Here is a 57,671-nt window from a genome sequence, read left to right as displayed (position 1 = left end):
TCATATCCACACATAAAATTTTGTTTTGCGGCATTTCGCTGTAATCGACCATCTTTCTTTCCTCCCTTCTGCATGATATCTGCCAACAACAAGAACATCTGTTCCGCTTCATTATACCCATTATATTAAGCGAATATGCGTTCGGTTTCAATGGTAATTTTCCGGGTGACTGACTTAATTAAGGTGGAAATGGTGAGTGATGCCAAGACTGGAGATTTTTACGGAAGAGTGTTTTCAGAGCGAGCTTCGGAGTATAATCAGGTGAAGAGGTGCTGTTTACATGGATAAAGAACTCATTCGCAAAATGGTCCAGAAATGCTTCGTACAGTACCGGCATGATGGTTCACTGCCGTTCGGCGAGGCGGAATTCAATGAAATATACATAAAGATTGTAGACCAGAAAAATGCAGAGCCCGATGCTGATTTGCATGACCTAGTCCATGACGCGGTTTATGAATTTTTGGCAACATAAGAGTAAAGGCTGCCCTGCAAAACAGGACAGCCTTTGATTGACCAACTATTTCTGATTGAAAACTCTTTTGCCAAAAAGTTCGAATGTGCGGGGAAACAGCGAGTAAACAATGCTGCCTGGACTCATCCAGCGTGGCAGGTTGATTTCGCGTGTTCTCGTCATCATGCGGTTGACCACTTGTTTCGCCACGTATTCAGGCTGCAGCATAAAACGTTTTACATTTTTTACGTAGGTTCCCTGTTTATCCGCGACGTCAAAAAAGTTCGTAGCAATTGGACCCGGATTAACTGAAGTGACAAAGATGTGGTCATCAGCAACCTCCATCCGCAGGCTGTTCGTATACCCAAGCACTGCATGCTTTGTTGCCGAATAAACACTTGATTTAGGTGTGGCAATTTTGCCAGCCTGGGAAGCAATATTGATAATATGGCCGCTTCTCCTCTGTTTCATTGCAGGCAGTACCATCGAGGTGCAGGCCATCAAGCCGACGACATTGACATCAAACATCGTTTTGATATCTTCAATTTTCGCTTCATGAGCATAATCAAAAATACCAAAGCCGGCATTGTTGACCAATATATCAACATATCGGATATCAGTAAGCACTTCGGAGAAAACCCGCTTGATGGCTTCAGGGTCAGACACATCCAGCTGCTGGGCATGGACATTGATCGCATACTTTGATTGTAATTCCTTTTTTAAACTCTCCAATTTATCGATACTCCGGGCCAGAAGGACGAGATTCGCTCCGCGCGCAGCGCAAAGCCTGGCAATCTCGGCACCAATCCCCCCGGAGGCACCGGTAATTATAATATTTTTCCCTTTTAAGGATGACATCGTCTTTCACCTCATTTTGCTGTATAAACGAAGGATGTACCTTCTTCCCTGACTGAAATGGCGTCTAGGAATTGTAAATAATCAAGCTGGCCGACTGTTTCCGAAATGGTCAGATTCAGTTCACGCTCATACACTGTCGGGAAGAGCAATTTGCAAATTCCAAAAACAGTGAGTTCCCTGCCTTCAAGCATTCCCCTTACCTGCAATGCCCTGTCATGCTGGCGGGCCAGTCTTTTTTCGATCAGGCTATGCAATTCTGTTATTTCCGTTCCATGTCCTGTATATACTAGCCCAATCGGGTACTCCTGCAGCTTTTTTAGTGTAGCATTATATTGGACCAGCGGCTTTGGCCTTTCACTTTCACCTGGCAGCGGCGGCTCAAGCAATGGATTCGGTGAGATCCCGGCAAGGACCGTATCCCCTGCGATCATTGTCCCATCTTTTTCACGCAAGAGCACAATATGACTCTGGGCATGTCCCGGTGTCTCGATCACCCTCCATCCAGGCAGTGCCGGCGGAACGTCATTTTCCAGAACAGTTCCTGTCAATGAACGATTACAAGAAAATACTAATGTCTTTTTCATGACTTTCATCGAAGGCACAAAATATTGCTCTGGTATGGCTGATTGCAAAAAGAATTTCTCATAGAATTCTTTATGCTCCTTTTCAAATTCCGGAGTCCTGTTGATCCACCTTTCATTCAGGTGATGGCCATGTACGGCAAGACCTGGTGAAAAGTAATCCAGCATTCCCACATGATCTGGATGGTCATGAGTCAAGATAACCTGCTCGATATCCTCCGGCTTCAATCTTAAATCGGACAGCTGGGATTTGAACGACTCCCAGGAATCCTCTGTTTTTGTTCCCGCGTCCACAAGTGTCAACCGGTCCCCTTTTATTAAATATGCGTTCACATCACCGACCGGGAAAGGCGTCGGCAAAGTCAGTTTGGCAATTCCATCTTTCCATTCAGCCATATGATCCATACACCCCAAAACATTATTTTTCTATAAAGTAAACCGATTGATTATTATGGCAATCATTTAAATTCAATAGTCTCGGTATTTTTCCAATATAAAGATAAGTTTACATATAAAACAGTCGATTGTCATTATTTTCACTTTATATTTTCAGAAAAAACTAATAATTATTCAAAATACTACTTGACATATGGGTTGTCTATCTTGCATAATCACTATTAAAATTTCGTAAACTTTTTAAAAGCATTCGAGTAAGACGAGTAGACAGGAATGGTGTCAGAGAGTGGAGTCCACCGGCTGAAAGGCTCCGCCGCCCTCTTCGTGTTGAACCCTACCTTGCGAGCTGCCAGGCAAACCTGGACGTATACCGGCGTTAACGGATGTTGAGCTGCACTTTTTCAGCACTGGCTGAAGAAGTGAATGAAGGTGGTACCACGGAAGCATGGCCTTTCGTCCTTTTTTGGATGAAGGGCCTTTTTGTTTTTCGTTGTTTAATAAGGCTCTTTTCGTAAACTTTGTTGCTTTCTCAACCAAAAGCAATCTATTCTGAAATCTCCTCGAAAAGAGCCCCGACACCTTTTTAGAGCGTTTTAGAACATGTAAGAAAGGCAACAATCAATGCGAAAACAGACTTTAATAAACGAAACAAAAATATTATGGAGGCGATCTTGATGAAGAAGCTTGTTTTTGTTGGCGCAGGTTCGATGGCAGAAGCGATGATTTCCGGAATAGGGGCAAGCGGGCTTCTTCCGGGAGAGCAGATCTGGGCCACGAATAAACAGGATGCTGACAGATTAAAATCACTGGAGCTGAAATATGGAATAAAGGCGACATATGATTTGGAAATGCTTTTTAAAAATGCGGATGCAGTTGTCCTGGCAATGAAACCGAAGGACGCAGCCGCAGCGGTTGGGGAAATCAAATCCTATTTACCTGAAGGGATGCTGATTATTTCGGTCCTCGCTGGCGTCTCGATTGCCGCAATTGAAACAGCTGCAGAGAAGTCCCTGGCCGTGGCAAGGGCAATGCCAAATACCTCGGCCGCGATTGGCAAATCGGCAACTGCGATGGCCGTGAATTCCCATGTGAGTGAAGCGCAAAAGGTGCTGATACAGGAGCTTTTTAACACAATCGGCCTGACAACAATCGTTGATGAATATCAGCTTGATGCCGTCACAGGCCTATCAGGAAGCGGTCCTGCCTATATTTATTACCTTGTCGAGGCGATGGAACAAAGTGCCGCTGAAATCGGTCTGGATAAGCAAACAGCAAAGCAGCTGATTATCCAGACGCTGCTGGGCGCCGCCGAAATGCTGACGAAGTCGGATAAGGAGCCTGCCCAGCTCCGCTTTGAGGTGACCAGCCCGGGCGGTACGACCGAAGCAGGCATCAGCATTCTTGAGCAGCATGGCGTCCAATCTGCTTTCGTATCCTGCATCAAGGAAGCCACAGCTCAATCAAGAAGGCTGGGCCACCTGCTGGGAAATGAACTTGCAGCAAACCGTCCGCTTTAAAAATTGCAAATATGCTCCCTGTTTCTCTACAATGGAGAAAAACAACAGGGACGTGTAGATGTTGCTTCTAACCTTACTGTCTTTAACTTTAATCATCTGGATTTTGGCGACAATCGATGCCTTGATCGGCTTTAGGAAAATGGATTCCCTCGAAAAGGCTGAGGTTGCCGACCAGGGACAAAAGCTTAGCGTCATCGTGGCTGCCAGGAATGAAGAAGAACATATTTCCCTAAGCATTCGCACCCAGCTGAACCAAACCTACAAAAATACCGAGTGGATCCTGGTCAATGACCGTTCCGAGGATGATACCGGCAAAGTGATGGAACGCCTGAAAAGCTCTGATTCAAGAATCAAAGTGATCCATATCGAGAGTTTGCCAGAAGGGTGGCTCGGCAAGAACTACGCACTCTATAAAGGCTGGCAGCGCGCGACAGGGAACTTGATCTTATTTACAGATGCTGATGTTTTGTACCATCCCGAGGCTTTTTCAAAAGCGGTTGGCTATTTTGAGAAACATAATCTTGATCATTTGACGGCGGCCCCGAACCTTAGTGCAAAGCCGTTCTGGCTGAAGGCCTTTGTTGCTTTCTTCTTATTCGGCTTTTCCTATTACAAGAGACCCTGGCTCGGCAATAATCCCCGCTCAAAAACCGGCGTCGGCATCGGAGCATTCAATATGATCACCCGGTCGGCCTATGAAAAAGTCGGCACGCATGAATATATAAGGATGCGGCCCGATGATGACTTGCAGCTGGGAATGATGATTAAGCGAATAGGTCTCAAGCAGCGGATTGTCACGGCTATGACGCTCATTGAAGTGGAATGGTACCAGAGCCTGAAGGAAGCTTTAGCGGGATTGGAGAAGAACACCTTTGCCGGCCTCCACTATCGGATCAGCATGGTGCTATTTTCGGTGTTCGGTGTCTTTGTATCCCAGGTCGTGCCTTTCTTCACTCTTTTTTCAAAGAATCAGGCAGTCGCCATTTTAAGTGCTGTCAATCTCATATTCCTGGCTTTCCTTTATGTGATGGTAACAAAGAAGATGACCCGCTTTTCACCATGGATGTTCTTTGTCCTTCCCTTCACTGCCCTGATATTCATTTTCTCCATTCTGAGAGCGAGCTACCTGACATTAAGAAGAGGCGGCATTATCTGGCGCGGAACGAAATATACACTTGCGGAATTAAGAAAAAACACATTGCGGTGAGTACAATTTTTCCTTTCCTAAAGAAGCCCTGTTATACTTAAAATATATTTTGGATTTCGAAATAAAAGGAGGCTGCAGGATTGGAAAAGAAATTATTTTCCCCTTATAAAATTAAAGATTTAACTTTGAAAAACAGAATCGTCATGGCTCCGATGTGTATGTACTCATGTGAAAAAGAAGACGGGATTGTCACAGACTTTCATATGACACACTATGTAAGCCGTGCTGTCGGCCAGGTGGGCCTGGTCATTCTCGAGGCAACTGCGGTGACGCCGCAAGGACGGATTTCCCATCAGGATCTGGGAATCTGGAGCGATGAGCATGTGCCCGGTCTAACAGCTTTGACGGACCAAATCAAGCAGAGCGGTGCCGCAGCTGGTATCCAGCTGGCACATGCCGGAAGAAAAGCAGCATTGCGTGATGAAATCATTGCTCCTTCTGCTTTAGCTTTTGACGAGAAGTATAAAGAACCGAAGGCTATGTCGGTTGAGGAAATCAAGGAAACCGTCTCGGCATTCAGGCTGGCTGCCGAGAGGTCAAAGCGCGCTGGCTTTAATGTAATCGAAATCCACGCTGCACATGGATATTTGATCAACCAGTTCCTCTCCCCGCTTACAAATAAACGTGAGGACGAATACGGCGGCACTGCCGAGAACCGCTTCCGCTTCCTTCAGGAAATCCTTGAAGAGGTAAAAACCGTTTGGGATGGACCTCTGTTTGTCCGGGTTTCCGCAAGTGACTATCATGAAGAAGGCTTGACAGTAGATGATTACGTAACCATTGGTGCATCGCTAAAGGAATTGGGCGTTGACTTGATTGATGTCAGTTCAGGGGCCGTTGTACCAGCCAGAATCCATGCCTATCCAGGCTACCAGGTGAAATTCGCTGAAGAAATCAAGCATGAAGCCAATGTGGCTACCGGCGCGGTGGGATTGATCACAACCGGGATCCAGGCAGAAGAAATCCTGCAGAATGAACGTGCCGATTTGATTTTCATCGCCCGCGAACTCCTGCGCGATCCATACTGGCCAAGAACAGCAGCCAAGGAGCTTGGAACAAGCATCGAATCTCCTAAGCAATATGAACGAGGATGGATTTTTTAAGCTAAAACAATCATTATTTCTAAAGAGGCTATTCCAGAGTATTACTTTGGGAGGCCTCTTTTCTCGCTCTTTACCCTTTAACCTAATTTAATATCATAGCCTTGATGACGGACACTTCCTTGCGTTTTCCATGTATTTCTGTCCGTCATGTGTATCATTTTACTAATGCAATAACACCACAGAAAAAGAGGCTGTCATTCAAACAGCCTCTTCTTTATGGGTGCGTCTCTTTAACAGACTTTTTGCAGCAGAATCCTGCGGTACGTATTGCCGAGCATAACTCCTTCATCTGATATCAGGCCTAACTCTCGCTTTTTCCTTTTGGCAGATTTCCTCAAAGGATACACCGATGTCCGTTCCAAGCAGTTTGATCACATGTCTTAAAGCTTTTGTGACAAAAGATTGCCCTTTGCCTGGCTGTGCAAATTTATCGAAAACGACCACCAGACCTTCCTTGCGGCAAACTCTGATCATTTCGCCAAAAGCCTTTGTGCTGTCAGGTACTACTGATAAAATTAAGCTTCCGATAACATAATCGAACGACCCATCGTCGAACTCAAGCTGTTGGGCATCCATTTTAAAAAAAGTGATGCTGGAGCCTTTGAATTTCTCCTTCGCTTTTTCCAGCATATCCTCCGAGTAATCAATTGCAGTAATCTCCAATAGATCATAAGGCAATCTATCAATGTCTGCCCCAGTGCCTGCACCTACGAACAGTACCCTGTCCCCGGGACGGAAGTGAATCTCGCTGAACAGTATATCTCTCACTTTCGAAAATGGACCAGAATTGAAGATCCTATCATAAATCGGGGCCCACCCCTTGTAAATGAGCTTATTCCAGGAATTGTTCATGGTATCCTCTCCACCCAGAATCAGTAATATGATACATCTATTTATCTTTGACTCTCAAAAGCCTCAGGCCATTCAGAGTGACAATCAGGGTCGCGCCCATATCAGCGAAAATTGCGATCCACAGGGTGAGCCAGCCAGGAATGACCAGCAGCAGCGCCAGCAATTTCACGCCGATTGAGAAGGCGATGTTCTGCTTGATGATTGCGAGTGTTTTGCGGCTCAAATTAATCGTGAACGGCAGCTTTTTCAAGTCATCTGCCATCAGGGCGATATCGGCGGTTTCGAGTGCTGTATCGGTGCCCGCTCCTCCCATTGCAACTCCGACCGTCGCAGCGGCGAGTGCAGGTGCATCATTGATGCCATCCCCGACCATCGCAACTTTTCCGTGATTTTTCTGTAGTGTTTTTATGAAATTCAGCTTCTCTTCAGGAAGCAAATCGGACTGGATATCGGACACGCCTGCCTGGCTGCCAATCGCAGCTGCGGTGCCTTTGTTGTCACCGGTCAGCATGATGGTCTTTTCAATGCCAAGCTCATGAAGACGGGGCACGACTTCCCTGCTCGACTCTCTAACTTCATCTGCAACCGCGATTAATGCAAGTACTTCAGAATCACTGCCTGCAACCATGACTGTTTTCCCTTCAGACTGCAGGCGTGAAATTTCTCCTGCAGCCCCACCAGGAATTCCACCTTCGACGATTTCTTCAAGGTATTTAGGGCTGCCGATATAATAAACAATCCCGTCAACAGTTCCCTTTAATCCTTTACCGGTTACCGATGTAAAATCTTCAATTGCTTTATCCATGTACGGTACTGTGTCTGCGTCTGCCTTTCGGATAATAGCAGAAGCAATTGGATGCTGTGATTTATTTTCAAGGGCAGCGATTACTGCAAAAAGACCGCTTGAATTTTCACCAGATAACAATTTGAAATCAGTAACAGCCGGCACTCCTTTTGTGAGCGTCCCAGTTTTATCAAAGGCAACGGCTTTCAGCATGCCCATTTCCTCAAGGTGGACGCCACCCTTTACAAGCACACCATGTTTAGCGGCGTTGCCAATCGCTGTCACAATTGAAACTGGCGTTGAAATGACCAGGGCACACGGACAGCCGACAACCAGGACGGCCAGCCCTTGATAAATCCACTCACTCCATCCTCCACCGAAGAGAAGTGGCGGTACAATAGCAACCAAAAATGCGACAAGGATAATAATTGGCGTGTAATACTTGGCGAACCGGTCCACGAAAGCCTGCGAAGGAGCCTTTTCCGCCTGTGCCTCTTCTACAAGGTGAATGATTTTCGCGATTGTGGTATCATCGACCAGTTTAGTGATTTTAACCTCGATGAGACCTTCCCCATTCAGCGTGCCGGCAAACACCTCATCACCCACGCTTTTATCAGCTGGAACAGATTCCCCGGTAATCGCCGCCTGGTTGACAGCCGAGAATCCGGAAACGACTTCCCCATCCATGGCAATTTTTTCGCCTGGTTTTACAATCATAATGTCGCCGACTTCTATTTCATTTACATGGATGCTGTATTCCCTGCCATTCCGGCGGACGAGAGCTTCTTTTGGTGCAATATCCATTAATGAACGGATCGAGGCTCGTGCCTTATCCATTGAATATCTTTCAAGCACTTCACTAATCGCAAACAATATGACAACGACAGCACCTTCGCTCCACTCGCCAATGATGGCAGCCCCGATGATCGCAACAGTCATCAGTGCCCTCATGTCAAAATCGAGCTTTAGAAGATTCTTTATTCCACTTTTAAAAAGGGAGTAACCACCTATAATAATCGCGCCCAGAAATAATAGGATGGCCGGCAAACTACCTTCACCAAAATTAAACTGAAGAAAATACGCGGCAATGATCATCACTAAGCTGATCAATACCGTAGAATTTTCCTGCCAGAACGGTTTCTTTTTTTCAGGGATAATCTCAGCTTTATCCGGGTAAAGCCGCAGGTTCTCAAATGCGCCAGCTTGCTCCAGTTCCTCAATGGAGGCTTTACCGAAAACAGTCAGCTTGGAAGCGCCAAAATTTACTTTTGCATCAAAAACACCATCCAGGTGCTTTACGTTCTCTTCGAACTTTCCGGCACAGCTTGCTCAGGTGAAGCCCTGTACCCGATAAATTGTTTTCGCGCCAGATTGCGCTGCTTCAGTCATTCAAATCCAACTCCTTTTGATGTTCAAACGCCAGGTGAATCAATTGCTTCACATGGTCATCCACCAGTGAATAATAAACATGCTTCCCTTCCTTACGGTATTTAGCGAGACCAAGATTCTTCAACAGCCTTAAATGGTGGGAAGCAGTAGCAGTGGACGAATTGACGACCGCAGCTACATCGCAAACACAAAGTTCTTTGCCTACATATAGTGAGTATGCGATTTTAACCCTAGTTTCATCTGACAACGCCTTGAGTATTTTTGCGGCTTCAACAGTATTTTGTTCTTTCAATTCAGCAGACATCTGTTCCACTTTTTCGTCATGGACGCAATTGACCTGGCAGACATCCTGCTCCTTCAATTTGCTCACCCCATTCATTCAAATGATCTTTTGATTATATCTTATTCAAATGACCGTTTGATTGTCAAACAAAAATAAAAAACCAGGAAATCTCCTGGTTTTAAAGGTTAGGCTGTTTTTTCACCCTGCCGGTCAGCAACCTTCTTGAAGTAGAAACCTAGTTTGACGAGGCCAACTGCCGTCAAGGAAAGAATCATGTTGAAGAACACTGCAAATATCGCAAGATCCATGACTTCAAAGATGAATGCATACAGAAATCCAACTGCCCCAAATAGTGATATTGTGATGAGAAAATGCATCCTCGGAAAAAGAAAGGTAATGATTCCGCTAAACAACATAACTAGTGAACCCATGATAAATAGATGAAAACCGAATAAAAGTAAAAACTCCAAAACAATTCCCCCAGTATTCGTGTTGTTGGTTTGATGGTAATGATTCCACCACTTTCCAATTCCCTCTGGGTTCCTTGTCTAAACTAAAAGACCTTAAATTCGGTCATCCCATATTCTATTAAGCATCGTTTCTTCGTTGGAAACGACGAGTTCGAATACATCGGGATTTGTCATTTCCATCAGGCAGTCGTAACCGAAGCTTTCATTGAAATACCTCATTAGCAATGTGGTCATGTTACCGTGGCTGACCAGTAAAATATGATCATGTTCTGAACATAATAAATCCTCAATCAATGATTTGGCTCGATTCATCGCAGCAGAATGAGATTCTCCGCCTTCAAATACTAGCTCAAAATCCTCAAAGCTTTGCTTTAGCTTATCTCGCCAGTCCTCAAGGTTGACTGTACTAAGCACTCTTTCTCCGAGTCTGTCATCCTTCTGCACTCTTATTCCTCTTGAATCAGAAAGAGGTTTCATTGTATCGAACGCTCTTTTAAAAGGGCTCGAATAGATGATATCTATTTCTTTTCGCTTGAAAAAGTCCACTAATGCCAGTGCCTGCTTCTTGCCCTGTTCGGTCAGTGGTGAGTCTACAGGCTGCCCAGCCGCACTTGCGTGACGTACAAGATAGATTGTTTTCAATCAAAACACCCCTTTATTCAGTCATGTTCATAAGGAACGGAGATTTCCATAAAATCTTCTGAGACAACCGTATTGGCAAACACTGTTTGTGCTTCCGCTTCAAGCTCTTTCCAGTCATTTTGGTCATACCTGGAGCTAATATGGGTCAGGCACAGCTTTTTTACATCTGCATTCAAGGCTGTTTCAGCAGCCTGCAGAGTGGTCGAATGAAAATATTCATAAGCAAGTGTACCTTCATCTGCTGAAAAAGTCGCTTCATGGACGAGAAGATCTGCATTTTGGGCAAGAACTGAAGCATTTTCGCAAACCCTTGTATCACCTAAGATCGTGACAACCCTTCCTTTTTGCGGCGGACCGACAAATTCAGCAGGATTGATGACCGTTCCGTCGTCCAATATGACTTCTTCCCCATTCTTGATTTTCCTGTAGTCTGGACCGGGCTTTACACCTGCAGCTCGAAGCTTATCGGCAAGAAGAGTCCCAGGACGGTCCTTCTCCTTTACTCTGTACCCATAGGAAGGAATTCCATGCTCCAACAATCTTGCTTCAACGATAAATTGCTCATCTTCAAAAATGACACCTTCCTCAAGCTCAATGATTTCCATAGGATATTTCAAGTAAGATTTACTGATTTTCAAAGATACCTCAATATACTCTTTAATCCCGGGAGGACCATACACGGTAACCAATGACTCCCCGCCCTGGAAGGAACGGCTGGACAGCAGTCCCGGCAAACCATATATATGGTCTCCGTGCAGGTGGGTAATGAAAATTTTTTCAATCCTGCGCGGCTTAATGCTTGTATGTAAAATTTGGTGTTGAGTTGCTTCGCCGCAGTCGAACAGCCAAACGGCTCCGCGCTCCTCCAGCAATTTCAATGCGATTGAGGTCACATTCCTCAGCTTGGCCGGAATACCCGCACCTGTTCCAAGAAAAAAAACATCCATAATCCTGACATCCTCCCATACAAAACACCTGCCCATCCTACAGGCAGTGTCATATTCCTTTCAATATATCACAACAGGCATTATTCATCTAAACCAAACGGCGGATTTAACCGGAAGTGGGATAGTTCCATTCAATTAGAAGAAAACTAAATACAGTTCAAACAGTTGCTAATTGTTCTTGAAAGGGATAAAATTTTGTATTTGTAGAGTGTTTTTTATACATACTTTTAAATTCACATAAAAGAGAGGTTCTATATTGTGGCACACACCGAAAAACCAACAGCTTTAATCATGATCTTCGGGGCTACGGGAGACCTGGCAAACCGTAAATTGTTTCCTTCCCTCTATAATTTATTTGAAAAAGGAAAACTGGATAAATTCGCGGTCGTTGGCGTTGCCCGAAGACCACTGTCAAATGAGGAATTCCAGCTGAGGGTAAAAGAATCCGTTAAGGAGATTGGGGATACAGACGCTGATGTCAACGAGTTCGTCTCCAAGTTTTATTATCATTCCCATGATGTAACTGATTCAAGTTCTTATCTTGCCCTTGGAAAGCTTTCGGAAGATTTGGACAGCCACTATGGACTGAATGGCAATCGAATTTTCTACCTGGCAATGGCACCTGAATTCTTTGGAACAATTGCTGAGCACTTAAAGAAGGATAAGCTCACCGATGTATCCGGGTTCAAGCGCCTGGTCATTGAAAAGCCTTTCGGACATGACCTTGAGTCGGCAAAAGTGTTGAACAAGCAAATCCGAACCGCTTTTACAGAGGATGAAATCTACCGAATTGACCACTACCTTGGAAAAGAAATGGTCCAGAATATCGAAGTAATCCGTTTCGCAAATGCGCTGTTCGAACCACTCTGGAATAACCGGTACATTTCCAATATCCAGGTTACATCAAGCGAAACGCTTGGTGTGGAAGAACGCGGCCGTTATTACGAGAAAAGCGGTGCCCTAAGGGATATGGTCCAGAACCATATGCTGCAAATGGTTTCATTGCTCGCGATGGAACCGCCGATCAAATTGACAACTGATGAAGTCCGCTCGGAAAAAGTTAGAGTATTCCGCGCTCTCCGCCCAATAAAAGGCGAGGAAGTCAATGAATATTTTGTTCGGGGACAATATGACATAGGTGTCATGAACGAAACAGATGTACCTGCTTACAGACAGGAGGAGATGGTCGATCCTGAATCCAATACAGAAACATTTGTAGCTGGAAAGCTGATGATTGATAACTTCCGCTGGGCTGGAGTTCCGTTCTATATCCGTACTGGAAAAAGAATGAAGGCAAAGTCAACAAAAATTGTGATCCAGTTCAAAGATATCCCAATGGATTTATATTATCAGCCAGAAAAAACGGTAAATCCAAATCTGCTTGTCATTCATATCCAGCCAGAAGAAGGAATCACCCTCCACTTGAATGCCAAGAAATCTGGCCAGGGTACAAAAGCTACACCTGTCAAGCTGAATTACTCAAACAAAGGGATTGACGGACTTAATACTCCAGAAGCATATGAAAAACTTCTTTATGATTCATTGCGCGGAGACGCAACCAACTTTACACATTGGGATGAAGTCGCATTATCCTGGAGCTTCGTTGATAATATTTCAGCTGTATGGGAAAATACGAAAGAGCCAGGCTTCCCTAACTATGCCTCAGGTTCCATGGGGCCGGACGCAGCAGACAAGCTGCTAGAGAAGGATGGATTCTTCTGGTGGCCAATCACTGAAATCGATGTAGAAAATTGTTAATAGAACAAAAAGCACAAGCGCCTCGTTCAGCCCCGACAAGCGCTGGAGGGCCTGCCAGTGAAGTCGTTCTTTGACTTCATTGGCAGGACCGAAGTGTCTCGAGGGGCTAGGCGCTGGAGCTGGAGTAAGACACCCACATGCAGTTATCCACCCAAAAATACTTTTATAATTTCCTATAAAAGAACAGAAATCCCGCCTTGGTAATAGGCGGGATTTTTTGCAATGTCTCTGAAATTTCAAAATAATCCTTTGGTGGTTAACGTAATTCTGCTGCCTAATCTAGCTTCAGCCCCCGAAAAAGAAATCCAGGAGATTAGATCCGGCAGATGCTTCTTTGTTGTAAAACTCCGAGTATCCGCAATTCCTACAGTAAACGACAGTGAACTGGTTATTCTGGATATCAAACATCTTGGACAAGCCCGTTCCTGTCATTGCCACATCCTTCTGACCTGCATCTGTGCTTCCGCATTTAATACAACCATTTCCGATCATGTATTCCAACTCCCTTTTTTAAGCTTTAGTACATTTACGAATCAAGTAAAATTTGGTTTCACTTTTCCGCCCTTTCGAGGGGCTTCTGAACTCGCCATACTTTTTTTGGACAGGATGCAAAGTTTCCGAAAAGAGCCAACATAAAAGAAGCCTAAAAGGGATAACTTATGCTTATCCTATTTTCGGAACTAGAGGTGGAAGCATGGAGTGGTTTGGTCACAGCAATGAAGTTTTTGATTTTAATATGTTTTCTGCTAGTCATTATGCGATTATCACTATCTTTGTTTTGGTTAGTATCTTTATTTTCACTAACCGACAGAAATTAAGTGATGAAAAATGGAGGAAAGCAGAGCTGGGAACTGCCCTGTCATTAATATTGATAGAGATTAGCAACCATCTTTGGATGTACAAGCATGCTGTCTGGAAATTAGGGCGGTCAATGCCGCTTGAGTTATGCAATATTGGGCTCCTGCTGGCAATTGGTTTATTACTGACCAGGAAGAAAATATTTTTCGAGCTTTTGTTCTTCATTGCTTTATTAGGAGCTACACAAGCCATCATCACACCTGCATTAACCTATGATTTTCCCCATTTCCGCTTTTTTCACTTTTTCTATGCCCATATGATGATTGTATGGGTGACCCTTTATTTCCTATGGGCTAAAGGTTATTATCCAACCTTCAGTTCTGTCATAAAAGTTGTTCTTTTTATCAATCTGCTGCTGCCAGCGATCCTGTTCATTAATAAGGCAGCTGACGGAAATTACTGGTTTTTACGCCATAAACCAAAAAGTCCAAGCTTTATGGATTTACTCGGCCCGTATCCGTGGTACATTTTTTCATTGGAGAGTTTACTGGTATTATTGAGTTTAATTACCTGGCTCTGCATGAGGAGCTGGCTAAAAGGAGAGAAAAAAACTTCTTATTCAGAGTCATGAGTGGATTTAGTTAATGCACAAAAATCGGATCTATAAAAAAAGCTTGCGGCAGAACCCGCAAGCCAAGTGGACAATCACTTACCTTCTAAAGTTGTTTTCTAATGAAATCAAGCGTTTTATCAATGATTACTTGCTGGTCGTTATCCAGTGTAGCAACATGATAGCTTTCTTTCAAATGAAGAATCTCTTTTATTTCTGAACTGATATCATCATAAATCGTTTGCGAATTATCAGGCGGGACAACATGGTCCTCGGCCGAAACAAAAATTAATGCTGGGCAAGAAACCTTTGAAAGCTCTTCTTTCACTGCACTCATAAATGGCAATATTTCTTTAATGGATTGAACCGGAGTTTTTTCATAGGCAAGCTCTATTACTCCCGGCTTCTTGATGTCGGAACCAATGGCATCCAAAAATCTTGTTCCTTCCAGCTGGAGAACTGGCTCCATTGCCGGTATATCAATGGCCGCATTGATCAGTACGATTCCTCTGATTTCAGGATATTTTTCAGCCATGTATAAAGTCAGTGTTCCTCCCATTGACAGGCCCGTCACAAAAATCGTATCACAACGCTCTTTTAACCACTGAAACCCTTCTTCTACCGATGCGATCCAATCCTGATAGGTGGATTGTTCCATGTCCTCATAATGAGTACCGTGGCCTTTCAATCGCGGTCCGCAAACGGTATATCCTGCAGCTGCATATACCTCGCCCAGAGGCCGCATACTCTGTGTTGAACCCGTAAAACCATGCGATACCAATATACCTACAGAATTACCTTCAAAATAAAAGGGTTCTGCCCCCAGCAAAACTGGATAATCTTCTGCCATACTCAATCCCTCCAATCTTAATACCATCCTTTAAAGGTTTCGACTGGGGCTTTTGAAAACCCTTCCTGCATTTAAAAAAGGCTCTTTTCTCAAACTTTGTTGCTATTGACTACAAAATAGGATTGAAGGACCTATTTTACTTCGCAATGTCGACTCTTTTGTGAGAAAAGAGCATGCAAACTTGATACCGACCTGCGACATGGCCTTATTTTACGTTAAAATCGGCTTTGGGATTTTAACAACAATTTTTACGAAAAAGCCTTAAAAAAATTCCACTTCACCCGCTATAAATGTAAAAGCACAGCGAACACGAGGTCCGCTGTGCTACCTTTCTTATTCCATCCATTCAGTGTGGAAAATACCTTCTTTATCGATGCGCTGATAGGTGTGGGCACCGAAATAATCGCGCTGGGCCTGGATCAGGTTAGCCGGCAATGTTTCTGTTCTATAGCTGTCAAAGTATGAAAGTGCGGCCGAGAAGCTTGGCACCGGGATACCATTCATGACAGCAGCTGAGATAATTTCCCGTAATGACTGCTGGTAGCTGTCTGCGATTTCCTTGAAATAAGGGTCGAGCAGCAGGTTTTTCAGAGCAGGATCGCGATCGTATGCTTCCTTGATTTTTTGGAGGAACTGAGCTCTGATAATGCAGCCTCCACGGAAGATCATCGCAATATCGCCATAATTCAAATCCCAGCCATACTCTTCGGAGGCAGCTCTCATTTGGGCAAATCCCTGGGCGTAAGAACAAATTTTACTCAAATAAAGTGCCTTGCGGATCGACTCAATGAATGCCTCACGATTGCCATCGAATGGTTTTGTTTCAGGGCCAGAGAGGACCTTGCTCGCTTCCACGCGCTCTTGTTTCATGGCCGAGATAAAGCGGGCGAAAACAGATTCTGTAATGATTGGCAGCGGCACACCAAGGTCAAGAGCACTCTGGCTCGTCCATTTACCAGTTCCCTTTTGGCCAGCGGTATCAAGAATCATATCAACAAGTGGTTTGCCTGTTTCATCATCTTTCTTTGTGAAAATATCAGCCGTTATTTCAATCAAATAGCTGTCAAGCTCACCTTTGTTCCATTCAGCAAACACTTCATGAAGTTCTTGGGCACTTAATCCAAGGACATGCTTCAACATAAAATAGGATTCAGAAATAAGCTGCATGTCGCCGTATTCGATTCCGTTGTGTACCATCTTTACATAATGCCCTGCACCATCGGGGCCAATGTAAGTAGTGCAAGCTTCTCCATTAACCTTTGCAGCGATATCCTGGAAAATTGGCGCCACCAGGTCATAGGCTTCTTTTTGTCCGCCAGGCATAATGGAAGGTCCATGAAGTGCACCTTCCTCCCCACCGGAAACACCGGTGCCGATGAAGTGGAGCCCAAGCTCGCTCAATTCCTGGTTTCGGCGCAGAGTATCAGCAAAATATGTATTGCCTCCATCTATGATGATATCTCCCTTTTCCAGATGAGGTTTTAATTGTTCAATTGTAGCATCAGTCGCTGCGCCAGCTTTGACCATCAGCAGGATTTTCCGTGGCTGTTCAAGCGATTGAACAAATTCCTCAATGGAATAAGTTCCGACGATCTTCTTGCCTTTCGTTTCCTCAAGCATTTCATCCGTCTTTTCCCTTGACCGATTATATACTGATACTGAATAGCCTCTGCTTTCGATATTCATGGCGAGGTTTTTCCCCATGACAGCAAGGCCAATGACTCCAATTTGCTGTTTTGACATATGTTAACGTCCCTTCTTTCTAGAATTAGGTATTTAAAATCATACAAACTAATTTAACAATGAACCTATACTTGTGCAAACAATCTGGTTTGTCCCTTTTTATTTTGACTTAACAAGGTCTAGCTAAACCATTAAAAATCTTTTTTCTCTTTTCTGCGATCCTGGAGGAAATCCTTATTAAAGCTCGTCCCAGCCCCGGCATTCTCCCTGGTTGATACCTTTTTCACCTGGGAGCCGGCACTTTCAATGATACTTTTGCCATATTTCTCTCGCAGCTGGCTCATCGTATTGATCAGCGGCTCCTTTTTGGCATCCTGCTCATAAGAAAATAAATCGAGCTGCTTGACTGCTTTGTCCGCTTCAAGCAGCTCGGTGCCAGTGATCCCCAGCAGCCTGATAGGGTCTCCATTCCAATGCTTCAGAAAAAGCGTTTTGGCGGCCGCGGCTATTTCGTTCTGCTTCGATACAGGGTTCTGCAGCTTCTGGCTCCTGGTAATCGTCTTCCTGTCCTTAAAGCGGATCATCACACTAATACTTGTGGCGACCGCCTCCTTCCTCTTCATCCTTGCTGCTACTTGCTCTGACAATCGATCAAGAACCTTCAGAAGCTCATTCTGATTCGAAATATCGCGAGGCAGCGTAGTCGAATTACCGATGCTTTTAAAATCGTAGACAGAATCCGGATCTACCTGGCGGTTGTCCAGGCCATTAGCTCTTTCTTTCAATCTTAATCCGTTGATGCCCAGCAGCCCTTTCAGCTGGATTTCATTTGCTGCCGCTAATTCGCCTATTGTATTGATTCCAATACTTTTTAGTTTGTCCGCTGTTTTTGTTCCTACTCCATGCATTTCCCCGACCTCAAGCGGCCAGAGTACCCTTGGGATGTCTCGCTTTCTTAAAACTGTGATTCCCATTGGTTTCTTCATATCGGAAGCTGTTTTCGCCAGGAACTTATTTGGCGCTACTCCTATGCTGCACGGCAAGTCAAGCTGCTCAAAAATTCTTTTTTGAATGCTTTCTGCGATTTCCAGAGGCGCCCCCAGGTCGGAGCAATCCGTTATATCCATATATCCCTCATCAATGGAAACAGGTTCGACAACCTCTGTGTATTGGCGCAAAATATCAAACATAGCAGCAGATGCTGTGCGGTATCTGTCAAAGTTCGGTTTTCTTATGATTAAGTCCGGGCAAAGTTTTTTGGCTTCCCATAGCGGCATCGTGGTCTTGACGCCGAATTTCCTCGCTTCATAGCTGCAGGTTACAATTATTCCCCGTCTTTCTTCCGGATTGCCGGCAATCGCCAGTGCCCGGCCCTTCAATTCAGGATCGTAAGCCATTTCTACTGATGCATAGAAGCTATTCATATCAACATGCAAAATGACTTTGCCCTTTTTTGGATACATTTCTTTCATGATCCCACTTCCCAAATATACGTTCCCTTCTAGTTTATCAAAAAAACTCCTTCATTACTTATATAGAGATTAATTTTACGGTTTATCGAGTTTTGAACATTATGTGAAGAAAAGCGCCAAAACATTAAATATCTTCATAGGAAAACCGATAAGAAAATATAAGGATATAGAAAAATGGGGGAAACTTTTATGCAGCATTGGTCTATTGGCAGAAAGTATGCAAGCGTTTTCTCATTCATTATGGTCATTTTTTTGGGCAGCTTCATCTATTTGACGACTGTTTTATCAAACCTTCAAAATGCGATCGACCTTGCCGAGGAAAAAAGTGATTATGCAATCATGATTAGTGAAATGGGGGCTACATTCCGCCAGAAGTATATCATTATCACAGACTACATAACAGAACCGAAACCAGAGCTTCTGACACTCTACAAAACAGAAAGTGATCAATTTAACAGTTCAGCTGACAAGCTTAAAAACAACGTAAAAACAGAGGAAGCCCAAACTTTGTTCAATTCAATTGTCAAAACAGATAAGCATATGGATAAAATCTGGGAAGATGAGATTTTAAAAACTGTAGAAGATTTCAAGAAAAACGGTGAACAGGTTGATATATTTACCCAAATTAGTCTCGCTAACAAGGCTGAGACCATCCGCGATATGAACATTGATAAGCTTAATGCGCTCAGGACTGCAATCCTTGATGACCGGACAACAATCATGAAGGAAACCCATTCTACAATCGCAACGATGATTCGGAATACATTTATCATTATCATTATCGCGTTTATCATTTCTTCAGTGGCAATGTACTTTGTCTCACGCAATGTCAGCAAAAACCTTAAGGATGTCGTTGCTTACTGCAAGAAACTTGCAGCCGGTGAGTTGAATGCAAAGGCATTGCAGGCCAAGAGCAAGGACGAGGTCGGCCAGATCATCCTGGCAATGAATCAATTATCCGGAAATCTTAAAGCCTCCATTTCAAACATTCTTGCGTCATCTGACCAGGTGAATGCAATGTCAAGGAACCTGAAGCTAAATGCTGAAGCGACAACAGAAGCGAACAATGAAATCACGACATCAATCATGCAAGTTGCCACTGCCTCTGATGAGCAGGTGAAAATTTCCGAACGCACGAACGAAGCAGTCGAAAATGTTTCTTCACAATTGATTGAAGTGACTGGTTCGCTTAAAGAGACGATCCATACGACAACAAGCACGAAGGAAAAAATCGAGCAAGGTAAACTGTATGCTTTCAATGTCACCGAACAGATGGATGAAATCAATGGAAAGGTCACTGAATTAGCCAATGTGATTCATTCCCTTAAAAATAATTCTCAGGAAATCCATCGAATCATTGAAATCATTACTGATATTTCAAATCAAACGAATTTACTGGCATTGAATGCCGCGATTGAAGCAGCAAGAGCCGGTGAGCATGGCAAAGGCTTCGGTGTCGTCGCCCAGGAGGTCCGCAAGCTCGCTGAGCAATCAGCTGGTGCTGCAGAGAGTATCCGAACCATCCTTGAGCAGACTGGCAAAGAGACGAACCTTGCAGTGAATGTTATGGATGAAAGTCAGACAACCGTACAAAAAGGCAATGAACTGGTCGAGAAAGTAGCCGAAATTTTCACCGATATCGCCCAATCGATCGAGGAAGTCAGCCTAAAAGGAAATACCGCAAGCAGTGCGGTCATGAATGCCAACGATAGGATGGAGTTCATGGCACATGCTGCAACTGAAGTAATCACCGCGTCTTCCAAGTCGGCACAATTCCTCGAACAGGTAGCTGCCACAACAGAAGAACAAAATGCCACAATGCAGGAGCTGTTGGAATCATCCAGCAAGCTGTCAAACATGGCTGAAGACCTGAGGAAATCATTCTCCAGCTTTAAACTGTAGCTACAAAAAACAAGCTGACCAATTAAAATCGGTCAGCTTGTTTTTAGTCAAACGAAGTAAGTAAAACTTTAGTTATGTAATTCTTGTTTTTGGTTTTTCATATATTCCTTTATTTCTTTGATCCCTTCAAGTGATTGAATCAATGTTTCCGGGTCTATTAACATGATCATGCGCTTATCGAAATTGGCCACACCGGTAATGAACCTTGTCTTCTGGTAAGCAACAAGGCCTGGCTGCTTAATGTTTTCCGCAGGAATTTCAAGAATTTCCTTTGCATCCCTCACAAGGGCCCCCATTGAAATTTCCGAAGTCTCGATCACGATCAGCCTGGTTTTGTCTTCAACTTGAATATCCCGATTATAAAGCACCTTTTCCAGGTCAATGACCGGAATCAAGTCTCCCCTTACTTTTGTTAAGCCTGTTACATAATCAGGCATATGAGGGATTGCTGTCATCCCTTCCATTTTTTCAATCGAAATGACATAAAGAATCGGAAAAGCGTATTCTTCATTCCCTGCCTGGAATACAACCGTCTTATTGCTATCAGCCATTGGAGTACACTCCTTTATTTAATTTCCTTCTATCACTCTATTTAATTCCTGGTGGATACTAGTGAATCATTCCAAATATTATATCGGATTCTTTAGAGTCATCTTTAGGACAATTGAGGGGTTAGTGAATTTAAGTTTAATGGACAGTTTGATGGCCGGCTCGCCCCGAAATGTCTATTAAACCGTAGTTCTTGGACATTTTGACGGGCGGCTCCTCCCGAAATGTCTATTAAACCGTGGTTCTTGGACATTTTGACGGCCGGCTCCTCCCGAAATGTCTATTAAAGCTTGGTTCTTGGACATTTTGATGGCCTGCTCGCCCCGAAATGTCTATTAAAGCTTGGTTCTTGGACATTTTGATGGCTCCTATACAATGAAAAAAAGGGCTTTCCCAGCAGGGAAGCCCTTCCTCGTATTATTGTGCTGCTACTTCTTCAATCAATGCGATAACCATCTCGGCAAGCTTGTTGAGCTCTTCGATTGGCATTCTTTCATTCGTTGTGTGGATTTCTTCATATCCTACTGCGAGGTTGACGGTCGGCACCCCAAAACCGGCAATGACGTTTGCATCGCTTCCGCCGCCGCTGTGCAGCAATTCTGAGCTTCTGCCGATTTTTGCGGCTGCTTTTTTAGCGAGCTCAACGACCAGGTCACCTTCACCAAATTTGAAGCCAGGGTACATGACCTGGACATCGACATCTGCCTTGCCGCCCATTTCCTGTGCAGCTGATTCAAATGCTTCTTTCATTTTTGCCACTTGCGCTTCCATCTTTTCAGGAATAAGAGAACGTGCTTCTGCAAGGATCTCTACATGGTCGCAGACGATATTTGTTTGTGTTCCGCCCTGGAAACGTCCAATATTCGCTGTGGTTTCCTCATCAATACGGCCAAGCGGCATTCTTGCGACGGCCTTTGCCGCAATCGTAATGGCTGAAACACCTTTTTCTGGGGCAACACCTGCATGAGCCGTTTTACCATGGATGACAGCTGCTACTTTTGCCTGTGTAGGTGCTGCAACAATAATGTTCCCTACCTTGCCGTCACTGTCCAGCGCATATCCGTATTTCGCTTTTACCAATGAAGAATCCAATGCTTTTGCACCAACCAGGCCTGATTCTTCCCCAACAGTAATGATGAACTGGATTGTACCATGCGGAATCGATTGTTCCTTTAAAACGCGGACTGTTTCAAGCATGACAGCCAGTCCAGTCTTATCATCAGCACCAAGGATCGTTGTTCCATCAGTAACGACATAACCATCTTTAATGGATGGCTTCACGCCATTTGCAGGAACGACAGTATCCATGTGGGAAGTAAAGTAGATTGTATCTGCTCCTTCTTTTGTCCCTTGTAAAGTACAGATCAGGTTTCCGGCTCCGTGACCAGTTTGTGCCGTTGTATCGTCCTCGAATACCTCTACGCCGAGGTCCTCGAATTTTTTCTTAAGGACACGTGCAATTTCAGTTTCATACTTTGTTTCAGAGTCAATTTGGACAAGCTCTAAAAACTCATTCAATAAACGTTCGTTATTAATCATTCTAGCCGACCTCCAATTATGTATATACTACTAGAGTATAACGCTAATTGAATCTCAACACCAAACACAAAATCCTACAGCGGGATGTTGCCGTGCTTCTTGCCTGGTCTGTCTTCCTTTTTCGTTCGGAGCATTTCCAGTGACTGAATCAATTTGATTCGTGTTTCTCGCGGATCGATGACATCATCCACCATTCCCTGGCTTGCCGCGACATAAGGATTCGCAAATTTTTCACGATACTCATCGATTTTCTGCTGCCTTGTCTCTTCTGGATTGTCACTGTTATTGATTTCTTTCGCAAAAATAATATTGGCAGCTCCCTGCGGACCCATTACAGCGATTTCAGCATTCGGCCATGCGAACACCAGATCCGCCCCGATCGATTTACTGTTCAGGGCCACATATGCGCCACCGTAAGCTTTTCGCAAAATCACGGTGAGCTTAGGAACGGTTGCTTCCGAATAGGCATAAAGGATTTTTGCTCCATGGCGGATGATGCCGCCATGCTCCTGCTTGATACCTGGGAAGAATCCGGTGACATCTTCAAAAGTGATGATGGGGATATTGAAAGAATCACAGAATCTGATGAAACGGGATGCCTTATCGGAAGAGTCGATATCAAGTCCGCCTGCCATCACCTTAGGCTGGTTGCAGACGAGGCCAACGACCTCCCCTTTAATTCTTGCCAGACCAATGACAATGTTTTTGGCAAAATCCTTCTGTATTTCCAGGAATGAGCCGGCATCGACTACCTGCTCAATTACTTTACGCACGTCATACGGCCTTATTGCATCGAATGGAATGGAATCCGTTAAATCTGGCCTGTAGTCATCTTCAGCATCTGCCTCTAACCTCGGCGGCTTTTCTTCATAGCTTTGCGGCAGATAGCTTAACAGCAGTCTGACCTGCTCTAGTGTTTCTTCTTCAGACTGGCCATGGAAATGAGCATTGCCACTGATCGTGTTATGTACAATCGCACCGCCAAGGTCCTCTGCAGAAATTTTTTCGCCGGTTACCGTTTCAATTACTTTAGGTCCGGTGATGAACATCTGGCTCGTTTTTTCGACCATGAAAACAAAATCCGTAATAGCTGGAGAGTATACTGCCCCGCCGGCACATGGACCCATGATCACGGAAATTTGCGGGATCACTCCAGAATAAATGGAGTTGCGGTAAAAAATATGACCGTATCCATCAAGTGAAACAACGCCCTCCTGGATCCTTGCTCCGCCAGAGTCATTCAACCCAACGAATGGAGCACCATTTTTAGCTGCCAGATCCATTACATTGGCGATTTTCTTTGCATGCATTTCACCTAAGGCTCCACCAAATACGGTGAAATCCTGTGAAAACAAATAAATCGGCCTCCCGTTCACCTTCCCGTATCCGGTTACAACTCCATCTCCTGGGCCTTTCTGGTTCTCAAGTCCAAAGTCTGTGCTCCGGTGCTGGATGAATGGATTCAACTCCACAAAGCTCCCTGGATCAACTAGTAAATCAATTCGTTCACGAGCAGTCAGCTTCCCTTTTTCATGCTGCTTTTCGATCCGTTCGTCACCGCCGCCCAGTTCAATTTCCCTGCGTTTATCGTATAGTTCATTGATTTTTTCATAGATGTCTGGCATTTCTATTCAGCCTCCCCGTTCTTCTCGCAAAGTTCGTATAAAACGCTTCCTGTCGATTTTGGATGCATGAATGCGACTAACGCTCCCCCTGCACCTTTCTTAGGAACATCCTGAATCATTTTGATTCCATTTTCCTTCATATCATTGATTCTTTCCTGGATCGAATCTACGCCCAGGGCAACATGGTGGATTCCTTCCCCACGTTTTTCGATAAAGGAAGCGATAGCGCTTTCTCCAGATAAAGGTTCAAGGAGCTCAAGCTTCGTTTCTCCCGCTTTCAGGAAAGCTACTTTGACCTTCTCACTGTCTACTTCCTCGATTCCCAGCAATGGTAGCTTCAGCACCTCTGTATAAAATGGGAGGGCATGCTCAATAGATTTGACAGCAATGCCGATATGGTCGACCTTTTTAATCATGTAATTCCCTCCAAATATTATTTAAATATATTTAACTGTTTTAATATTCGACAAAAATGTCACAATTCCTTCTAATTTCAACGAACAATACCGTTCATGGGGAAATTATCATTGACATAATAATTAAGTCATTATATTTCTAAACTATCATAAATTCCCTCGAAGGTTGGTATAAATGCATCTCTTAAAAGGGTTGTTGAATTCATCAGATGATTGTAAAATAGTAGTGATAGATAGCGAAAGCTTTGGAAGGGGGATTTCTTTTATGCGTAAGCCAAATATCAGGAAGGTCGTAGTTTACATCATGCTTTTTACTATGCTTGCTTCAACCCTTCTTATGGGATTATCAACATTCCTATAATAACTATAAATAAATCAAAGGGCTGTCATCTGACAGCCCTTTTTATTCGATGATTGCTCCATATTCTTTACCTAATTCTATAAAATCTTTAGAAGTAGAAGTTACTAGAATCTTTGTTCCTAATGGTATGTATTCATACAATGATTCGACTGCCTCATTTTGAAGGCGGATGCAGCCCTGGGATATTTTTTTCCCGATACTAGAGGGGTCATTTGTTCCATGGATTCCGTATGTTCGGCCATCCGTATCCTCTGCATCGAACCCAATCCACCTGCTGCCAAGAGGATTGCTGGGGTCACCGCCCGGGATATCCTTTTTACGGTAATAAGGGTCAGGAGCTTTGACAGTGACGGTAAATAAACCTTCGGGTGTCAGCTCATCTGATTTGCCAGTTGCTGCGCTGACCACCGTCTGGACTCTGTTCTCATTGATCAGTGCCACTTCATTTGTCTGTTTATTCACAATTACAAATGGATCTCCAGGAAGCGGATTTGTTCCAAGCGGCCAAATAGGTGAAAATATGAATGCTGCTAGAAGCATAGAAATAAACACTGGCATGTTAATCCCCCCGTGGTCTATTTCCGTTAGTTTGTCACGGCCGCTTCATTTTTATCCTCACTTGTCTTAAGTCCTTTGAATGACCGTTTCAACAAAAGGAATTGTTCCATTTCATTAACAAAATGGAGAAGTGCGGCCCTCGCTTCGAACTCTTCCCTTGTTTTAGGAAGCTCCATATTCTCAAACTCCGTTTTCATCCTCATCAATTTTTCCAGATAAATAAGAACTGTATTACCAGGGTGAATCCCTTTGGATAGCGACTCGACAAACTCAGCAACAATATTAGCCTGTTCAACATGCTGCGGAATTGAAGTGATGGAAGGAAGAACTCTTTCAATGATTTCAAATTGCTTTTCCCTGATTCTAAAATATTGATAATACAAATTTTCATCTCTTAAAAAATGATTTTCTACGTCCTGGATGGCAAGTGCCTTTGCCTTTTCAATAAGCGTCGCAGTCTCGGTCAGCTCCCGGCCATCCCAATTAGAATCATTCTTTCTAAGGTAAAGTGTAATTTCGCTGAATATCTTCTTGAATTGGGCTTCAATTTCTCTTTGGTATTCCTCCAGCTTGTTGTCGACACTCGGCATATACAAATTCATGATCAATGCCACACCTATTCCAATCGTAATAATTCCAAGCTCGTTTAACAATAGTTGTCCAGTAAACTTTTCCGCAGAGTAAATATGCATGATGATGACACTGCTTGTGACTACGCCTTCCTTTGCTTTAAACATGACCACGGTCGGGATGAAAAACAGCAGTAACAACCCGATGACAATTGGATGGTAAGCAATTCCCTCAAAAAACACCGCTGAGAATGCCATCGCAATAATACAGGCCAGGAACCGATGCCATGAAGCCTGGAGTGAACGCTTCTTTGTCACCTGTATACAAAGAATCGTCAGGATCCCCGCAGACACATAATTCTCCAAGCCAAGGTTCTGGGCAATGATGATGGAAACCGCTGTACCTAGCGCTGTTTTTAAAGTCCGATAACCAATTCTGAATTTCACAATGTATTCTCCTATCAAAAAACTTATACTGTTCAAACACTGCATACTACACGAAAGACTTTGGCTATCTATTCAGACAAACCTCAACCAAATAAAAAGATGACCATACCATTTTTGATATGATCATCCATTAGTTTATCAGATTCGTCATCCATTATAAAAGCGAGGCTAGTGTCTTACAGCATTTTTTCTAGAAACTCTTTTGCCCTGCTGCTCTTCGGGCTGCTGAAGAATTCTGCTGGCGGGGCATCTTCGACCAATACTCCGCCATCGAGGAAAAGTACTCGATCGGCGACTTCACGGGCAAAGCCCATTTCATGGGTCACAATTGCCATAGTCATTCCGGTATGGGCGAGGGACTTCATAACCTCAAGCACCTCTTTGACCATTTCCGGATCCAATGCGGAGGTTGGTTCGTCGAACAACATGACTTCAGGGTTCATTGCAAGGGCCCGGGCGATTGCGACCCGCTGCTTTTGGCCTCCAGACAGCCTGTTCGGATATTCATTTGCCTTTTCCGAGAGTCCTACTTTTCTTAGAAGCTCCAGTCCATGTTTATCAGCTTCAGCCTTGCCCGTCCCTTTAACCTTTATCGGTGCATACGTAATGTTTTGCAGCACGGTCATATGCGGGAAAAGGTGAAAGTGCTGAAACACCATGCCGACATTTTCACGGACTTTCATAATGTTCGTTTTCTTGTCGGTAATATCTTCTGAGCCAATCAAAATCTGGCCGCTTGTCGGCTGTTCAAGCAAGTTTAGGCAGCGGAGGAAAGTCGATTTCCCTGAACCAGATGGCCCAATGATGGCCACAACTTCACCGTTTTCGATGGTAGTGGATATTCCTTTTAATACTTCCAGCTTGCCAAATGATTTATGAAGGGTTTGTACTTTAATCACTTTGTCTCATTCTCCTTTCAACTAGCTTGCCAATGAATGTCAAGGAGATGACCATGAGATAATAAATCAGGCCGGCAAATATTAGCGGCTCAAAAAATCTATACTGCTCCCCGCCAACAATATACGCTCTCCGCATAATATCATTTGCTGCAATAACCGTTACAATCGCCGATTCCTTCGTCAGGGTGATAAATTCATTCATCAATGCAGGCAGAATATTTTTTAAAGCCTGCGGCAGGATGATGTCCCGCATCATACGATTACCCGGAACACCAAGAGCCATCGCTGCTTCTTTCTGTCCTTTATCCACCGCTAAAATTCCAGCACGAATGATTTCCGATATATATGCAGCCGAATTCAAAGAGAAAGACGCCACCGCGGCAGTGTAGGATGAAATCTCAAAGCCAATAATCTGCGGAGCTCCGTAATAAATGATCATCAGTTGCAAAATGAGCGGTGTGCCGCGAAAGATGGATGTATAAACATCTGCGAACCAATGGAGCGCTTTGTATTTGCTAATTTTTAAGATTGCAAGGATGATTCCAAATGCAAAGCCCAGAAGCCCTGCTACCAATACTATTTTCAATGTGACGCCAATTCCCTTCAGGATATATGGCAACGAAGGAAGGATGGCAGTAAAATCAAGATCCATACTCTTAACAGCCCTCTCTGTCTATTTCATAAAGGAGAAAGGCGCCCGGAAGACATTAGCATCCTGAACGCCTGTATTGATTCTTACTTTTCTCCGCCAAACCATTTAACGATTAATTTGTCTACTTCACCGTTTTCCATTTTTTCTTTCAGAACCTTGTTGAATTCCTCTGTCAGCTTGCTTCCTTTAGGGAACGCGATGGCTGAACCGGCTTCTTCTTCGCTTCCATCCTCAATCGTAAATCCAGCAAGATCAGGATTATTCTTGAAGTATCCTTCTGCCACTGTATCTTCAATAATTGCTGCATCAATACGGCCAGCTTTAATTTCCTGCACCAATTCAGGGATTCTTGTTCGTTTCTCAATCTTAATTTCAACTGTTTCTGAAATTTTTTCCGCTTCTTCTTCCTGGATGGACGAAAGCTGGACACCAACAGTCTTTCCCTTTAGGTCCTCGATTGCTTTGATGTTGCTGTCTTTCGCAGAAACAATCATATGTTTCGCTGTATAGTAAACATCAGTGAAATCAACGTTTTCTTTACGTTCAGCAGTTGGAGTCATGCCTGCCATGACAAAATCCACGCGGTCAGCCTGCAGTGCACCGATAAGACCGTTGAAATCCATATCCTTAATTTCCACTTCATACCCTAACTCACTTGCAATCAGATTTGCCAGATCTACGTCAAAACCAATAATTTCATCACTTGTAGCTGTTTCCACGTATTCAAACGGAGGATAGTCAGCTGAAGTCCCCATTTTAAGGACTTTCTTTTCTTCTCCGCCGGCCCCAGATGTTTTTTCAGTGCTTGTCCCGCATGCAGCGAGAATTCCCATTAATAACACGCTCATCATAAAAACTGAAATTACTTTTTTCATTTGTTTGTTTTCCCCCTATAATATTCATTCTGTAATTTTATACAGCTTTATTAATATATCAGCTATTAAACATAAAGTTTTCTGCATAACAACTAATATTTATTAACTAAAATGTATTTTAACACATATTAATAAATATGCAATAATATTTTTAAATATAAATTATATGGATTTTACCAATAAAAAAAGAACCCCGGCAAAACCGGAGTTCTTAAAAAACTTATACTTCTTCGCAATATTCTTCGAATGCATTTTGCAGTTTGTTCACTACTTGCATTGGGTCATGACCTTCGATTTCGTGGCGTTCGACCATTGTGCAAAGCTTGCCATCCTTCAACAATGCGAAAGATGGAGATGATGGCGGGTAGCCCGTAAAATAGCTTCGTGCTTTTTCTGTTGCCTCTTTATCCTGGCCGGCGAAAACAGTCACAAGATTGTCTGGGCGCTTATCATAATGAACAGCATGTGCTGCTGCAGGACGGGCAATGCCTCCGGCGCAACCGCAAACTGAGTTTACCATGACAAGTGTTGTTCCTTCTTTAGCAAATGCTTGTTCTACTTCCTCACTAGAGGTTAATTCTGTATATCCAGCTGCCACGATTTCCTGGCGCGCCTGGCGGACTACATCATTCATAAAAAAATTGAAATCCATGCTCATCGATTCGATATCTCCTCTGCTGAAAAATAACTGGTACATAAATACATGATACCAATTAAAATTAATTTTTCAAAGTATGTTTAACTTTCAGGAATTCCGGGAAAGGTAACAATACAGCTAGATCCATACCCCTAAACTCCCTAGATGAAGGACAACGGAACATTCCGTTGTCCGCTTTTTTTTGCTTGATTACGTAATGCTTTTCGAATTATGGAACATAACGAGTAATACCGAAAATGGCCTTGGAATACGAATGTGGAAAAAGAGAGTTTCCCAAAATCTTTAAACATATGGGCACCCTCTCTCTTTTTGTAGCTTGTTATAATTGTCCGTTGATTTCCGTTCCAGGCGCTTCGCTTTCCGCGGGGCTGGCGATGAGCCCCTCGCCGCCGTTGGCGCCTGTGGGGTCTCATCTGTCCAGCTGAGCCCGCAGGAGTCTTCGCGCCTTCCACTCCAATCAACTAAGCTGTATACATTCATTTTTAAATTCAAAATAAACAAACCAGTTTGTCCTTCTAGAGGGATTCAAGTATTGATACCTCAACAGCTAATTTTCATCTCCAAAAAAAGCTCTAAATAACTCCTCGACACCTGAAGCTACTGGCCTGTTTCCCGAAATAACTTCGTTTTCTACTTTTGGAAGCAAACTCTTAATGGAGGGATGTTGAAAAAAATTCATCTGAAGCTGATCAATGATCATATCATTCAGCCACTCTTTTGTCTGGAGTCTCCTTCTTTCATCAAAGATCCCGCTTTTTTTTGTAAACCGTTCAAAGGCAGTGATTGTTTCCCAGATTTCACCAATACCTTTGTTATGAATTGCTGAACTGGTCATGGCAGCGGTCTGCCACCCTTTTGTCGCAGGCTGCAGGAAATGCAGGATCCGGTTATACTCTTCTTTCGTTTTTTTCGCTGATTGTTCATTTGGGCCATCTGCCTTATTCACAATCACCGCATCCGCAAGCTCCATGATCCCTTTTTTCATTCCCTGAAGTTCATCTCCGGCACCAGTCAGGACGAGGAGCATGAAGAAATCGACCATATCCCTGACAATAACCTCACTTTGGCCTACCCCAACCGTTTCAACAAGGATGACATCGAACCCAGCTGCTTCACATAACAGCATCGTTTCCCGCGTTTTCCGATGGACACCGCCTAGCTTCCCTCCTGAAGGAGATGGCCGGATGAATGCCCGCGGATTCCGCGCCAGCTTTTCCATCCTCGTCTTATCGCCAAGAATGCTCCCTCCAGTCAGGCTGGAGGTTGGATCCACCGCAAGAACAGCGACCTTTTTCCCTTGGTCGCATAGGTAGCTGCCAAAGCTTTCTATAAATGTACTTTTGCCTGCTCCAGGAACACCTGTGATTCCAATCCTGATGGAGCTTCCGGACTCAGGCAATAGCTTATGCAGGAGGGTTTGGGCCGTTTGAAAGTCATGCTCAGCATTGCTTTCAATCAATGTAATCCCTTTTGCCAGTGCTGTCCTGCCCCCGGTCTTGATTTCATCCGCTAGTGACATCGGATCTAAACTGGGAGTTTTCTTTTTCTTAACAAAACGGCCGGCTTTCGCTGCCGGTCTATCGGCATTTACACCCGCCACTCCTGGCTTCACTACACTTGAAAACGAATCAGCCTTATTGGGATCGAACCATTCTGGCTTCTTTTCATCTGGCATTAACTCGACACTTCCTCATAGCCCAAACGCTCATAAATGGTCCTTAAAACCTTCTGCGCCGCAACTGGGATGACCGTTCCAGGTCCAAAAATCGCACTTGCTCCGTTATCGTAAAGGAATTGATAATCCTGGGCAGGAATCACGCCGCCGACAATGACGACAATATCCTCGCGGCCTAATTTTTTCAGCTCCTTCACAAGCTGCGGCAGTAATGTTTTATGTCCTGCTGCCAAAGAGCTGATTCCGATCGCATGGACATCATTTTCAACTGCCTGGATCGCTGTTTCTTCAGGCGTTTGGAAGAGCGGGCCAATATCCACGTCGAAACCTAAATCAGCAAAAGCGGTAGAAATGACCTTTGCTCCGCGGTCATGTCCATCCTGTCCCATTTTCGCAATCATGATGCGCGGCCTGCGTCCTTCGTTTTCAAGGAATTCCTCAGTCATTTGCTGCACCTCGGCAATTTCTTCCCCATTTGTAAACGCTGTGCTATACACCCCGCTGACTGATCGGATGATTGCTTTATGCCTTCCAGCTGCCTTTTCAATTGCATTTGAAATTTCTCCAAGTGTCGCCCTTTCGCGAGCAGCTCTTACCGCATATTCCAGCAGGTTGCCTTCGCCTGTTTCTGCTGCTCTTGTTAAATCATTCAGAGCTTCCTGGGCTTTTTCATCATTGCGGTTTTCTTTCAGCTGTTTAAGCCTTTCAAGCTGTTTCGCACGGACGGCTGTATTATCGATATCCAGAATTTCCAGTGGATCCTCTTGGTCCAGCTTAAATTTATTCACGCCGATGATCGTTTCTTTTCCAGAATCAATCTGTGCCTGGCGCCTTGCCGCTGCTTCTTCAATCCTCATTTTAGGAAGTCCGGTCTCAATTGCTTTCGCCATCCCGCCAAGACTTTCGATTTCTTCGATATGCTCCCATGCACGCTCGATCAATGCATTTGTCAGACTCTCAACATAGTAACTGCCTGCCCATGGATCAATGACCTTCGTAATCCCCGTTTCTTCCTGAAGAAATAGTTGTGTATTACGGGCAATGCGTGCGGAAAAATCAGTCGGCAGCGCAATTGCTTCATCCAGTGCATTGGTATGCAATGATTGAGTGTGGCCCATTGCCGCTGCATGTGCCTCTACCAATGTCCGAATAACATTATTATATGGATCCTGCTCAGTCAAACTCCACCCGGATGTTTGAGAATGAGTCCTCAAGGCCATCGACTTTTCATTTTTCGGACTGAATGTCTTGATCATTTTTGCCCAGATAAAGCGTGCAGCCCTCATCTTGGCCACTTCCATAAAATAATTCATGCCGATTGCCCAGAAGAAGCTTAGCCGTGGTGCGAATGAATCAATATCGATTCCAGCCTTAAGGCCAGTTCTGACATATTCAAGACCATCCGCGAGCGTGTACGCCAATTCGATATCCGCTGGAGCACCCGCTTCCTGCATATGATAGCCTGAAATACTGATTGAATTGAATTTCGGCATATATTTTGAAGTGTACTCAAAAATATCAGCAATGATCTTCATCGACATTTCCGGCGGGTAAATGTAAGTGTTCCGGACCATATACTCCTTCAGGATGTCGTTTTGAATTGTCCCGGATAATTGATCCTGTGTTACGTCCTGTTCCTCGGCCGTCACGATGAAGAACGCCATGATGGGCAGCACAGCACCATTCATAGTCATGGATACAGACATTTGGTCGAGCGGGATTCCGTCGAACAGAATTTTCATATCTAAAATGGAGTCAATCGCTACTCCTGCTTTCCCTACGTCACCCTCAACGCGGGGATGGTCAGAATCATATCCCCTGTGCGTTGCCAGGTCAAAGGCAACAGACAATCCCTTTTGGCCCATTGCAAGGTTTCGCCTGTAAAATGCGTTGCTTTCTTCCGCAGTCGAAAACCCAGCATACTGCCTTACCGTCCATGGCCGGTTCACATACATCGCTGGGTACGGTCCCCTCGTAAAAGGAGGGAGGCCAGGCATGCCTTCCATATGTTTGGATGCCTTTACATCTTTTTTTGTATACACTGGTTTCACCTTGATCTGCTCATTCGTTTCGAATAACAGATCATCGATGTTCTGCTGTATGTGCTGATTCACTTGTTCCTTGCTGACTTCCTTTTCCTCAGCAAACAAACGGACTTTTGTAAAATCAGGCTTTTGCATTTGTATCCACCTCCATTTCCTGAAGCATAGATGACAGAGTCTGCAACGCATTGCTTCTCATATGCAGGAACTCCTGTATTCCGGCAGTTTTCCATTCACTTTGTTTTTCATCCGGGATGCCTGCCAGATAAAGCCTGACATCGTGCTCATTTGTAATCTCCTGTGCCAGATTAGGCCCAAAAGAATTGTAAGCAGACTGATCGCCGCAAATCACAAACTGTTTCGCTTCAGACGAGTTAATAAAATCAATGGCTGCTGAAATAGAGTCCACTTCCCCGCTCCTTTCAGCAAGAATCCCTCCGGCTGACAAGAATCCGGAAATAAAATCTGCTCTTGCCTTATGCTTCTTCAGTTCACCCAGGCAAATCAAGCCGACCTTTGTCGCTAAACCCTCTTCCTGCAGCTTCCTTGCCCTGAACCTCAATTCTTCATATGGCTCAGCTAATCTTTTTAATTTCAATGGAGCAAAGCTTGGTTCCACTTCTTTAAAACTCTCTAACAGAGAGCTGTCAGACGAAATTTTACTGATGGTAGCATCAAGTGAGTCGCTCATGTAATGGCTTTTGATCTCCTGGACTGCAGGTTTACTGAAATCATCTGAAAGGTTGGCATAAACGTTCGTTCCAACCATGCTCTTTTTACGCGCAGCGATGTCCTGTTCACGGACTACAGCTGTCTGGGCAATCTGTTCCTGGAGCCAGCCTGATTTCAACGTTTCATATATACCGCCCCTACGATCCATATCAAGGAATACTTCCCATGCCTTTTCAGCCAGTTCCTTTGTCAGTGACTCGACATACCAGGAACCGCCTGCTGGATCGGCCACTTTTTCAAGATGAGCTTCAGATTTTAGCACCAGCTGCGTATTTCGGGCAACCCTTTCCGAAAAAGGATTCACAGTTCCTGCTGGTTCATCAAAGCTTCCACTATGCAGGTACTGAATTCCTCCTAAAACTGCAGCAAAGGCTTCATTGCCGACCCTCAGCATATTCACGTAGGGATCGAAAATCGTTTTTGTGAACTTCGAGGTTTCAGCTGATATGACCATTTTACAATCTTCAGGTTGTGCTCCGAAAGCTTCTGCTGTTTTGCTCCACAAGAGTCTGGCAGCCCTAAGCTTCGCAGTTTCCATGAAAAAGTTTGATCCAATTGCAAAATGGAATACAATCTTTGATAACGCTTTCTTTAATTCCCATCCATTGTCGAGCAGCTTTTGAAGGAGATAAGCCCCGGTAGATACGGCAATAGCCAGCTCCTGCACGGCATGAGCACCGCTATTATGGTATGGGGCACTATTGACTAGTATCGTCTTAACTTCTGGTAATTGCTGTGCTGCTTCTTCAAGGATCTTTGCCCATTTCATAAAAAATTCATCTTCCCCGACTGGGAGTCCGCCAAGCAAACCTGCTTCGGCAATTGGATCACCTGCGACGAAACCTGAAAGTCCTTCAGCACTGCCAGATTCCTTTCCGGCAACAGCCAATGCGGCAAGCAATGGCGTCTGTAACAAACCAGCGTCCAGAGCCAATGGATACTTATTTTTATAGGAAGAAATAAAGGAAACGAATGCACGGTTATCGGAAAACAACTCCTGTTTTACGTCAAAGGCAATGGCGGTTTGTCCCTTCGATAGCGCATTGTCGAGTTTCTCTTTCAACTCGCCTACATTAGAGTAAAAAAGGCGGTTTGCAATCTGCCAGGGCTCAGACTGATATCCAAGAGAATGGATGCCTCTTCTATAATCAAGCTGACCAGGCAGTTCTCCTGCCAATTCACTTGGAAGATCCTCTTTTGTATAAAGTGGTTTTAGAGTTATATTCTCATATGTATTCGTATAAAGAGAATCAATCGGTTTGCCTTTTAATGAGGCTGCGGCTTTTTCCTGCCAATCTTCAAATGTTGCATCTTTGAACGAGGTAGCTTTCATATTATCAATCGTCATAAACCTACTGTCCATAGTTCAGACAGCTTTCCCCCCTTCACAAAAATTGTAGTAAAATTCTAATTTTTATACTCTACTTTATTTTAGTATACGAATCCTTTTCTAGCAACGAAGGACATTTTTATGCGGCCGAACAAAAAAATAAAACGCCCAGGTTCTCCTGGGCGTTCTGCATTTTTATTAATATATGGACGTTGTCTCTTTTGATGTATTCTCAAGAATTTCCTTAACCCTTGCAAGGAAGCGGCCGCAAACCAGGCCATCCAGTACACGGTGATCAAGAGACAGACAGAGGTTCACCATATCACGGACAGCAATCATGCCGTTGTTCATGACGACAGGGCGCTTAACGATCGATTCTACCTGGAGAATCGCTGCCTGCGGGTAGTTGATGATTCCCATTGATTGAACGGAACCGAAGGAACCTGTGTTATTAACTGTGAATGTTCCGCCTTGCATATCCTCGGAACGAAGCTTGCCTGTGCGTACCTTTTGAGCAAGCTCATTGATTTCTCGGCCAATGCCCTTGATTGTCTTTTCGTCTGCATTCTTGATGACAGGTACGAAAAGCGCATCATCAGTAGCCACTGCAATGGAAATATTGATATCCTTTTTCTGGATGATCTTATCTCCAGCCCACATGGAATTAATCTGCGGGAATTCTTTCAATGCCTGGGAAACTGCCTTCACGAAGAAAGCAAAAAATGTAAGGTTGAAGCCTTCCTTTTTCTTAAAATCATCCTTAAGGCCATTCCTGTACTCTACAAGATTCGTAACATCCACTTCTACCATCGTCCATGCATGCGGAGCTTCGTGCTTGCTGCGAAGCATGTTAGCGGCAATCGCCTTGCGGACTCCCGTCACAGGAATCTCAATGTCACCGGCAGCCACCGTTACTGAAGGTGCTGATGCTGCAGACTGGGCAGCTGCAGACTGGGATGGCGCTGCAGTCTGAGTTTGTGCTGCTGGCTGTGATACAGCAGGCTGTGTTTGTGTGCTTTCTTTTACTTCTTCTTTCTGTCCAGAAGATTGTGGAATATTGCCAGATTCAATGATTTGCTTTAAATCTTTGCGCGTAATCCTTCCGCCAGCTCCACTTCCCTTGACCTGGGTTAAATCTATGTTATTCTCCTGAGCCAGCTTCAAAACAGCAGGTGAATATCTACCCTTGCTTCCTTCATCCGCTGCTTGTCCTGGAGCTGGAGCGGCACTTGCTGAAGCTGCGGAATTTGAAGCAGCTGCATCCGCTGCTGGTACTTCATCAGAAGTTCCGCCTTCAATTTCAACCGTGCAGATTATCTCACCAACTGCCAATGTATCCCCTTCACCCGCAATCAATTCTTTGATTGTACCCGAAAATGAAGATGGTACCTCAGCGTTTACTTTGTCGGTCATGACTTCTGCAAGTGGATCGTATTTATTTACTTTGTCACCAACGGAAACCAGCCACTTGCTGATTGTCCCCTCAGTTACACTCTCACCTAATTGAGGCATTTTAATTTGTTCGATTGCCACAGATTGACCCTCCTTCTCCATCATTCTATATCCAATGTGACTATGTTAAAATTCAGCAAGCTCTCTCATTGCTTTTTCAACTTTATCAGGATTGATCATGAAATACTTCTCCATTGTTGGAGCATAAGGCATCGCTGGTACATCTGGACCAGCAAGTCTCTTGATTGGTGCATCCAATTCAAATAAGCAGTGCTCAGCGATAATCGCAGAAACTTCACTCATGATGCTGCCTTCTTTATTGTCTTCTGTTACAAGAAGGACTTTACCAGTTTTCGAAGCAGCTTCGATGATGGCTTCTTTATCCAATGGATATACAGTTCGAAGGTCAAGGATATGGGCAGAAATCCCGTCTTTCGCAAGCCTTTCAGCTGCCTGCAGCGCAAAGTGGACTGCCAGGCCGTAAGTAATGACCGTGATATCCTCGCCTTCACGCTTCACGTCAGCTTTGCCGATTGGAAGAACATAGTCGTCTTCAGGAACTTCCCCTTTGATCAAGCGGTAAGCACGCTTATGTTCGAAGAATAATACAGGATCTTCATCCCGGATCGCAGCTTTCAACAATCCTTTTACATCATAAGGAGTCGAAGGCATGACGATTTTTAAGCCAGGCTGGTTCGCAAAAACTGCCTCTACAGACTGTGAATGGTAAAGCGCTCCATGGACACCTCCGCCATATGGAGCACGGATAACCATTGGACAGCTCCAGTCATTGTTTGAGCGGTAACGAATTCTTGCCGCTTCTGAAATGATCTGGTTTACAGCAGGCATGATGAAATCTGCGAATTGCATTTCAGCGATTGGGCGCATACCGTACATTGCGGCACCGATTCCAACACCTGCAATAGCCGATTCTGCCAGAGGTGCATCGATTACCCGGTCTTCACCGAACTTTTCGTACAAGCCCTGTGTTGCTTTGAATACCCCGCCCTTTTTACCAACGTCTTCACCGAGGACAAAAACTCTCGGATCTCTTTCCATCTCTTCTTTGATTGCCAATGTCACTGCATCTATATAAGAAATTACCGCCATTTTCGTTCCCCCTTACTCTTCAGCATATACGTATTTCAGAGCATGTTCAGGCTCTGCATACGGTGCATTTTCAGCATAATCGGTTGCTTCATTGACCAGCTTCATGATTCGATCGTTGATTTCCTTTTCACTATCATCATTCATGATGCCATTTTCCTTTAAATATGCGCCGAAGGTAATGATCGGGTCCTTCGTCTTAGCCTGCGCAACCTCATCTGGCGCGCGGTAGCTTCTGTCGTCATCATCTGATGAGTGTGGAGTCAGGCGGTAGGATACAGCCTCTACAAGAGTCGGCCCTTCACCACGTCGTCCGCGGTCAGCAGCTTCCTTGACAACTTTATAAACCTCTAAAGGATCATTGCCATCCACAGTGACACCTGGCATGCCATAACCGATTGCACGGTCTGAAACCTTTTCAGCTGCAACCTGTCTCTCGTAAGGGATCGAAATCGCATATTTATTGTTTTCTACCATGAAAATGACCGGAAGCTTATGAACGCCGGCAAAGTTAGCACCCTCGTGGAAATCCCCCTGGTTTGATGAACCTTCTCCAAACGTAACGAATGTTACCAGGTCCTTCTTCTCCATTTTGCCTGCAAGAGCAATACCGACTGCGTGAGGAACTTGTGTCGTAACAGGTGAAGACCCTGTGACGATCCGGTTCTTCTTTTGGCCGAAGTGACCAGGCATCTGGCGTCCCCCGGAGTTCGGGTCTTCCGCTTTGGCAAAACCGGAAAGCATCAGGTCTTTTGCAGTCATGCCAAAAGTTAAGACCACTCCCATATCACGGTAGTACGGAAGCACATAATCCTTTTCACGATCCAGGGCATAAGAAGCTCCTACCTGTGCCGCTTCCTGTCCCTGACAGGAAATAACAAACGGAATTTTCCCGGCACGGTTCAATAGCCACATCCGCTCATCCAGCCGGCGGGCCAACAGCATTGTTTCATACATTTCCAAAACTTTTTCATCACTTAAGCCAAGTGCAGCGTGACGATTTTCTGCCATCTTTATACCTCCCAATTGTTCGTACAAGGCTCTTTTACCTGAGGTAAAAGAGCTCTTGATCAAAATATATATTAAGAATGGATTGCTTTTCCATCCACAGCCAGGGCTGCTTCGCCGATGGCCTCTGACAATGTCGGGTGAGGATGGATTGTATGGGCAACTTCCCAAGGTGTAGCGTCTAAAACCTTTGCAAGTCCCGCTTCTGAGATCATATCTGTTACATGCGGGCCGATCATATGGACACCCAGAATATCATTGGTTTCCTTGTCAGCTACGATTTTCACAAAACCATCGGATTCACCATATACAAGCGCTTTTCCAATTGCCTTGAAAGAGAATTTGCCTATCTTCACATCGTGACCTTTTTCTTTTGCTTCGTCTTCAGTCAGTCCAACGCTGGCAGCCTCTGGAGAGCTGTATATACATTTTGAGACGAGCGTATAGTCGATTGGGTGTGGATTTTGATTGGCAATGTGTTCAACAGCCACTATCCCCTCATGTGAAGCCACGTGCGCTAGCTGCAAACCGCCAATCACATCGCCAATCGCATAGATGTGGGATTCCTTCGTCTGGAAATATTCGTTCGTCTGGATGAAACCTCTTTCCAGCTGAATTTCTGTATTCTCAAGGCCGATTCCTTCAACATTTGCCTGGCGCCCAACAGAAACAAGCAATTTTTCAGCAGTGAATTCTTTCGTTTCGCCTTTAACCTCAGCGCTGATCGTGACACCATCGCCTTTTTGCAGGGTCTCCGATAAGACTTTCGCGTTCGCAATGATTTTCACGCCTTTTTTCTTCATTGCGCGCTGCATTTCTCTTGAAACATCCTTGTCCTCAGTGGGAACAATACGGTCTGCGTATTCAATGACTGTAACCTGAGAACCAAAATCTGCAAGCATGGATGCCCATTCAATCCCGATTACGCCTCCGCCGACGATGATGATCGACTTAGGCAGATCCTCCATGACAAGCGCTTCATCAGAAGTCATCACGTATTGGCCATCTGCTTCAAGCCCAGGCAAAGTTCTTGGTCTTGAACCTGTCGCAACGATGACATTCTTTGGAATCAACATCTCGTTTTCCTCGCCATTGTTCATCTCAACAGAAATGGTTCCTGGCATCGGTGAAAATATGGATGGGCCTAAAATCCTTCCCAAACCTTCATAAACATCGATCTTGCCCTGCTTCATCAGGTGCTGTACACCACGGTGGAGCTGCTCGACGATTTTTTCTTTTCTTTCCTGTACCTTTGTGAAATTGACACCAACTTCACCTGTCGTCACGCCAAAATCTTCACTTTTCTTTGCTGTGGCATAAACCTCAGCACTGCGCAGCAATGCCTTACTGGGGATACAGCCCTTATGCAGGCATGTTCCGCCAAGCTTTCCTTTTTCAACTATGGCAGTTTTCAGGCCAAGCTGAGAAGCTCTGATTGCTGCAACGTATCCGCCTGTACCGCCCCCGAGAATGACCAAATCATATTCTTGAGCCATCTAAATCCCTCCTCTATTTATGTTATATCGTTTATTTGTTTACTGAGGTTCTGACTGGTCCTTAAATCCAGCCATCCTACCTGCCCGGATATTCTTTTACTTCTTCTTCACCGCGCAAAATACGAAGGGCTCCTTCAGCAAGGGCTTGCAATTCGTTTTCTCCCGGGTGGACAATGACGTCCGCAATCCAGTTGATCCTTTCAGAGATTTCCTGGACGAACTCTTTGCCATATGCAAGACCGCCCGTCAGGACAATCGCGTCTACTTTCCCAGCAAGGACGGCACTGGCAGAACCGATTTCCTTTGCGACCTGGTAAGCCATGGCCTCGTACACAAGCTTTGCCTTCTTATTCCCTTGCTTGATCATCTTTTCGACCTTAATCGCATCATTCGTTCCAAGGTATCCTACTAGACCGCCCTGGCCGACAAGCTTTTTCATGATTTCTTCCCTGAAGTAATCACCAGAAAAACATAATTCCACAAGGTCACCTGCCGGTACTGTGCCTGCACGCTCGGGACTGAAAGGACCATCGCCATGCAGACCGTTATTCACATCGACAACCCTTCCCATTTTGTGAGCCCCTACGGTGATACCGCCTCCAAGGTGAGTAATAATCAAGTTCAATTCTTCATACTTTTTGCCTAGCTCTTTCGAGACCCTGCGTGCGACTGCCTTTTGATTCAAGGCATGGAAGATGCTTTTTCGTTCAATAAGGGAGAATCCTGACACTCGTGCTACCTGGTCAAGTTCATCGACCACGACCGGGTCGACGATAAAGGAAGGGATATTCAAACCAGATGCGATTTCATAGGCAAGAATACCTCCAAGATTTGAAGCATGCTGGCCAGAGTAACCGGCTCGCAGGTCTTCGAGCATCTTATTATTCACTGCGTATGTTCCGCCTTCGATTGGCCGTAAAAGCCCGCCGCGCCCACAAACAGCACTCAATTTTGAAATGTTGATTCCTTCCGTATCAAGCGTTTCAAGTATCGTATTCTTCCTGAATTCGTATTGGTCGATGATGGTTTCATAGGAGTTGATGACAGTTGAGTCATGCCGGATCGTTTTTTCAAATACGGATACCTCATTATCATATACTCCAATTTTCGTTGATGTAGATCCTGGATTGATGACTAGAATCCGATGTTCTGTTTGTTGCACAGTTAAACCTCCAATTAGCTTGCGGATACCCTAAAATCCACAATACGTCAGTAGCATTTAGGAAACAGCAGAGGCGCCGAAACATATATTCAGCGCTCTCTGCGGAACCTTTCATTAAGGCTGTTTCGAATGTTGCTTATTGAATAAAATTTATTTTTACGCAAGACAGCAACAAAGGTGACGAAAAAAGTCTTAATTAACGGCGGCTTAGGATATGGTGGCCGTTTTGCAGGAATTGGCTTCGAGAGTTGCGCATTCTCTCAATGCGCTCTTCTGCCATGCGGTCAGCCGCTTTATAAGTAGGAAGCCCATCCCTCTTAGCAATTTGGATTACTTTTTCGATATTGTTGTAAATCGTTTCAACCTTTTTCATTGCTCTCTCAGCATTATAGCCGTATAGCTCATCTGCAACGTTGATTACACCGCCAGCGTTGATAACATAATCCGGAGCATATACAATTCCCATTTCATGGATGATATCTCCGTGTTTTGTATCCTTGAGCTGGTTGTTGGCAGCACCAGCAATAACCTTGGCTTTTAATTGAGGAATTGTTTCGTCGTTGATTACCGCCCCTAATGCACATGGTGCGTAAATGTCACAGTCTACACTGTAGATTTCATCCGGATCAACTGCTTTTGCACCGAATTCCTCAACAGCTCTTTGTACAGCTTCCTTGTTAATATCCGTAACAATCAGCTGGGCACCTTCCTCATGCAGGTGGCGGCAAAGATTAAATGCCACGTTGCCTACACCCTGAACAGCGATTGTTTTTCCTTCAAGCGAATCCGTTCCAAACGCTTCCTTAGCAGCTGCCTTCATCCCTCTGTACACTCCATATGCTGTTACCGGGGAAGGATTTCCTGATGAACCGAATGCTGGTGATATACCAGTGACATAGTCTGTTTCCTCATGGATTAAGTCCATATCTGCAACAGTTGTACCTACATCTTCAGCAGTAATATATCTTCCGTTCAAGCCCTGGATATAACGGCCGAAAGCTCTGAACATCTCTTCGTTCTTATCCTTGCGGGGATCTCCGATTATAACCGTCTTTCCGCCGCCAAGGTTCAGGCCAGCAGCAGCATTCTTGTAAGTCATGCCTTTTGCAAGGCGAAGTGCATCCTCGATAGCCGCTTCTTCTGATGCATAGGTCCACATACGAGTTCCGCCCAATGCTGGTCCAAGAGTCGTATCATGAATCGCGATGATTGCTTTCAATCCTGATTGTTTATCCTGGCAAAATACAACCTGTTCATAATCGTACTGTTCTAGATACTTAAAAATTTCCATACCTAATTCCTCCCCTGGTTTATGTAAGTTATTTAGCAGCAGAGCATAACGCTAATGCAAGTGAGTATAGCTTGCTTTCAGCAGTATCCGCCCTGGATGTTAACACGATTGGAGCTTTAGCCCCGGCAATGACAGCGCCAACCTTTGCGTTGGCAAAGTACATTAATGATTTATATAGAACATTTCCCACCTCGATTGCAGGGACTAAAAGTATATCCGCCTGGCCGGCAACCTCACTTTTGATTCCCTTATGCTCTGTTGCAAGCTGTGACACCGCATTATCAAGGGCAAGCGGACCATCCACTATGCACCCGGGAATTTGTCCTCTTTTGTTCATCATCGTTAATGATGCAGCATCTATTGTCGCCTGCATCGCTGGATTGACCACTTCCACGGCTGCCAGCGGTGCCACTTTTGGCATATCAATACCTATAGAATGTGCTACCTTTACTGAATTCTTGATGATTTGTGCTTTTTGCTCAACGTCCGGTGAAATATTCATCGCAGCATCGGTTACGATTGTAAATCGATCGTACCCTGGCACTTCAAACACCGCCACGTGTGAAAGTACCGTCCCGCTCCTCAGACCATATTCTTTATTCAGGACAGCTTTTAAAATCACTGCAGTAGGGATATTGCCTTTCATCAAGACATTGGCTTCTTTGTTCTTGACTGCTTTCACAGCCATTTCTGCAGCAATATTATTATTTGGCGCGGAAATGATTCCAATCCCCTTGCTGCCCGCAAGGTCTGGATGCTTCGCTGCGATCATGCGCTCTATTTCTTCCTTGTTTCCGAAAAGAAGAAAATCAGCGAGCTCCAGTTCCACAGCTTTGGCGACCGCTTCTAAAACCTCAGATTCTTCCGCGGCTGCAACAGCTACTGTTTTCCTGCCATCCTGGGATGCCATGCTGATAAGTGAGTCTAGTTTCATGACTTTTTCAACCCTTTCTGATCTTCTCGCATCACCACTAATTATATATGCAAGAACTGTGCCAACTTAAATACTTGAAAACGCTTTACTTTTGCCGAAAAATATTATGCAATAAATTGCATGGTATGAAAATTATTGCATGCTATTTGCTTCAATATTATATTTTTCTAGCTTATAATATAAATTCCTGACCGATACTCCTAATACTTTGGCCGCAGCTGTTTTATTTCCATTCACAGCCTTGAGAGTTGACTTGATTACCTTAGCCTCATACTTTTCTAACTGGAATGCAAGAGTTTCAGCGGGGACAGCTTGGCCAATGTGATCATCCTTTTCCTTCACCTGACTGTTCTGCAAATCAGGTAAATGCTCCAATCGGATAATGGTTTCGCTGTAGCTCAAAAATATGATGGCACGGCCAAGAACATTTTCGAGTTCCCTGACATTTCCGGGCCAATCATACGCCATCAGCCTTTTAATTGCTTCCTCGGAAACTCCTTCAACGTTACGGCCATAATCTTGATTGATTTTTTGAATCAATCTTTCGCAGAGGAGCGGTATGTCTTCCTTCCTTCTTTTCAGAGGAGGGATATGAATCGGCATCCTGTTCAGACGATAATATAAGTCTTCTCTAAAACTGCCATTCGCAATCGCCTTTTCGAGGTTCATATTCGTTGCAGCTATGACCCTGACATTGATTGGTACCGGCTTCGTTCCTCCAACCCGGACAATCTCTCTCTCCTGCAAAACCCTGAGCAGTTTAGCCTGGGTATTGGCAGGCAATTCACCTATTTCATCAAGGAAGATACTGCCGTTATTGGCTTCCTCGAAGAACCCCCGTTTCCCGCCGCGTTTGGCACCTGAAAATGCTCCTTCTTCATAGCCGAAGAGTTCGCTTTCGAGCAGTGATTCTGAAATTGCTGCGCAGTTTACCCGTATGAATTTGTTGAACTTCCGGTCGCTGGCATTGTGAATCGCATGGGCAAATAACTCCTTACCTGTTCCTGACTCCCCGCGAAGGAGGACAGTCGCAGGAGTTTTTGCACCTAGCTTTGCCTGTTCAATCGGAATCGTCATCTCCTCTGATTGGCCGATAATATCCTCGAACGAGTATTTCGCTTCAAGCGTCCTAATAATCTGCCTTGCTCGTGTCAGCTCCCGGTTTAAGCTCTGGATCTCAGACATATCATGGATAACCCCAACGCTTCCCTTTAGCTTCCCATCTACTATGATAGGTGCAACATTGACAACAACCTCTTTTTTATTGGGTCCAACCCGCATCGCTGTACCCCGGACCGGTCTTCTCGTCTTGAGCACCTTCATATGCATGCTCTCACCTTCAGATATGTCCGCGGTGGCAGGCTGCCCGATTACTTCCTCTTCCTTAAGTCCGGTTATCCTGGTATAAGCAGGATTGATCAGGATTCCCCGGCCATCCTCATCTACCACAGAAATGGCTTCATCGCTGGAGTTTATGATGGCCTGAAGCATTGTTTGGATTTCTTTTAAATTCGTTATCTCTTCCGCAAGATTCACAACTTCAGTTATATCCTTAAAAACAGAGAATGCTCCAATCAGTTGGTCATTTTCATCTATGATCGGTATCCTTGTCGTGATGATTTTAGACCCATTCGGAAGCAATAATTCCTGATTCGCTTCTATCTTCCTTGTGTTAAGAACTCTTGGAAGCTTGCTGGTTGGTATGATTTCGGAGACATGTTTGCCTTCTGCATCTTCACTTGTTGTTCCTATTATTTTTTCTGCGCTTTTGTTGAACAACGTTACAATTCCTTCTGTGTTGATGACAACCATGCCATCACCAGAAGAATTAAATATCAAGTTGTGTTCATATGTAATTTTTCTGAGAGTTTTTATCAGTTCTTCTTTTTCTTCTAAAAGGGTGGCCAAGAGGAATGCGACACTACCCGGTATCAGCACAGTGTTTTTACCGCGAGCATCTCTTAATTCCTTGAAGACCTCCTCTTCACCGGTCACTTCAATGATAATATCCAACTGATCAGACATATACTTATGCCAGTCTGTCCCGGTTTGAATGCCTTCATTTTGCGCTGCGATAATCCCTGGAGCATCAGGATTGATATCCACCACTGCAACCACTTCTGCAGTCTGCTTAAAAATGTCAAGAATGGCCGTTCCACCCTTACCCGCTCCTACAATCATTACTCTTTGCATAATATCCACCACATATCTGGAAAAATATTTCATGGAACAAATTTAAAGTCTGCAAAATCTTTCACTATTATTGTAATTCTTTTTGAATGCGCTGACAAATTTCTTTGTTTTCTAACTCTTCTGCAGATAATTGACTACGAGCATCTTATATTGCGGAAAAACACGGGGTTCAGTATACTTTTTAGATGAGGACAAATAACGAGGGGAAACCAAATGATCAGGATCTTAGCATTAATCATTATGTTGATACCAGGCGTCATTGCTGCTTTAGGGGTAAAACTGATGCGCGACATGGTGTTTGGAATTTTGCAGGCACCTTTCCCATTTTTATGGCTCCAATTCCTTGCGGGACTTCTTTTCTTCCTGGCTGGACTGGGATTCATCGCTGGATTTATCCTGCATCGTGATCGAAAAAGAAATAAAGTCCAGGCATTTTTTAGAATTCCTGATAGCAATAAAAAGCAAAACAGGCCTTGATATTTATCAGGCCTGTTTTATTTTCTCTTTAACTCTTTTTGCTTTTGCTGGATCGTCTGTTATGAGCGCACTGCAATTCACAATGAACAACCTTTCCAGCTCTGTCTCTTTATTTACCGTATATGGTCTAACTTCAATCCCGCTCTCAAGTGAAGCCTTGACGATTTGATCAGGCGCAGCCCGCCAGTGAGGATGAAAGCCTTTCGCCTTGATTGACTGTGCGTAAATCCAAGGCATATATAAGCCCTCAGAAAGCAAGGGTGCGATTTCAATCTCAGGAGCTAGTAAATAGCTGTGGACAATGCTGTAATGATTGAAGGAGGAAATGATAATCCTGTCTGATAAATCATACTCCCTAACCATATTTATGACCTTTTCTTCCATACCTTCATAAGGAATTATGCTGTTTTTCAATTCAATATTGCATACCATGCCGGTACCCGATAACCATTCCAGGACTTCAGCCAAGGAAGGAATCTGTTCTTTTTTTGCTGATTCCTTGAATTTGAAACGGGCATCCAGCTTTCTTAAATCCCCAAAATTATAATCCATTACCAGTCCAGTTCCATCGGTAGTCCGATCTAGCTTTTCATCATGAATCACGACCAGCTCACCGTCCCTAGTCATTTGGACATCGAGCTCCAAGCCATCTGCACCCGCTCTTTCAGCTTCTTTAAAAGCAAGCATCGTGTTTTCTGGATATTCTGCAGCATAGCCGCGATGTGCTAAAATAAGAGTCATAAACCATCACACCTATCTTTTTAAATTTGGAGGTAAAAAACAATGAGACCATTACATATTTCTGCAGAAACCGCTGTTAAGCTTTCCGAAAAACTCGGTGTACCTATTGAACAAATCATGCATATGCCCCAGCATATCCTTATTCAAAAGTTAACGGAACTTGAAAAAGAGAAAGAAAAGTAAATCTCAAAACGCCTTCAAGGCGTTTTTTAGTAGACGCACCCTTGTGAAGTAGCAGAGCATCCTTTGTACATATTCATGATAATATGCATACACAGGTTTTACCAAATTTCAAGCATATAAAAACATCTTACTTTAGTACGGCAAAACCGTGATAAAGCAAGATGTTTATTCTAAAATGTTATGAATAAATAGCTAAATAATGCCTAACTCTTTCAAGACGCTTTATGTTCAAGACGCAGCTTGTCAGCGACCATCGCGATGAATTCCGAATTTGTCGGCTTTGCCTTCGACATTGAAACAGTATACCCAAACAACGAGGAAATGGAATCGATATTTCCTCTGCTCCACGCAACCTCAATCGCATGGCGGATGGCACGTTCTACACGGCTTGCCGTTGTATTGAATTTCTTGGCGATATCAGGATAGAGGACTTTTGTGATCGAGCCAAGAAGTTCAATATCGTTATAAACCATGGAAATGGCCTCACGCAAATACATATAGCCTTTAATATGGGCAGGAACGCCAATTTCATGGATGATGCTTGTAATGCTTGCATCAAGGTTTTTAGGCTTTTGTTCCGTATTTGATCTGCCGTAATTGATTGATGAAGATGGTTTTCGGGCTACTGACTTTGCCTTGCCGCTTACCTGGCGGATATGACCTGCCAGATGCTCCATATCGAAAGGCTTTAGAATGAAATAGGACGCCCCTAACTCTACTGCGTTCTTTGTTACATCTTCCTGGCCAAATGCTGTCAGCATGATAACATTCGGTATGATTCCCTTCTTCATATCACGAAGCCTTTCCAGGACCGCCAGCCCGTCAAGGTGCGGCATAATAATATCTAAAAGCAAAACATCTGGATCTGTATCTTCCAGCATCTCTAAGCATTCCTGGCCATTATGGGCAACCCCTACAATTTCCATATCATCCTGTGAAGAAATATATTCTTCAAGAAGACCTACTAATTCTCTGTTGTCATCAACGACGCATACTTTTATTTTGTTCACTACTTGGTTCCTCCTCAATCCAATTATGATCACAAATATTATCTTCTCTAAATTCTATTCTAAATGACTAATTCGACAATGCAACAGAAATTCCTCTTATTTTTAATTTTTTCTTAAAAAAGTAATATTTTCTTATAAATGCTTCATTTTCCTTTATTTTTCGACTTATTTCGCCAGTTGACAAAAAAGGGTTGGTGATTTTGTCGAATAATCTTCTTATTAAGGGTTTCAAGATTGGTTTGTGCTGATTTCCGTTCAGGCACTTCACTTTCCTCAGAGCTGATTGTGAACCTCTTAGACGAAAGCTTACCCCAGTTGTAATGATTGCTGTCCCTCAACATAGCAGCTGATGATGGACACTTTTTCAGGATTACCATGGAGTTTTGTCCGTCATGCCGGTGATGATGGACACTTTTGCATGTTTATCATGCCGTTTTTGTCCGTCATGCACCCTGCGTTATAATAAACAAAGAAAAAGGCGGCTATTAGCAGCCGCCGAATTCCTGTATTAACTTGCCTGCTCTTTTGGTTTTTCGTATATGTCGATGCCCGCTTCATTCAGCATCCACTCTATATGAACTCCATAACCGCTTGTTGGGTCATTTACGAAGACGTGAGTTACTGCGCCCACTAGCTTGTCACCCTGGATAATTGGACTTCCGCTCATCCCCTGGACAATTCCACCTGTCTTTTCCAATAACTCAGGGTCGGTTATCTTAATCACCATGCCCTTTGTTGCTGGAAACTTTTGAGGGATGGTGCTGACGATTTCTATATCAAAAAGGTTCACTTCATCATTATTCACAACCGTCAGGATTTTCGCCGGACCTTCTTTTACTTGATGAGAAAGAGCTATAGGCAGAGGCTTATCAAATACCCCATTTGAAATATCCTTGTTCAGTTCACCAAAGATCCCAAAAGGACTGTTTCTTTTGATGTTCCCAATAACTTCCCGGTCTGATGAAAAGCGAGCCAGCTTTTCCCCCGGGTTACCTTTCCCGCCTTTTTCGATCGAAGTAACAGTTGATCTCACAATTTGGCCATCCCCAACGACGATCGGTTTTTTCGTGTCCATGTCAGAAATGACGTGTCCGAGTGCTCCATATTTTTTGGACTGCGGGTGATAAAATGTCATCGTTCCGATTCCTGCAGCTGAATCGCGTATATATAACCCAAGCTTATATGTGTTTTCATTCACATCTTTTTCTGGCTGGAGTTTGGTTTTGACTTTTTCATTTTCCCTTTTGATTACAACATCCAACGGCTTGCCGTTTTCTCCCGCTTGTTTTACAAACGGGCCGACATCTGCCATTTTTTCAATCTGCTGTCCATTGATTTCAGTGATAATATCACCTTTTTTAATGCCAGCTTTTTCACCTGGCGATACTCTACCTTCATCAGCCTGCACCTGGTGATGTCCGACCACAAGGACACCTACCGTATTTAATTTTACTCCTATAGATTGACCCCCTGGCCTGACCTTAAAATCCTTCAGGACATTGACATCGACTTTTTTAACAGGGAAGCCCGCTAATTCAAGGACCATTTCATCCTTCCCATGCCTTTTGGCCTCAAGCGTCAAAGTTTCACCTTGTTGGTTCACTCCGATGCTTGAGTCTTTTACCAGAGCAGTAACCTGGATTGCATTTGCCTGGAAATCAAGCTTTTGCCCCTCGAATAACGTTATATCTTCTGGAATAGACAAATATTCTTGTACTGGTTTTGCAAATCCTAAAGCAATTAATGAAACAAGGAGAATTCCACCAATAAATTTTCTGAGAAAATCTTTCTTCAATTCATTTCACTCTCCTCGCTTCTAGTCCACACACATCGAAATGGCTACATCTTTAATTTTGCCTCGACTCCCCGCATTTATAACCTGTATAAAAATAAAAAAGCTACCCTTTATGGATAGCTTTTCATGTTACAGCCTTCATATTCTGTGCAAGCCTCAGCAACTCTTCAGCATGCTGTTTCGTCAGGTCTGTAACTTCGACCCCCGAAATCATTCTGACGATCTCCTTTACCTTCTCAGATGGAGACAGTGGAGTGACAGATGTTTTGGTCCTTCCATTCTTTATCACCTTTGCGATATACAGATGAGTATCGGCCATCGCGGCAACTTGAGGCAAATGAGAAATGCAAAGAACCTGAGATCCCGTCGAGACATTGTAGATTTTTTCCGCAATCGATTGAGCCACGCGGCCGCTGACTCCTGTGTCCACTTCATCGAAAATGATTGAGGTTACACCCTGATGTTTTGAGAAAATACTTTTCAGCGCGAGCATGATACGTGAAAGTTCTCCGCCGGAAGCAATCTTTGACAAAGGCTTCAAAGGTTCGCCCGGATTTGTTGAGATATAAAATTCAACCTTATCTGCGCCGCTTTTATGAAAATGGTCTGTATCGGAGTCAATTCTCAGGTCGAATACTGTCTTCTCCATATACAGCTCTTTTAGTTCTTTATGGATTAATTTCGTAAGTTTCTTAGCATATTTCCTGCGAGTTTGAGTCAAGTTATTGGCCTCGATGCGCAAATCCTTCTTAAGTGATGCTAGCTCCTTTTCCATCTGGCCAATATGTACTTCTTTATTTTGAAGCGTCTCGATTTCTTCCTCGATTTTCGAGGAATACTCCAGGATTTCTTCTATCGTACTTCCGTATTTCCGTTTCAACTGATTTATTTCGTTCAGCCTGTCTTCAATTTCATTCAAGCGCTGAGGGTCATGTTCAAGAGAATCCAGTTCATTCCTGATCGTCCTTGCAGCATCTTCAAGCATATAAAAACTGTTCGCTACTGTGTCAGCAACATTCTTATACTCATGGTCCAATTCTGCTGCATTCTGAAGATTGTCCATGACCAGAGCAACCCAATCAAGGCCCTTTTGCTCACCTTGCAATGCGGTATAACTGGTCTGAATACTCTCATAAATCTTTTCGAAGTTGCTAAGCTTGCGCTTCTCTTCAAAAAGCTCCTCATCCTCGTTGATTTTCAGGTCGGCCGTAAGGATTTCATCATGCTGGAATTGAATCAAATCAAGTCTGTGGGCCATTTGCTGTTCATTTTCGCTCAGGCTCTTCAGCTTTTTCTGTGTTTGTTCAAAAGATCGAAAGACGTGCTGATATTCCTGAAGCGCAGGCAGGATTTCATCTGCTCCGAATTGATCAAGAAGAGTGATATGCTTCGTCTCATCCATCAATTCCTGATGCTCATGCTGGCCATGAATATCGATCAAAGTTGAGCCCACCTCACGCAAGACAGCAATCGTAACAAGCTTGCCGTTGATCCGGCAAACACTTTTCCCACTCGCTGATATATCTCTTCTCAATACAATCATGGCATCATCAATTTCAATGCCAAACTCAGATGCCTTCGCATAACTCGGATGATTTTCCCCTTCAAGATGGAACAAACCTTCTATTTCAGCCTTATCTTCACCATGACGGACGAATTCGGCCGAGCCCCTCCCGCCTACAAGAAGGTGGATGGCATCGATGATAATGGATTTCCCTGCGCCTGTCTCTCCGGTGAGTACGGTTAGTCCTTTATTAAAAGAAACGGATAATGATTCTATAATGGCAAAGTTTCGAATCGATAATTCATTTAACAAGCAAACGTCACCTCATTTACAGCATTTCGAGAAAACGATTTGTGACTTGCTCAGTATCCTCTGGAGTACGGCAAATAATCAAGATGGTATCGTCCCCACAAATCGTGCCAAGAATATCTTCCCAATCGAGATTATCAATCAATGCCCCGATCGCATTGGCATTTCCAGGCAAGGTTTTCATCACCAAAAGGTGGCCTGCCTGATCGATCCGGATAAAAGCATCCATTAATGACCTTTTTAGTTTTTGCAATGGATTGAAACGCTGGTCTGCCGGGAGGCTGTATTTGTATCTGCCATCGATCAAAGGAACCTTTACAAGATGGAGCTCCTTGATGTCACGGGAAACCGTTGCCTGTGTAACATTAAAACCGGCAGCTTTCAGCCGGTCCACCAGTTCATCCTGCGTCTCGATATCCTTGCTCGCAATCAGCTCGCGGATTTTTATATGTCGTTGTCCTTTATTCATTAATATCACCCCTGGATATATCCGAAACATTCATATACTCATATGTTAGCCGATTTCGGCAGAATGTACAATCATTCGTGGACTTTCGGCAAAAGTTATCGGCGGAATTGACGAAGTGGTGAACTGTTTTAAGGAGTAATTCATTTAACCCTAGATATGGCCCAGAATGTTATTGGTTCGATTACATTAAAACAATCACACAACCCAATCGGTTTAAAATACACAAAAAAGAACAGGCTTAGTAAGCCTATTCTTCTTCGCTAGTTTGCTTTGATCTTAGTTCATTATGCGCTTCAGTCACGACTGCTTCAGGATGCGACTTCAGCAACAGTTTCCCTTTTTGCTCTTCGGTTCCGTTCCACTGCAGATGAAGAAGAAATTCAATATTGCCATCTCCGCCAGTAATTGGCGAGAAGCTCAAATCGATCACATCATAGCCCTCTTCAATCGAAAAAGAAATAATCCTGTCCAGGACTTGTTCATGAACTTTCCTGTCACGTACGATTCCTTTTTTACCGACCTGTTCTCTTCCCGCCTCAAATTGTGGCTTTACCAGAGCGACGATATCGCTGCCTATTGTCAACAGCGTTTTGAGCACAGGTAAAATAAGACGAAGGGATATGAAAGATACATCTATGCTCGCGAAATTCGGCATCCCCTTAATGAGATCCTCCGGTTTCACATAACGGAAATTCGTTCGCTCCATCACGACGACACGTTCATCCTGACGCAGCTTCCAGGCAAGCTGATTGTAGCCAACATCCAAAGCATAGCTCATCTTAGCTCCGTTTTGTAGGGCACAATCGGTAAAGCCGCCGGTCGAAGCACCAATATCCAGCAGTGTTTTTCCTTGAACATCAAGGTCAAAAACCTTTAATGCCTTTTCAAGCTTCAGTCCTCCACGGCTCACATATGGGAGGACATTGCCCTTTACAGTCAGAGGAATGTCACTGCTAACCTTTTCACCCGGTTTGTCCAGCCGATTTTCATTCGTGTAGACGAGTCCTGCCATGATTGTCCGTTTGGCTTTCTCCCTTGTCTCCGCAAGGCCGCGTTCAACAAGCAGTACATCTAATCTTTCCTTTTTGATTTTCATTTGCTACGCCCTTTTTTGTTTCTGTCTCGCAAGCTTTTGCATCCGCAAGACGACATCTTCTGTTGTCATTCCAATTTCCTCGAGAAGCTTATCGACACTGCCATGCTCAATGAATTGATCCGGTATTCCCATCCTGTCTATCTCTACATGCTGGTAGCCCAGGTCATGCGACGTCTCGAGAACGAAGCTTCCAAATCCACCCTGTAGGACGGCTTCCTCGATGGTCAGGATCGGCATATTTTTATTCAGAATGCCCAGAAGCATCTCTTCATCGAGAGGCTTGATAAAGCGGGTATTGACTACTTTTACTGATACGCCCTGCCTTGCAAGCATTTCTGCTGCTTCCATTGCCATTGGAATAGTTGTGCCGAATGTCAGGATAGCTGCGTCTTCACCTTCACGAAGTACTTCCCAGGTCCCAATAGGAATTTCTTTCAGCTCTTCATCCATCGGTACACCTAGGCCATTGCCTCGAGGATAACGCATGGCAATCGGGCCCTCATCATATTTTATTGCGGTGTATACCATATGTTGTCCTTCATTTTCATCCTTTGGCATCATCAATACCATATTAGGCAAATGCCTTAAAAAGGCAATGTCAAATACACCCTGGTGTGTCTCCCCGTCAGCGCCTACAAGTCCGGCGCGGTCAATACCAATGAACACATTTAAGTTCTGGCGGCAAATATCGTGGACCACCTGGTCATATGCGCGCTGCAGGAAGGTTGAATAGATCGCCAGGAACGGCTTCATATTTTGCGTCGCCAGACCGGCTGCAAAAGTCGCCGCATGCTGCTCAGCAATCCCGACATCAATCATCCGGTCTGGGAATTCACTGGCAAAGCCCTCAAGCTTCGAACCGACAGGCATCGCCGGTGTCACAGCCACAATTCGTTCATCTGTCCTCGCGATTTTCCTTACTGTCTCACTAACCAGCTTACTCCAGGCTGGTGGTGAGGATTCAGGCTTTACAAAATCGCCGGTTTCCATCTTATAAGGTCCGGTTCCATGCCATGTGCCAATTTTATCGTTTTCAGCCGGGTTATACCCTTTGCCCTTTTTCGTAATGACATGCAATAATACAGGTCCTTCCTGTTTTTTTGCATATGCAAGGTTTTCAAACAGGTCATCATAATCATGTCCATCTACTGGCCCAAGATAAGTAAACCCTAATTCCTCGAAAAAGATTCCTGATACAAAAAGATACTTTAAGCTGTCTTTTATTCTTTCAGCAGTCGCCGCGAGTTGACCGCCAATGGCAGGTACCTTTTTTAACAGATATTCGAGTTCATCTTTAACCCAATGGTACTTACCGGCTGTACGAAGGCGGCCGAGAACACTATGCAATGCGCCCACATTAGGTGCAATCGACATTTCATTGTCATTCAAAATGACAATTAGCTTCTTTTTTTCATGCCCGATATGATTTAAGGCCTCTAAAGCCATGCCTCCGGTTAGGGCACCATCACCGATAATCGGAACGATGTGGGAGTTTTCGCCCTTCAAATCACGGGCTATTGCCATCCCCATACCAGCAGAAAGAGAAGTTGAACTATGTCCTGTTTCCCAGACATCATGCTCACTCTCAACCATCTTTGGAAAACCGCACAACCCTTTATGCTGCCTAAGCGTGTCAAACTGACACGCTCTTCCAGTCAGGATTTTATGTACGTATGATTGGTGCCCAACATCCCAAAGAAATTTATCCTTCGGGCTGTCAAAACACTTATGGAGGGCTATCGTCAATTCGACAACCCCGAGGTTAGGTCCAATGTGTCCACCCGTAACTGATAACTTTTCAATCAAAAACTGCCGAATCTCCCCGCTTAACTCTTCCAATTCATTAGTCGAAAGATTTTTCAAGAAGGAAGGGTCTTTTATTGATAAAAGATCCATTTCGGACCACTCACTTTCATTTCTGACTTATTATTCCGCACTTTTTATCCCATAACTAAAAAAGTTGTTAGTAATAACATATATTAAGTAAAGAATGGTTTTCAAGCTATACATGGAAATATGCTTATTTATGTAATGTCCTTTTCGCATTCTGAACGGGTATAAGAAGTTTCATTCCGGTTCAGAAGCCTCCGCGTTAAGAGTCCTGGTCCCTCTAATAACAAGGAGAAATGTATATGCTCGAAATGTCCATCGATGCGTAAACAGCCTTATGTAAAAAAAGCTGTCAACACTACCGTGCTAACAGCCAATTATAGCACACTATCGAACTATTCTCAACGACTGCTCTAATGATTACGCAGTCCGATTAAATCAGTGATCTGTTCAAGGATTCCAATTTCAAGTCCGCTTTTGCCTAGGGACTCTTTCGCGCTCCGCAAGTGGTGGTCCAGTGCTTCTTTCGCTCCAGCTATTCCAAGCAACGCTGGGTACGTGCTTTTCTCATTTGCTGTATCGCTCCCTACCGGCTTGCCGATCATTTCCTCACTTCCCTCAAGGTCGAGGATATCATCACGTATTTGGAATGCAAGGCCAATATGGTAGGCGAACTTTGACAGTATTTCCTTTTGCCTGGCAGTTGCCCCGGCTATTTCTGCACCTGCAATGATACTGTATTCCAGTAGTCTTCCTGTTTTATTAATATGGATATATTCAAGCTGCTCAAGTGAGAGCCTCTTATTTTCCCCTTCCATATCTGCTGCCTGTCCACCCACCATACCAGCAGCACCTGCAGCAACAGATAATCCCTTGATCAATGCCAGTTTAACATTAGCTGATGCCGATTCCTCAGGAATTTCTGCCAGGATGTTGAAACTTAATGTCAAAAGAGCATCCCCTGCAAGGATGGCAGTCGCTTCACCGAATACTTTATGGTTCGTCGGCTTTCCCCTTCTTAGATCATCATCGTCCATGCTCGGCAGGTCATCATGTATCAACGAATACGTATGGACCATTTCGACCGCCGCGGCAGCATCAACTCCATTTTGCGGGTCTTTTCCAAATGCATCGATTACAGCGAATACCAGCAGCGGTCGAATCCGTTTTCCTCCAGCCTCCAGAGAATATAGCATCGCCTTTGCAAGATTCTCCGGCGTTTCAAGGGCACCAACCGCCCCCCTTAACCGTTCCTCGACGAGAGTTTTATATTTTATGGTAAAAGAGTCAAGTGAAACAGTATGCAATACTATTCCTCCTCGTTTATGGAGAAACCTTCAGTCCGTCCATCTTCTGTAATGATCTGGGCTAGCTGTTCTTCCACATTCTTTAGCTTATCATGGCAAAGCTTGGATAATTCCATTCCTTCTTTATAAAAAGAGATCGCTTCTTCCAAAGGCACATCGCCCTCTTCCAGCTTCTCAACAATGCTTTCCAGTTGGTCCATTGCCTGTTCAAAACTTAATTTTTTTTCATCTGCCATCGTTCTCACTCTCCTCGATATCTGTCACGATACATTGAATGCTTCCATCAGAAAGCTTTACGTTTATTTTCCGTTCGGGTTTTACCTGGGTGACTGTCTTGATCAGTTCCCCTTCGTCTGTGTATGCCAGGCTATAGCCTCGGTCCATGATTTTCAGCGGACTTAACGCTTCAAGGGTTGAAACTATACCGTTGAACTCTTTCCGCTTCTCAGACAAGACGGCGGTCATGGCCCGGTTTAAAGCTCTTGTACTCCTCAGGTGTCTTTCAGCAGAAAGCTTCCGCAGTTCTTCTGGGTGGCTTCGATCCAATCTTCTCTTCAGCTGAACAAGAGCATCACCTTTTGAAGCATATAGTTTCCCGGCGCCCCGGGTCAGCGATTCTGTCAGCTTGTCGACTTGTTCAAGCTTTTGCTCATACAGCTTCCTTGGATAGCGGAAAGCGTAAGATCTGATCAGCCGCTGGTAGCGCTCCTGCTGGAAGAACACTTTTTCCCTCATCGCCCTCATCAGTCTGGTTTCCCTGTTCATTACCCTTTCGACCAGTTCCTGGATATGAGGGACAGCCAATTCAGCCGCACCAGTTGGCGTCG

The 57,671-nt window shown here is 44.2% G+C and carries 55 protein-coding genes and 2 pseudogenes (2 of these 57 cut by a window edge); 11 read left to right on the top strand and 46 right to left on the bottom strand.

Annotated elements, in window-relative coordinates; translation table 11 throughout:
* Window positions 1-52 carry the 5' end (the start) of a Y-family DNA polymerase gene (locus tag J7E35_RS07625; RefSeq protein WP_214778510.1) on the bottom strand. It extends 1,208 nt beyond the left edge of the window, so only the first 52 of its 1,260 coding nucleotides appear in the window; it begins with the start codon at window positions 50-52; its stop codon lies off the left edge, out of view.
* Window positions 53-280: 228 nt separating this feature from the next.
* Between J7E35_RS07625 and J7E35_RS07620 the strand changes: the two genes are divergently transcribed.
* Window positions 281-472: a YqzH family protein gene (locus J7E35_RS07620; RefSeq protein WP_214778507.1), complete on the top strand. Its 192-nt coding sequence runs from the start codon at window positions 281-283 to the stop codon at window positions 470-472.
* Window positions 473-517: 45 nt separating this feature from the next.
* Here the strand turns inward: J7E35_RS07620 and J7E35_RS07615 are convergent, their stop codons facing one another.
* From J7E35_RS07615 to J7E35_RS07605, 3 genes are all read right to left on the bottom strand, one after another.
* On the bottom strand, window positions 518-1,309 hold the full coding sequence (locus tag J7E35_RS07615; protein WP_214778505.1) for an SDR family NAD(P)-dependent oxidoreductase: 792 nt from the start codon (window positions 1,307-1,309) through the stop codon (window positions 518-520).
* Between the two features lie 11 nt (window positions 1,310-1,320).
* On the bottom strand, window positions 1,321-2,286 hold the full coding sequence (locus J7E35_RS07610; protein WP_214778503.1) for an MBL fold metallo-hydrolase: 966 nt from the start codon (window positions 2,284-2,286) through the stop codon (window positions 1,321-1,323).
* Between the two features lie 279 nt (window positions 2,287-2,565).
* Window positions 2,566-2,823, bottom strand: coding sequence for a hypothetical protein (locus tag J7E35_RS07605; protein ID WP_214778501.1), 258 nt, complete (start codon window positions 2,821-2,823; stop codon window positions 2,566-2,568).
* Window positions 2,824-2,960: 137 nt separating this feature from the next.
* On the opposite strand from J7E35_RS07605, the gene proC reads away from it, so the two are divergent.
* The 3 genes from proC (at window position 2,961) to namA (ending at window position 6,113) form a co-directional block, all read left to right on the top strand.
* Entirely contained in the window at window positions 2,961-3,803 is an 843-nt protein-coding gene (gene proC, locus J7E35_RS07600) for a pyrroline-5-carboxylate reductase (RefSeq protein WP_214778498.1), read from the top strand.
* 61 nt (window positions 3,804-3,864) lie between these two features.
* Window positions 3,865-5,010, top strand: coding sequence for a glycosyltransferase family 2 protein (locus tag J7E35_RS07595; RefSeq protein WP_214778496.1), 1,146 nt, complete (start codon window positions 3,865-3,867; stop codon window positions 5,008-5,010).
* Window positions 5,011-5,090: 80 nt separating this feature from the next.
* Window positions 5,091-6,113, top strand: a complete 1,023-nt coding sequence (gene namA, locus J7E35_RS07590; RefSeq protein ID WP_214778494.1) for an NADPH dehydrogenase NamA — start codon at window positions 5,091-5,093, stop codon at window positions 6,111-6,113.
* A 285-nt stretch (window positions 6,114-6,398) separates the two neighbouring features.
* Here namA and J7E35_RS07585 read toward each other — a convergent pair whose 3' ends face one another.
* From J7E35_RS07585 to rnz, 6 genes are all read right to left on the bottom strand, one after another.
* Window positions 6,399-6,881, bottom strand: a complete 483-nt coding sequence (locus J7E35_RS07585) for a class I SAM-dependent methyltransferase (RefSeq protein WP_353050340.1) — start codon at window positions 6,879-6,881, stop codon at window positions 6,399-6,401.
* A 121-nt stretch (window positions 6,882-7,002) separates the two neighbouring features.
* Complete coding sequence (locus J7E35_RS07580) at window positions 7,003-9,138, bottom strand: heavy metal translocating P-type ATPase (protein WP_214778492.1); 2,136 nt, start codon at window positions 9,136-9,138, stop codon at window positions 7,003-7,005.
* Complete coding sequence (locus J7E35_RS07575) at window positions 9,131-9,499, bottom strand: ArsR/SmtB family transcription factor (protein WP_214778490.1); 369 nt, start codon at window positions 9,497-9,499, stop codon at window positions 9,131-9,133. The genes J7E35_RS07580 and J7E35_RS07575 overlap by 8 nt, the downstream gene beginning before the upstream one ends.
* A 107-nt stretch (window positions 9,500-9,606) precedes the next feature.
* A complete protein-coding gene (locus tag J7E35_RS07570) occupies window positions 9,607-9,891 on the bottom strand; it encodes a hypothetical protein (RefSeq protein WP_214778488.1) in 285 nt (94 codons plus the stop codon).
* A 93-nt stretch (window positions 9,892-9,984) separates the two neighbouring features.
* The gene (locus tag J7E35_RS07565; RefSeq protein ID WP_214778486.1) at window positions 9,985-10,533 is read right to left on the bottom strand and encodes a histidine phosphatase family protein; all 549 of its coding nucleotides are present in this window, start codon (window positions 10,531-10,533) and stop codon (window positions 9,985-9,987) included.
* Window positions 10,534-10,550: 17 nt separating this feature from the next.
* Window positions 10,551-11,480: a ribonuclease Z gene (gene rnz, locus J7E35_RS07560; RefSeq protein ID WP_214778484.1), complete on the bottom strand. Its 930-nt coding sequence runs from the start codon at window positions 11,478-11,480 to the stop codon at window positions 10,551-10,553.
* Window positions 11,481-11,738: 258 nt separating this feature from the next.
* Between rnz and zwf the strand changes: the two genes are divergently transcribed.
* Entirely contained in the window at window positions 11,739-13,238 is a 1,500-nt protein-coding gene (gene zwf, locus J7E35_RS07555) for a glucose-6-phosphate dehydrogenase (protein ID WP_214778482.1), read from the top strand.
* Window positions 13,239-13,523: 285 nt separating this feature from the next.
* Here zwf and J7E35_RS07550 read toward each other — a convergent pair whose 3' ends face one another.
* Window positions 13,524-13,730 (bottom strand): zinc ribbon domain-containing protein, encoded by a 207-nt coding sequence (locus J7E35_RS07550; RefSeq protein WP_214778480.1) that lies wholly within the window; start codon window positions 13,728-13,730, stop codon window positions 13,524-13,526.
* Window positions 13,731-13,932: 202 nt separating this feature from the next.
* Between J7E35_RS07550 and J7E35_RS07545 the strand changes: the two genes are divergently transcribed.
* Window positions 13,933-14,667, top strand: a complete 735-nt coding sequence (locus J7E35_RS07545; protein WP_214778478.1) for a YwaF family protein — start codon at window positions 13,933-13,935, stop codon at window positions 14,665-14,667.
* Window positions 14,668-14,752: 85 nt separating this feature from the next.
* Here the strand turns inward: J7E35_RS07545 and J7E35_RS07540 are convergent, their stop codons facing one another.
* The 3 genes from J7E35_RS07540 to J7E35_RS07530 all read right to left on the bottom strand — a co-directional run bounded on the left by J7E35_RS07540 (window position 14,753) and on the right by J7E35_RS07530 (window position 18,651).
* Complete coding sequence (locus J7E35_RS07540) at window positions 14,753-15,496, bottom strand: alpha/beta hydrolase (RefSeq protein ID WP_214778476.1); 744 nt, start codon at window positions 15,494-15,496, stop codon at window positions 14,753-14,755.
* A gap of 333 nt (window positions 15,497-15,829) precedes the next feature.
* Window positions 15,830-17,239, bottom strand: a complete 1,410-nt coding sequence (gndA, locus tag J7E35_RS07535) for an NADP-dependent phosphogluconate dehydrogenase (protein ID WP_214778474.1) — start codon at window positions 17,237-17,239, stop codon at window positions 15,830-15,832.
* Between the two features lie 131 nt (window positions 17,240-17,370).
* Window positions 17,371-18,651 (bottom strand): DNA polymerase IV, encoded by a 1,281-nt coding sequence (locus tag J7E35_RS07530; protein ID WP_214778472.1) that lies wholly within the window; start codon window positions 18,649-18,651, stop codon window positions 17,371-17,373.
* A 174-nt stretch (window positions 18,652-18,825) separates the two neighbouring features.
* On the opposite strand from J7E35_RS07530, the pseudogene J7E35_RS23845 reads away from it, so the two are divergent.
* Together J7E35_RS23845 and J7E35_RS23840 are read left to right on the top strand one after the other, a co-directional pair.
* Window positions 18,826-19,611, top strand: a pseudogene (locus J7E35_RS23845) (HAMP domain-containing protein); the annotation flags it as partial.
* A 414-nt stretch (window positions 19,612-20,025) separates the two neighbouring features.
* Window positions 20,026-20,553: pseudogene (locus tag J7E35_RS23840) on the top strand (methyl-accepting chemotaxis protein); the annotation flags it as partial.
* Window positions 20,554-20,621: 68 nt separating this feature from the next.
* On the opposite strand, the gene J7E35_RS07520 reads toward J7E35_RS23840, so the two are convergent.
* The 4 genes from J7E35_RS07520 to mce all read right to left on the bottom strand — a co-directional run bounded on the left by J7E35_RS07520 (window position 20,622) and on the right by mce (window position 24,682).
* Window positions 20,622-21,104, bottom strand: a complete 483-nt coding sequence (locus tag J7E35_RS07520) for a chemotaxis protein CheW (RefSeq protein ID WP_214778468.1) — start codon at window positions 21,102-21,104, stop codon at window positions 20,622-20,624.
* Between the two features lie 415 nt (window positions 21,105-21,519).
* On the bottom strand, window positions 21,520-22,641 hold the full coding sequence (locus tag J7E35_RS07515; RefSeq protein WP_214778466.1) for a tripeptidase T: 1,122 nt from the start codon (window positions 22,639-22,641) through the stop codon (window positions 21,520-21,522).
* 74 nt (window positions 22,642-22,715) lie between these two features.
* Window positions 22,716-24,266 carry an acyl-CoA carboxylase subunit beta gene (locus J7E35_RS07510; RefSeq protein WP_214778464.1) on the bottom strand — a complete coding sequence of 517 codons (1,551 nt, stop codon included), beginning with the start codon at window positions 24,264-24,266 and terminating at the stop codon, window positions 22,716-22,718.
* A 2-nt stretch (window positions 24,267-24,268) separates the two neighbouring features.
* Window positions 24,269-24,682, bottom strand: coding sequence for a methylmalonyl-CoA epimerase (gene mce, locus J7E35_RS07505; RefSeq protein WP_214778463.1), 414 nt, complete (start codon window positions 24,680-24,682; stop codon window positions 24,269-24,271).
* 265 nt (window positions 24,683-24,947) lie between these two features.
* Between mce and prli42 the strand changes: the two genes are divergently transcribed.
* A complete protein-coding gene (gene prli42 / locus J7E35_RS07500; protein WP_023627413.1) occupies window positions 24,948-25,043 on the top strand; it encodes a stressosome-associated protein Prli42 in 96 nt (31 codons plus the stop codon).
* Between the two features lie 42 nt (window positions 25,044-25,085).
* On the opposite strand, the gene J7E35_RS07495 is transcribed toward prli42, so the two are convergent.
* From J7E35_RS07495 to J7E35_RS07410, 18 genes are all read right to left on the bottom strand, one after another.
* Window positions 25,086-25,601, bottom strand: coding sequence for a L,D-transpeptidase (locus tag J7E35_RS07495; protein ID WP_214778462.1), 516 nt, complete (start codon window positions 25,599-25,601; stop codon window positions 25,086-25,088).
* Window positions 25,602-25,627: 26 nt separating this feature from the next.
* Window positions 25,628-26,662: an aromatic acid exporter family protein gene (locus J7E35_RS07490; RefSeq protein WP_214778461.1), complete on the bottom strand. Its 1,035-nt coding sequence runs from the start codon at window positions 26,660-26,662 to the stop codon at window positions 25,628-25,630.
* A 131-nt stretch (window positions 26,663-26,793) separates the two neighbouring features.
* Window positions 26,794-27,516: an amino acid ABC transporter ATP-binding protein gene (locus tag J7E35_RS07485; protein ID WP_214778460.1), complete on the bottom strand. Its 723-nt coding sequence runs from the start codon at window positions 27,514-27,516 to the stop codon at window positions 26,794-26,796.
* Entirely contained in the window at window positions 27,509-28,168 is a 660-nt protein-coding gene (locus tag J7E35_RS07480) for an amino acid ABC transporter permease (RefSeq protein WP_192470710.1), read from the bottom strand. Before J7E35_RS07480 ends, J7E35_RS07485 begins: the two co-directional genes overlap by 8 nt.
* 83 nt (window positions 28,169-28,251) lie before the next feature.
* Entirely contained in the window at window positions 28,252-29,043 is a 792-nt protein-coding gene (locus J7E35_RS07475) for a transporter substrate-binding domain-containing protein (protein WP_214778459.1), read from the bottom strand.
* Between the two features lie 220 nt (window positions 29,044-29,263).
* Window positions 29,264-29,701: a BrxA/BrxB family bacilliredoxin gene (locus J7E35_RS07470; protein ID WP_214778722.1), complete on the bottom strand. Its 438-nt coding sequence runs from the start codon at window positions 29,699-29,701 to the stop codon at window positions 29,264-29,266.
* A gap of 282 nt (window positions 29,702-29,983) precedes the next feature.
* The gene (locus tag J7E35_RS07465) at window positions 29,984-30,181 is read right to left on the bottom strand and encodes a hypothetical protein (RefSeq protein WP_214778457.1); all 198 of its coding nucleotides are present in this window, start codon (window positions 30,179-30,181) and stop codon (window positions 29,984-29,986) included.
* 67 nt (window positions 30,182-30,248) lie between these two features.
* Window positions 30,249-31,376: a methylmalonyl Co-A mutase-associated GTPase MeaB gene (gene meaB / locus J7E35_RS07460; RefSeq protein WP_214778455.1), complete on the bottom strand. Its 1,128-nt coding sequence runs from the start codon at window positions 31,374-31,376 to the stop codon at window positions 30,249-30,251.
* Entirely contained in the window at window positions 31,376-33,556 is a 2,181-nt protein-coding gene (gene scpA / locus J7E35_RS07455) for a methylmalonyl-CoA mutase (RefSeq protein WP_214778453.1), read from the bottom strand. The genes meaB and scpA overlap by 1 nt, the downstream gene beginning before the upstream one ends.
* Complete coding sequence (locus J7E35_RS07450; protein ID WP_251040809.1) at window positions 33,543-35,513, bottom strand: methylmalonyl-CoA mutase subunit beta; 1,971 nt, start codon at window positions 35,511-35,513, stop codon at window positions 33,543-33,545. Before J7E35_RS07450 ends, scpA begins: the two co-directional genes overlap by 14 nt.
* Window positions 35,514-35,678: 165 nt before the next feature.
* Complete coding sequence (locus tag J7E35_RS07445) at window positions 35,679-37,013, bottom strand: dihydrolipoamide acetyltransferase family protein (protein ID WP_214778451.1); 1,335 nt, start codon at window positions 37,011-37,013, stop codon at window positions 35,679-35,681.
* A 45-nt stretch (window positions 37,014-37,058) separates the two neighbouring features.
* Window positions 37,059-38,042, bottom strand: coding sequence for an alpha-ketoacid dehydrogenase subunit beta (locus J7E35_RS07440; RefSeq protein ID WP_144476445.1), 984 nt, complete (start codon window positions 38,040-38,042; stop codon window positions 37,059-37,061).
* A 12-nt stretch (window positions 38,043-38,054) separates the two neighbouring features.
* Window positions 38,055-39,050: a thiamine pyrophosphate-dependent dehydrogenase E1 component subunit alpha gene (locus tag J7E35_RS07435; RefSeq protein WP_214778449.1), complete on the bottom strand. Its 996-nt coding sequence runs from the start codon at window positions 39,048-39,050 to the stop codon at window positions 38,055-38,057.
* Window positions 39,051-39,121: 71 nt separating this feature from the next.
* Window positions 39,122-40,543 (bottom strand): dihydrolipoyl dehydrogenase, encoded by a 1,422-nt coding sequence (gene lpdA / locus J7E35_RS07430; protein WP_214778447.1) that lies wholly within the window; start codon window positions 40,541-40,543, stop codon window positions 39,122-39,124.
* 76 nt (window positions 40,544-40,619) lie between these two features.
* Window positions 40,620-41,705, bottom strand: a complete 1,086-nt coding sequence (buk, locus tag J7E35_RS07425; protein WP_214778445.1) for a butyrate kinase — start codon at window positions 41,703-41,705, stop codon at window positions 40,620-40,622.
* A 196-nt stretch (window positions 41,706-41,901) separates the two neighbouring features.
* Window positions 41,902-42,996, bottom strand: a complete 1,095-nt coding sequence (gene bcd / locus J7E35_RS07420) for a Leu/Phe/Val dehydrogenase (RefSeq protein WP_214778443.1) — start codon at window positions 42,994-42,996, stop codon at window positions 41,902-41,904.
* Window positions 42,997-43,024: 28 nt separating this feature from the next.
* Window positions 43,025-43,930 carry a phosphate butyryltransferase gene (gene yqiS / locus J7E35_RS07415; protein WP_214778441.1) on the bottom strand — a complete coding sequence of 302 codons (906 nt, stop codon included), beginning with the start codon at window positions 43,928-43,930 and terminating at the stop codon, window positions 43,025-43,027.
* A gap of 132 nt (window positions 43,931-44,062) precedes the next feature.
* Entirely contained in the window at window positions 44,063-46,123 is a 2,061-nt protein-coding gene (locus J7E35_RS07410; protein WP_214778439.1) for a sigma 54-interacting transcriptional regulator, read from the bottom strand.
* 213 nt (window positions 46,124-46,336) lie between these two features.
* Between J7E35_RS07410 and J7E35_RS07405 the strand changes: the two genes are divergently transcribed.
* Window positions 46,337-46,600 (top strand): DUF2627 domain-containing protein, encoded by a 264-nt coding sequence (locus J7E35_RS07405; RefSeq protein ID WP_214778437.1) that lies wholly within the window; start codon window positions 46,337-46,339, stop codon window positions 46,598-46,600.
* Window positions 46,601-46,606: 6 nt separating this feature from the next.
* Here J7E35_RS07405 and J7E35_RS07400 read toward each other — a convergent pair whose 3' ends face one another.
* Window positions 46,607-47,341, bottom strand: coding sequence for a glycerophosphodiester phosphodiesterase (locus J7E35_RS07400; RefSeq protein WP_214778435.1), 735 nt, complete (start codon window positions 47,339-47,341; stop codon window positions 46,607-46,609).
* Between the two features lie 42 nt (window positions 47,342-47,383).
* Between J7E35_RS07400 and J7E35_RS07395 the strand changes: the two genes are divergently transcribed.
* Window positions 47,384-47,524: a YycC family protein gene (locus J7E35_RS07395; protein ID WP_023627393.1), complete on the top strand. Its 141-nt coding sequence runs from the start codon at window positions 47,384-47,386 to the stop codon at window positions 47,522-47,524.
* Between the two features lie 212 nt (window positions 47,525-47,736).
* On the opposite strand, the gene spo0A is transcribed toward J7E35_RS07395, so the two are convergent.
* The 9 genes from spo0A to xseA form a co-directional block, all read right to left on the bottom strand.
* Window positions 47,737-48,534: a sporulation transcription factor Spo0A gene (spo0A, locus tag J7E35_RS07390; protein WP_214778433.1), complete on the bottom strand. Its 798-nt coding sequence runs from the start codon at window positions 48,532-48,534 to the stop codon at window positions 47,737-47,739.
* A gap of 508 nt (window positions 48,535-49,042) precedes the next feature.
* Entirely contained in the window at window positions 49,043-50,329 is a 1,287-nt protein-coding gene (gene spoIVB / locus J7E35_RS07385) for a SpoIVB peptidase (RefSeq protein WP_214778431.1), read from the bottom strand.
* 124 nt (window positions 50,330-50,453) lie between these two features.
* Window positions 50,454-52,145 carry a DNA repair protein RecN gene (gene recN / locus J7E35_RS07380; protein WP_214778429.1) on the bottom strand — a complete coding sequence of 564 codons (1,692 nt, stop codon included), beginning with the start codon at window positions 52,143-52,145 and terminating at the stop codon, window positions 50,454-50,456.
* Window positions 52,146-52,161: 16 nt separating this feature from the next.
* Window positions 52,162-52,611, bottom strand: a complete 450-nt coding sequence (gene ahrC / locus J7E35_RS07375; protein ID WP_041967930.1) for a transcriptional regulator AhrC/ArgR — start codon at window positions 52,609-52,611, stop codon at window positions 52,162-52,164.
* A 247-nt stretch (window positions 52,612-52,858) separates the two neighbouring features.
* Window positions 52,859-53,707 carry a TlyA family RNA methyltransferase gene (locus J7E35_RS07370; RefSeq protein WP_214778427.1) on the bottom strand — a complete coding sequence of 283 codons (849 nt, stop codon included), beginning with the start codon at window positions 53,705-53,707 and terminating at the stop codon, window positions 52,859-52,861.
* 3 nt (window positions 53,708-53,710) lie between these two features.
* Entirely contained in the window at window positions 53,711-55,603 is a 1,893-nt protein-coding gene (gene dxs / locus J7E35_RS07365) for a 1-deoxy-D-xylulose-5-phosphate synthase (protein ID WP_214778425.1), read from the bottom strand.
* 347 nt (window positions 55,604-55,950) lie between these two features.
* Entirely contained in the window at window positions 55,951-56,844 is an 894-nt protein-coding gene (locus tag J7E35_RS07360) for a polyprenyl synthetase family protein (RefSeq protein ID WP_214778423.1), read from the bottom strand.
* Between the two features lie 2 nt (window positions 56,845-56,846).
* Window positions 56,847-57,080, bottom strand: coding sequence for an exodeoxyribonuclease VII small subunit (locus J7E35_RS07355; protein ID WP_167831504.1), 234 nt, complete (start codon window positions 57,078-57,080; stop codon window positions 56,847-56,849).
* On the bottom strand, window positions 57,070-57,671 hold the final stretch of the coding sequence (gene xseA / locus J7E35_RS07350) for an exodeoxyribonuclease VII large subunit (RefSeq protein WP_214778421.1). Its footprint extends 757 nt past the window's final position; 602 of the gene's 1,359 nt are visible here — the last part of the coding sequence; its start codon lies beyond the right edge, outside the window; it ends in the stop codon at window positions 57,070-57,072. Before xseA ends, J7E35_RS07355 begins: the two co-directional genes overlap by 11 nt.

It is taken from the genome of Bacillus sp. ISL-45 (genome assembly GCF_018613195.1).
Taxonomy (GTDB): domain Bacteria; phylum Bacillota; class Bacilli; order Bacillales; family Cytobacillaceae; genus Mesobacillus.
Note: the sequence above shows the minus strand (reverse complement) of the source record. Positions and strands in the feature narration are given on the sequence as shown.

Excerpts from the sequence above, each read along its gene's own strand:
- J7E35_RS07370 (WP_214778427.1), bottom strand. The coding sequence starts at position 53,707 with ATGAAAATCAAAAAGGAAAGATTAGATGTACTGCTTGTTGAACGCGGC.
- dxs (WP_214778425.1), bottom strand. The coding sequence starts at position 55,603 with ATGGATCTTTTATCAATAAAAGACCCTTCCTTCTTGAAAAATCTTTCG.
- J7E35_RS07610 (WP_214778503.1), bottom strand. The coding sequence starts at position 2,286 with ATGGCTGAATGGAAAGATGGAATTGCCAAACTGACTTTGCCGACGCCT.
- meaB (WP_214778455.1), bottom strand. The coding sequence starts at position 31,376 with ATGCCAGATGAAAAGAAGCCAGAATGGTTCGATCCCAATAAGGCTGAT.
- J7E35_RS07515 (WP_214778466.1), bottom strand. The coding sequence starts at position 22,641 with ATGATTAATAACGAACGTTTATTGAATGAGTTTTTAGAGCTTGTCCAA.
- J7E35_RS07530 (WP_214778472.1), bottom strand. The coding sequence starts at position 18,651 with ATGAAAGAAATGTATCCAAAAAAGGGCAAAGTCATTTTGCATGTTGAT.
- J7E35_RS07470 (WP_214778722.1), bottom strand. The coding sequence starts at position 29,701 with ATGAGCATGGATTTCAATTTTTTTATGAATGATGTAGTCCGCCAGGCG.
- lpdA (WP_214778447.1), bottom strand. The coding sequence starts at position 40,543 with ATGGCTCAAGAATATGATTTGGTCATTCTCGGGGGCGGTACAGGCGGA.
- J7E35_RS07495 (WP_214778462.1), bottom strand. The coding sequence starts at position 25,601 with ATGCCAGTGTTTATTTCTATGCTTCTAGCAGCATTCATATTTTCACCT.
- J7E35_RS07480 (WP_192470710.1), bottom strand. The coding sequence starts at position 28,168 with ATGGATCTTGATTTTACTGCCATCCTTCCTTCGTTGCCATATATCCTG.
- J7E35_RS07540 (WP_214778476.1), bottom strand. The coding sequence starts at position 15,496 with ATGGCAGAAGATTATCCAGTTTTGCTGGGGGCAGAACCCTTTTATTTT.
- scpA (WP_214778453.1), bottom strand. The coding sequence starts at position 33,556 with ATGCAAAAGCCTGATTTTACAAAAGTCCGTTTGTTTGCTGAGGAAAAG.
- proC (WP_214778498.1), top strand. The coding sequence starts at position 2,961 with ATGAAGAAGCTTGTTTTTGTTGGCGCAGGTTCGATGGCAGAAGCGATG.
- J7E35_RS07410 (WP_214778439.1), bottom strand. The coding sequence starts at position 46,123 with ATGCAAAGAGTAATGATTGTAGGAGCGGGTAAGGGTGGAACGGCCATT.
- prli42 (WP_023627413.1), top strand. The coding sequence starts at position 24,948 with ATGCGTAAGCCAAATATCAGGAAGGTCGTAGTTTACATCATGCTTTTT.
- J7E35_RS07490 (WP_214778461.1), bottom strand. The coding sequence starts at position 26,662 with ATGCAGTGTTTGAACAGTATAAGTTTTTTGATAGGAGAATACATTGTG.
- ahrC (WP_041967930.1), bottom strand. The coding sequence starts at position 52,611 with ATGAATAAAGGACAACGACATATAAAAATCCGCGAGCTGATTGCGAGC.
- J7E35_RS07510 (WP_214778464.1), bottom strand. The coding sequence starts at position 24,266 with ATGCCAGACATCTATGAAAAAATCAATGAACTATACGATAAACGCAGG.
- J7E35_RS07520 (WP_214778468.1), bottom strand. The coding sequence starts at position 21,104 with ATGGCTGATAGCAATAAGACGGTTGTATTCCAGGCAGGGAATGAAGAA.
- bcd (WP_214778443.1), bottom strand. The coding sequence starts at position 42,996 with ATGGAAATTTTTAAGTATCTAGAACAGTACGATTATGAACAGGTTGTA.
- J7E35_RS07620 (WP_214778507.1), top strand. The coding sequence starts at position 281 with ATGGATAAAGAACTCATTCGCAAAATGGTCCAGAAATGCTTCGTACAG.
- J7E35_RS07450 (WP_251040809.1), bottom strand. The coding sequence starts at position 35,513 with ATGGACAGTAGGTTTATGACGATTGATAATATGAAAGCTACCTCGTTC.
- J7E35_RS07440 (WP_144476445.1), bottom strand. The coding sequence starts at position 38,042 with ATGGCGGTAATTTCTTATATAGATGCAGTGACATTGGCAATCAAAGAA.
- J7E35_RS07465 (WP_214778457.1), bottom strand. The coding sequence starts at position 30,181 with ATGAATGTATACAGCTTAGTTGATTGGAGTGGAAGGCGCGAAGACTCC.
- rnz (WP_214778484.1), bottom strand. The coding sequence starts at position 11,480 with ATGGATGTTTTTTTTCTTGGAACAGGTGCGGGTATTCCGGCCAAGCTG.
- yqiS (WP_214778441.1), bottom strand. The coding sequence starts at position 43,930 with ATGAAACTAGACTCACTTATCAGCATGGCATCCCAGGATGGCAGGAAA.
- J7E35_RS07475 (WP_214778459.1), bottom strand. The coding sequence starts at position 29,043 with ATGAAAAAAGTAATTTCAGTTTTTATGATGAGCGTGTTATTAATGGGA.
- J7E35_RS07615 (WP_214778505.1), bottom strand. The coding sequence starts at position 1,309 with ATGTCATCCTTAAAAGGGAAAAATATTATAATTACCGGTGCCTCCGGG.
- J7E35_RS07395 (WP_023627393.1), top strand. The coding sequence starts at position 47,384 with ATGAGACCATTACATATTTCTGCAGAAACCGCTGTTAAGCTTTCCGAA.
- gndA (WP_214778474.1), bottom strand. The coding sequence starts at position 17,239 with ATGTCAAAACAGCAAATTGGAGTCATTGGCCTTGCTGTCATGGGGAAA.
- J7E35_RS07550 (WP_214778480.1), bottom strand. The coding sequence starts at position 13,730 with ATGATCGGAAATGGTTGTATTAAATGCGGAAGCACAGATGCAGGTCAG.
- J7E35_RS07355 (WP_167831504.1), bottom strand. The coding sequence starts at position 57,080 with ATGGCAGATGAAAAAAAATTAAGTTTTGAACAGGCAATGGACCAACTG.
- J7E35_RS07435 (WP_214778449.1), bottom strand. The coding sequence starts at position 39,050 with ATGGCAGAAAATCGTCACGCTGCACTTGGCTTAAGTGATGAAAAAGTT.
- J7E35_RS07405 (WP_214778437.1), top strand. The coding sequence starts at position 46,337 with ATGATCAGGATCTTAGCATTAATCATTATGTTGATACCAGGCGTCATT.
- J7E35_RS07545 (WP_214778478.1), top strand. The coding sequence starts at position 13,933 with ATGGAGTGGTTTGGTCACAGCAATGAAGTTTTTGATTTTAATATGTTT.
- J7E35_RS07400 (WP_214778435.1), bottom strand. The coding sequence starts at position 47,341 with ATGACTCTTATTTTAGCACATCGCGGCTATGCTGCAGAATATCCAGAA.
- mce (WP_214778463.1), bottom strand. The coding sequence starts at position 24,682 with ATGATTAAAAAGGTCGACCATATCGGCATTGCTGTCAAATCTATTGAG.